General features: G+C 70.0%; 50 protein-coding genes (2 of these 50 cut by a window edge). 37 read left to right on the forward strand and 13 right to left on the reverse strand.

Annotated features, from left to right (window positions below; all coding sequences use genetic code 11):
- The 6 genes from AC1DCT_RS00840 to clpX form a co-directional block, all read left to right on the forward strand.
- Positions 1-589: the 3' portion of a sugar-binding transcriptional regulator gene (locus tag AC1DCT_RS00840; RefSeq protein ID WP_440731501.1), read on the forward strand. Its footprint begins 365 nt before the window's first position; 589 of the gene's 954 nt are visible here — the last part of the coding sequence; its start codon lies off the left edge, out of view; its stop codon occupies positions 587-589.
- Between the two features lie 29 nt (positions 590-618).
- Positions 619-1,587, forward strand: coding sequence for a deoxyribose-phosphate aldolase (gene deoC / locus AC1DCT_RS00845; protein WP_477427736.1), 969 nt, complete (start codon positions 619-621; stop codon positions 1,585-1,587).
- Between the two features lie 13 nt (positions 1,588-1,600).
- On the forward strand, positions 1,601-3,088 hold the full coding sequence (locus AC1DCT_RS00850; protein WP_440731502.1) for an aldehyde dehydrogenase family protein: 1,488 nt from the start codon (positions 1,601-1,603) through the stop codon (positions 3,086-3,088).
- Positions 3,085-3,936, forward strand: a complete 852-nt coding sequence (locus AC1DCT_RS00855; protein WP_441975706.1) for an aldehyde dehydrogenase family protein — start codon at positions 3,085-3,087, stop codon at positions 3,934-3,936. The genes AC1DCT_RS00850 and AC1DCT_RS00855 overlap by 4 nt, the downstream gene beginning before the upstream one ends.
- 176 nt (positions 3,937-4,112) lie before the next feature.
- The gene (locus tag AC1DCT_RS00860; protein WP_477426993.1) at positions 4,113-5,498 is read left to right on the forward strand and encodes an FG-GAP repeat domain-containing protein; all 1,386 of its coding nucleotides are present in this window, start codon (positions 4,113-4,115) and stop codon (positions 5,496-5,498) included.
- A 163-nt stretch (positions 5,499-5,661) separates the two neighbouring features.
- Positions 5,662-6,930 carry an ATP-dependent Clp protease ATP-binding subunit ClpX gene (clpX, locus tag AC1DCT_RS00865; RefSeq protein ID WP_440731507.1) on the forward strand — a complete coding sequence of 423 codons (1,269 nt, stop codon included), beginning with the start codon at positions 5,662-5,664 and terminating at the stop codon, positions 6,928-6,930.
- Between the two features lie 48 nt (positions 6,931-6,978).
- Here the strand turns inward: clpX and AC1DCT_RS00870 are convergent, their stop codons facing one another.
- Complete coding sequence (locus tag AC1DCT_RS00870; protein WP_477426995.1) at positions 6,979-9,030, reverse strand: M3 family metallopeptidase; 2,052 nt, start codon at positions 9,028-9,030, stop codon at positions 6,979-6,981.
- A 123-nt stretch (positions 9,031-9,153) separates the two neighbouring features.
- On the opposite strand from AC1DCT_RS00870, the gene AC1DCT_RS00875 reads away from it, so the two are divergent.
- Genes AC1DCT_RS00875 through AC1DCT_RS00900 form a run of 6 tightly spaced genes read left to right on the forward strand, consistent with a single transcriptional unit; the run spans position 9,154 to position 16,946 of the window.
- The gene (locus tag AC1DCT_RS00875; RefSeq protein ID WP_477426997.1) at positions 9,154-11,511 is read left to right on the forward strand and encodes an ROK family protein; all 2,358 of its coding nucleotides are present in this window, start codon (positions 9,154-9,156) and stop codon (positions 11,509-11,511) included.
- Positions 11,511-12,437 (forward strand): ABC transporter permease, encoded by a 927-nt coding sequence (locus tag AC1DCT_RS00880; protein ID WP_440731510.1) that lies wholly within the window; start codon positions 11,511-11,513, stop codon positions 12,435-12,437. Before AC1DCT_RS00875 ends, AC1DCT_RS00880 begins: the two co-directional genes overlap by 1 nt.
- Positions 12,430-13,335 (forward strand): ABC transporter permease, encoded by a 906-nt coding sequence (locus AC1DCT_RS00885; RefSeq protein WP_441975712.1) that lies wholly within the window; start codon positions 12,430-12,432, stop codon positions 13,333-13,335. The genes AC1DCT_RS00880 and AC1DCT_RS00885 overlap by 8 nt, the downstream gene beginning before the upstream one ends.
- Positions 13,332-14,333 carry an ABC transporter ATP-binding protein gene (locus AC1DCT_RS00890; RefSeq protein ID WP_477229240.1) on the forward strand — a complete coding sequence of 334 codons (1,002 nt, stop codon included), beginning with the start codon at positions 13,332-13,334 and terminating at the stop codon, positions 14,331-14,333. Before AC1DCT_RS00885 ends, AC1DCT_RS00890 begins: the two co-directional genes overlap by 4 nt.
- Positions 14,314-15,360, forward strand: coding sequence for an ABC transporter ATP-binding protein (locus tag AC1DCT_RS00895; protein WP_477426999.1), 1,047 nt, complete (start codon positions 14,314-14,316; stop codon positions 15,358-15,360). The genes AC1DCT_RS00890 and AC1DCT_RS00895 overlap by 20 nt, the downstream gene beginning before the upstream one ends.
- On the forward strand, positions 15,357-16,946 hold the full coding sequence (locus tag AC1DCT_RS00900) for an ABC transporter substrate-binding protein (protein ID WP_477427001.1): 1,590 nt from the start codon (positions 15,357-15,359) through the stop codon (positions 16,944-16,946). Before AC1DCT_RS00895 ends, AC1DCT_RS00900 begins: the two co-directional genes overlap by 4 nt.
- A 114-nt stretch (positions 16,947-17,060) precedes the next feature.
- Here AC1DCT_RS00900 and AC1DCT_RS00905 read toward each other — a convergent pair whose 3' ends face one another.
- Positions 17,061-17,963, reverse strand: coding sequence for a LysR family transcriptional regulator (locus tag AC1DCT_RS00905; protein ID WP_477427003.1), 903 nt, complete (start codon positions 17,961-17,963; stop codon positions 17,061-17,063).
- 87 nt (positions 17,964-18,050) lie between these two features.
- Between AC1DCT_RS00905 and tdh the strand changes: the two genes are divergently transcribed.
- The 5 genes from tdh to AC1DCT_RS00930 all read left to right on the forward strand — a co-directional run bounded on the left by tdh (position 18,051) and on the right by AC1DCT_RS00930 (position 22,583).
- Entirely contained in the window at positions 18,051-19,094 is a 1,044-nt protein-coding gene (tdh, locus tag AC1DCT_RS00910) for an L-threonine 3-dehydrogenase (RefSeq protein WP_477427004.1), read from the forward strand.
- Between the two features lie 9 nt (positions 19,095-19,103).
- Positions 19,104-20,279, forward strand: a complete 1,176-nt coding sequence (locus AC1DCT_RS00915) for a glycine C-acetyltransferase (protein WP_477427006.1) — start codon at positions 19,104-19,106, stop codon at positions 20,277-20,279.
- A gap of 160 nt (positions 20,280-20,439) precedes the next feature.
- On the forward strand, positions 20,440-21,630 hold the full coding sequence (locus tag AC1DCT_RS00920; RefSeq protein WP_477427008.1) for a class I SAM-dependent methyltransferase: 1,191 nt from the start codon (positions 20,440-20,442) through the stop codon (positions 21,628-21,630).
- 81 nt (positions 21,631-21,711) lie between these two features.
- The gene (locus tag AC1DCT_RS00925; protein WP_477427010.1) at positions 21,712-22,365 is read left to right on the forward strand and encodes a helix-turn-helix domain-containing protein; all 654 of its coding nucleotides are present in this window, start codon (positions 21,712-21,714) and stop codon (positions 22,363-22,365) included.
- Positions 22,362-22,583, forward strand: coding sequence for a hypothetical protein (locus tag AC1DCT_RS00930; RefSeq protein ID WP_477427012.1), 222 nt, complete (start codon positions 22,362-22,364; stop codon positions 22,581-22,583). Before AC1DCT_RS00925 ends, AC1DCT_RS00930 begins: the two co-directional genes overlap by 4 nt.
- A gap of 78 nt (positions 22,584-22,661) precedes the next feature.
- Here the strand turns inward: AC1DCT_RS00930 and AC1DCT_RS00935 are convergent, their stop codons facing one another.
- From AC1DCT_RS00935 to AC1DCT_RS00965, 7 genes are all read right to left on the reverse strand, one after another.
- Entirely contained in the window at positions 22,662-22,925 is a 264-nt protein-coding gene (locus tag AC1DCT_RS00935) for a hypothetical protein (RefSeq protein WP_440731520.1), read from the reverse strand.
- Positions 22,922-25,543 carry a valine--tRNA ligase gene (gene valS, locus AC1DCT_RS00940; RefSeq protein WP_477427014.1) on the reverse strand — a complete coding sequence of 874 codons (2,622 nt, stop codon included), beginning with the start codon at positions 25,541-25,543 and terminating at the stop codon, positions 22,922-22,924. The genes AC1DCT_RS00935 and valS overlap by 4 nt, the downstream gene beginning before the upstream one ends.
- Positions 25,544-25,707: 164 nt before the next feature.
- Entirely contained in the window at positions 25,708-27,399 is a 1,692-nt protein-coding gene (gene ptsP / locus AC1DCT_RS00945; RefSeq protein WP_477427016.1) for a phosphoenolpyruvate--protein phosphotransferase, read from the reverse strand.
- Position 27,400: 1 nt separating this feature from the next.
- Positions 27,401-27,670, reverse strand: coding sequence for an HPr family phosphocarrier protein (locus AC1DCT_RS00950; protein WP_440731523.1), 270 nt, complete (start codon positions 27,668-27,670; stop codon positions 27,401-27,403).
- Between the two features lie 28 nt (positions 27,671-27,698).
- Positions 27,699-29,792: a PTS fructose transporter subunit IIABC gene (locus AC1DCT_RS00955; RefSeq protein ID WP_477427018.1), complete on the reverse strand. Its 2,094-nt coding sequence runs from the start codon at positions 29,790-29,792 to the stop codon at positions 27,699-27,701.
- Positions 29,793-29,816: 24 nt separating this feature from the next.
- Complete coding sequence (gene pfkB / locus AC1DCT_RS00960; RefSeq protein ID WP_477229229.1) at positions 29,817-30,764, reverse strand: 1-phosphofructokinase; 948 nt, start codon at positions 30,762-30,764, stop codon at positions 29,817-29,819.
- Entirely contained in the window at positions 30,761-31,522 is a 762-nt protein-coding gene (locus AC1DCT_RS00965; protein ID WP_440731526.1) for a DeoR/GlpR family DNA-binding transcription regulator, read from the reverse strand. The genes pfkB and AC1DCT_RS00965 overlap by 4 nt, the downstream gene beginning before the upstream one ends.
- A 194-nt stretch (positions 31,523-31,716) precedes the next feature.
- On the opposite strand from AC1DCT_RS00965, the gene AC1DCT_RS00970 reads away from it, so the two are divergent.
- Genes AC1DCT_RS00970 through AC1DCT_RS00985 form a run of 4 tightly spaced genes read left to right on the forward strand, consistent with a single transcriptional unit; the run spans position 31,717 to position 36,767 of the window.
- On the forward strand, positions 31,717-33,342 hold the full coding sequence (locus AC1DCT_RS00970) for an ABC transporter substrate-binding protein (RefSeq protein WP_441975725.1): 1,626 nt from the start codon (positions 31,717-31,719) through the stop codon (positions 33,340-33,342).
- 25 nt (positions 33,343-33,367) lie between these two features.
- Entirely contained in the window at positions 33,368-34,384 is a 1,017-nt protein-coding gene (locus tag AC1DCT_RS00975) for an ABC transporter permease (RefSeq protein ID WP_477427020.1), read from the forward strand.
- A complete protein-coding gene (locus AC1DCT_RS00980; protein ID WP_441975727.1) occupies positions 34,381-35,193 on the forward strand; it encodes an ABC transporter permease in 813 nt (270 codons plus the stop codon). The genes AC1DCT_RS00975 and AC1DCT_RS00980 overlap by 4 nt, the downstream gene beginning before the upstream one ends.
- On the forward strand, positions 35,190-36,767 hold the full coding sequence (locus AC1DCT_RS00985; protein WP_477427022.1) for an ATP-binding cassette domain-containing protein: 1,578 nt from the start codon (positions 35,190-35,192) through the stop codon (positions 36,765-36,767). Before AC1DCT_RS00980 ends, AC1DCT_RS00985 begins: the two co-directional genes overlap by 4 nt.
- A 3-nt stretch (positions 36,768-36,770) precedes the next feature.
- On the opposite strand, the gene AC1DCT_RS00990 is transcribed toward AC1DCT_RS00985, so the two are convergent.
- A complete protein-coding gene (locus tag AC1DCT_RS00990) occupies positions 36,771-37,415 on the reverse strand; it encodes a pentapeptide repeat-containing protein (protein WP_441975729.1) in 645 nt (214 codons plus the stop codon).
- A gap of 410 nt (positions 37,416-37,825) precedes the next feature.
- Here AC1DCT_RS00990 and ileS point away from each other — a divergent pair, with 410 nt between their 5' ends.
- Genes ileS through ndk form a run of 4 tightly spaced genes read left to right on the forward strand, consistent with a single transcriptional unit; the run spans position 37,826 to position 43,416 of the window.
- Positions 37,826-41,182: an isoleucine--tRNA ligase gene (gene ileS / locus AC1DCT_RS00995; protein ID WP_477427024.1), complete on the forward strand. Its 3,357-nt coding sequence runs from the start codon at positions 37,826-37,828 to the stop codon at positions 41,180-41,182.
- Positions 41,179-42,534, forward strand: coding sequence for a bifunctional folylpolyglutamate synthase/dihydrofolate synthase (locus AC1DCT_RS01000; RefSeq protein ID WP_440731533.1), 1,356 nt, complete (start codon positions 41,179-41,181; stop codon positions 42,532-42,534). Before ileS ends, AC1DCT_RS01000 begins: the two co-directional genes overlap by 4 nt.
- Entirely contained in the window at positions 42,522-42,998 is a 477-nt protein-coding gene (locus AC1DCT_RS01005; protein ID WP_441975731.1) for a DUF4233 domain-containing protein, read from the forward strand. The genes AC1DCT_RS01000 and AC1DCT_RS01005 overlap by 13 nt, the downstream gene beginning before the upstream one ends.
- Position 42,999: 1 nt before the next feature.
- A complete protein-coding gene (gene ndk / locus AC1DCT_RS01010) occupies positions 43,000-43,416 on the forward strand; it encodes a nucleoside-diphosphate kinase (protein ID WP_045272553.1) in 417 nt (138 codons plus the stop codon).
- Positions 43,417-43,524: 108 nt separating this feature from the next.
- Here ndk and AC1DCT_RS01015 read toward each other — a convergent pair whose 3' ends face one another.
- Entirely contained in the window at positions 43,525-44,133 is a 609-nt protein-coding gene (locus AC1DCT_RS01015) for a vitamin K epoxide reductase family protein (RefSeq protein ID WP_440731535.1), read from the reverse strand.
- A 262-nt stretch (positions 44,134-44,395) separates the two neighbouring features.
- Between AC1DCT_RS01015 and AC1DCT_RS01020 the strand changes: the two genes are divergently transcribed.
- Positions 44,396-46,924 carry an Rne/Rng family ribonuclease gene (locus AC1DCT_RS01020; protein ID WP_477427026.1) on the forward strand — a complete coding sequence of 843 codons (2,529 nt, stop codon included), beginning with the start codon at positions 44,396-44,398 and terminating at the stop codon, positions 46,922-46,924.
- A gap of 35 nt (positions 46,925-46,959) precedes the next feature.
- On the opposite strand, the gene AC1DCT_RS01025 is transcribed toward AC1DCT_RS01020, so the two are convergent.
- Together AC1DCT_RS01025 and AC1DCT_RS01030 are read right to left on the reverse strand one after the other, a co-directional pair.
- Entirely contained in the window at positions 46,960-47,589 is a 630-nt protein-coding gene (locus AC1DCT_RS01025) for a TMEM175 family protein (RefSeq protein ID WP_441975733.1), read from the reverse strand.
- Positions 47,586-47,885 (reverse strand): DUF4031 domain-containing protein, encoded by a 300-nt coding sequence (locus tag AC1DCT_RS01030; protein ID WP_477427027.1) that lies wholly within the window; start codon positions 47,883-47,885, stop codon positions 47,586-47,588. The genes AC1DCT_RS01025 and AC1DCT_RS01030 overlap by 4 nt, the downstream gene beginning before the upstream one ends.
- 272 nt (positions 47,886-48,157) lie before the next feature.
- Here AC1DCT_RS01030 and rplU point away from each other — a divergent pair, with 272 nt between their 5' ends.
- The 11 genes from rplU to AC1DCT_RS01085 all read left to right on the forward strand — a co-directional run.
- Positions 48,158-48,466 (forward strand): 50S ribosomal protein L21, encoded by a 309-nt coding sequence (gene rplU, locus AC1DCT_RS01035; protein WP_233309240.1) that lies wholly within the window; start codon positions 48,158-48,160, stop codon positions 48,464-48,466.
- A gap of 20 nt (positions 48,467-48,486) precedes the next feature.
- Positions 48,487-48,744, forward strand: coding sequence for a 50S ribosomal protein L27 (gene rpmA, locus AC1DCT_RS01040; protein WP_159575753.1), 258 nt, complete (start codon positions 48,487-48,489; stop codon positions 48,742-48,744).
- A 181-nt stretch (positions 48,745-48,925) separates the two neighbouring features.
- Entirely contained in the window at positions 48,926-50,488 is a 1,563-nt protein-coding gene (gene obgE / locus AC1DCT_RS01045; protein WP_440731539.1) for a GTPase ObgE, read from the forward strand.
- Positions 50,485-51,267 carry a glutamate 5-kinase gene (gene proB, locus AC1DCT_RS01050; protein ID WP_440731540.1) on the forward strand — a complete coding sequence of 261 codons (783 nt, stop codon included), beginning with the start codon at positions 50,485-50,487 and terminating at the stop codon, positions 51,265-51,267. The genes obgE and proB overlap by 4 nt, the downstream gene beginning before the upstream one ends.
- Before the next feature lie 126 nt (positions 51,268-51,393).
- The gene (locus tag AC1DCT_RS01055; RefSeq protein ID WP_441975956.1) at positions 51,394-52,620 is read left to right on the forward strand and encodes a glutamate-5-semialdehyde dehydrogenase; all 1,227 of its coding nucleotides are present in this window, start codon (positions 51,394-51,396) and stop codon (positions 52,618-52,620) included.
- Positions 52,621-52,668: 48 nt separating this feature from the next.
- Entirely contained in the window at positions 52,669-52,896 is a 228-nt protein-coding gene (locus AC1DCT_RS01060; RefSeq protein WP_441975734.1) for a hypothetical protein, read from the forward strand.
- Positions 52,897-52,905: 9 nt separating this feature from the next.
- Positions 52,906-53,502 (forward strand): nicotinate-nucleotide adenylyltransferase, encoded by a 597-nt coding sequence (gene nadD / locus AC1DCT_RS01065; RefSeq protein WP_440731542.1) that lies wholly within the window; start codon positions 52,906-52,908, stop codon positions 53,500-53,502.
- Positions 53,499-54,974, forward strand: coding sequence for a hypothetical protein (locus AC1DCT_RS01070; RefSeq protein WP_477427029.1), 1,476 nt, complete (start codon positions 53,499-53,501; stop codon positions 54,972-54,974). Before nadD ends, AC1DCT_RS01070 begins: the two co-directional genes overlap by 4 nt.
- Positions 54,974-55,360 carry a ribosome silencing factor gene (gene rsfS / locus AC1DCT_RS01075; RefSeq protein ID WP_440731544.1) on the forward strand — a complete coding sequence of 129 codons (387 nt, stop codon included), beginning with the start codon at positions 54,974-54,976 and terminating at the stop codon, positions 55,358-55,360. Before AC1DCT_RS01070 ends, rsfS begins: the two co-directional genes overlap by 1 nt.
- 186 nt (positions 55,361-55,546) lie before the next feature.
- Entirely contained in the window at positions 55,547-56,434 is an 888-nt protein-coding gene (fdhD, locus tag AC1DCT_RS01080) for a formate dehydrogenase accessory sulfurtransferase FdhD (RefSeq protein WP_477427031.1), read from the forward strand.
- On the forward strand, positions 56,431-57,394 hold the beginning of the coding sequence (locus AC1DCT_RS01085; RefSeq protein WP_477427033.1) for an FdhF/YdeP family oxidoreductase. The gene runs 1,382 nt beyond the window's last position; the window shows 964 of its 2,346 coding nt (coding positions 1-964); the start codon lies at positions 56,431-56,433; the stop codon falls past the right edge of the window. The genes fdhD and AC1DCT_RS01085 overlap by 4 nt, the downstream gene beginning before the upstream one ends.

Consider the following 57,394-nt stretch of genomic DNA (forward strand, 5'->3'; position numbering starts at 1 on the left):
GCTGACTGCGATCGCCGACCGCATGGCCGAGGGGTGGGCCCGTGGCGTGACCGTGGTGCAGATGAACGGCGGTGTGAGCGTGAACCGCCGCCCGGGAGGCGCCGCCTCGCTCGCGGCCACGATCGCGCAGCGCGCCTCGGGGCATGTCGCACTGCTGCCCAGCCCCGCGATCCTGGAGCGGCTGGAGACCAAGCAGGCCATCGAGCGCGATCGCACCGTCGCCGGCGTGCTCGAGCAGGCCGCCCAGGCCGACGCCTACCTCTTCACCGCGGGCGTCTGCGACGCCGGATCCGCCCACGTCGACAACGGCTATCTGAGCGTCCGGGACATCGACGAACTGGGCCGGCGCGGCGCGGTCGGCGACGTGCTGGGCCGCTACATCGATGCGGACGGCAACATCGTCGATCCTGAGCTCGATGCCCGCACGGTCGGGCTCAGCCTGGAGCGGCTGCGTGAGGCGCGCACCTCTGTCTTCGTCACGGCCGGAGAGGCGAAGCACGACATCGCCCGCACGGTCGTGACCGCGAACCTGTGCACGATGGTGGTCACCGACGAGGCGACCGCCCGGACCCTCTTGGAGGACCAGTGACGACGACCGAACTCGCACGGCGCACCGCGCTGGAGGTGCTCGGCGGCGACCCCGACGACCTCACGCTGCGCCGATTCCTGCACGGCCTGCCCGGAGTGGATGCAGTGGGCCTGGAGCAGCGCTCCGCCGCGCTCGGGACGCGCTCCATCAAGACGACGTCGAAGGCGTGGGCTCTCGACACGATCGTGCGGCTCATCGACCTCACGACTCTGGAGGGCGCGGACACCCCGGGCAAGGTGCGCTCGCTGGTCTCCAAAGCCAAGCTGCCCGATGCCTCGGATCCGACCTGCCCGTCGGTCGCGGCGGTGTGCGTCTACGGCGACATGGTGCCGTACGCGGTCGAGGCGCTCGGCCCCCGCCACGGCGACCCCGACGACGGCGGCATCTCGGTCGCGGCCGTCGCGACCGCGTTCCCGAGCGGCCGCGCATCGCTCGGGGTGAAGCTTGCCGACACCCGTGACGCGGTCGAGGCCGGCGCCGACGAGATCGACATGGTCATCGACCGAGGCGCTTTCCTCGCCGGCCGCTACGGCCAGGTGTTCGACCAGATCGTGGCTGTCAAGGACGCGTGCCGCCGGGAGGACGGCACCTCCGCTTCGCTGAAGATCATCCTCGAGACCGGCGAGCTGAACACCTACGACAACATCAGGCGCGCGTCGTGGCTGGGCATGCTGGCCGGCGGCGATTTCATCAAGACCTCGACCGGCAAGGTCGCCCCGGCGGCTACGCTGCCCGTCACGCTGCTCATGCTCGAAGCCGTGCGCGACTGGCACGGGCTCACCGGTGAGAAGATCGGCGTCAAGCCCGCCGGCGGGATCCGCTCCTCGAAGGACGCGGTGAAGTATCTCGTGCACGTCGCCGAGACCGTGGGTGAGGAGTGGCTGCAGCCGCACCTGTTCCGCTTCGGCGCGTCGAGCCTGCTCAACGACGTGCTGCTGCAGCGGCAGAAGCTGACCACCGGCCACTACTCCGGCCCCGACTACGTCACGATCGACTGACGAAGGACTGTTCATGGGATTCTTGGAATACGCACCCGCGCCCGAGTCGCGGAGCATCCTCAACCTGAAGGACGAATACGGGCTCTTCATCGACGGCGAGTTCGTCGAGGGGCGCGGCGCCTCGTTCGGCACGATCTCGCCCGCCGACGAGTCGCGCATCGCGACGATCGCGCACGCGTCGGATGAGGACGTGGACCTCGCTGTCGCCGCTGCACGTCGCGCCTACACCAAGGTGTGGTCGAAGATGAGCGGCCGCGACCGGGGCAAGTACCTGTTCCGCATCGCGCGGCTCGTGCAGGAGCGCGCCCGCGAGCTCGCTGTCGCCGAGAGCCTCGACAACGGCAAGCCGATCAAGGAGTCCCGCGACGTCGACGTGCCGCTCGTCGCTTCGTGGTTCTTCTACTACGCGGGCTGGGCGGACAAGCTGGACTACGCCGGCGCAGGACCTGACCCGGCGGCGCACGGTGTCGCGGGGCAGGTCATCCCGTGGAACTTCCCGCTGCTCATGCTCGCCTGGAAGGTCGCCCCGGCCCTGGCTGCCGGCAACACGGTTGTGCTGAAGCCCGCTGAGACGACGTCGCTCACGGCGCTGATCTTCGCCGAGATCCTGCAGCAGGCCGACCTTCCGGCCGGTGTGGTGAACATCATCACGGGTGCCGGCGCCACTGGCGCCGCGCTGGTGCGCCACCCCGACGTCGACAAGGTCGCCTTCACGGGGTCGACCGCGGTGGGTCGCGAGATCGCCCGCACGGTGGCGGGCACGGGCAAGGCGCTCACCCTCGAGCTCGGCGGCAAGGCGGCGAACATCGTGTTCGACGACGCCCCGATCGACCAGGCGGTCGAGGGGATCGTCAACGGCATCTTCTTCAACCAGGGCCACGTGTGCTGCGCCGGCAGCCGCCTGCTCGTGCAGGAATCGATCCACGACGAGGTCATCGACCGGCTGAAGTCCCGCCTGTCGACGCTGCGTCTCGGCGACCCGCTCGACAAGAACACCGACATCGGCGCCATCAACTCGGCCGAGCAGCTCGCCCGCATCAGGGAGCTCAGCCAGGTCGGCGAGGACGAGGGCGCCGAGCGCTGGACCGCCGACTGCGTGATCCCCGAGAAGGGCTTCTGGTTCGCTCCGACGATCTTCACCGGCGTCGAGGCGTCGCATCGCATCGCCCGCGAGGAGGTGTTCGGCCCCGTGCTGTCGGTGCTCACCTTCCGCACACCGGCCGAGGCGATCGCGAAGGCGAACAACACTCCTTACGGTCTCTCCGCAGGGATCTGGAGCGACAAGGGATCCCGGATCCTCGCCGTCGCCGACCGCCTCCGCGCCGGCGTGGTGTGGGCGAACACGTTCAACCGATTCGACCCGTCCAGCCCGTTCGGCGGTTACAAGGAGTCCGGCTACGGCCGCGAGGGCGGCAAGCAGGGCCTGACCGCGTACCTGCGTCCGGCAGGGGTCGCCCGCCAGATCGAGGCCAAGGCGCAGAAGAAGGGATCCGCGGCATGAGCGCGCGACTGACGGTGCCCAAGACCTACAAGCTCGCGATCGGCGGCGCGTTCCCGCGCAGCGAATCGGGACGCACCTATGAGGTCACCACTTCGAAGGGCGCGTTCCTGGCGAATGCCGCCCAGGCTTCGCGCAAGGATGCGCGTGACGCGGTGAAGGCCGCGCGCACCGCGCAGGCGGGCTGGGCGAAGGCCACCGCGTACAACCGGGGACAGGTGCTGTACCGCGTGGCCGAGGTGCTCGAGGGGCGCAAGGCGCAGTTCGTCGACGAGATCGTGGCACAGCAGGGCGTGTCGGCAGCCTCCGCAGGAGCACAGGTCGACGAGGCCATCGACCTCTGGGTCTGGTACGCGGGCTGGTGCGACAAGTACGCCCAGGTCGCCGGCAACCTGAACCCGGTCGCGGGCGCCTACTTCAACATCTCCGCCCCGGAGCCGACCGGCGTCGTCGCGATCGTCGCGCCGCAGGAGAACGCGCTGCTGGGTCTCGTCTCCGTCGTCGCGCCGGCGCTCGTCGCAGGCAACGCCGTGGTCGTCGTGGCGAGCGAGCGGTACCCGCTCTCGGCGATCAGCCTCGCCGAGGTGCTGGCGACGAGCGACCTTCCCGGCGGCGTGGTGAACGTGCTCACCGGATCCCCGGCCGAACTCGCGCCGTGGCTCGCGTCGCATGCCGACGTCAACGCCCTCGATCTCGCCGGCGCCGGCGCAATCGACTGGGTCGACCTGCAGATCACCGCCGCCGACACGCTCAAGCGCGTGCTCGCTCCGGGTGAGGTGGTCGCCTCCCCGCAGCGGATCGCGGCCTTCACCGAGGTGAAGACGGTCTGGCACCCGAAGAGCATGGTCTGACGGCGCGCCGCCGACGCTCGCCACGACGGTGGCGGCGACGCAGCAAGACCCTGCCTCATCGTCACCGGTCGGGGGGTGTCCAGTGCGCGCCGCCACCATGCCTGATTCCGACGCACATCGATGACGGCCAAACTCCAGCGGCACCCAGCGCAAGCCGTTCCCAATATATTGAACGGGTGGAGCGACTCGTGCAGCGGAGATCATGGCGGCGGCTGACCCTGGCGGTTCTCGGCGCGGCGCTTGTCGCGACCGCGTCACTGCTGCCGACGAGCACCGCCTCGGCGACCGCGCCCCCGCCCGCGTCGCAGACGCTCGCGCAGCAGCTGGTCAACAGTGGCTTGCTCAGCGGGAACCCCGAACCCATGGCGCAGATCCAGGGGTATGCCAGCGGCACCCTGCAGTCCCACGTCATCGGCGGCCAAGTCCGCGACTGCATCATCGACCCGGTGATCCTGCAGGCGCTCAAGACGACGATCGTCGACAGGAAGTTCTCGCTGTATGTTGCCTCTCTGAACAGGTTCTGCACCGGCGAGCTCAGTGCGATCGGGACGAGCGGATACCACTGGCGCAACGGCGGCGGCCACGCCGTGGACATCTCACGCGTCAACGGCGTCGCATCGACCGGCGGGACGCAGCAGGATCTCGCGCTGATCAACTCCATGTTCACCGCGCTCCCGGCACCCGCCGGACTCGGGCAGTATCAGTGCCGCAGCCGCCTCGCCGTCCCCGCGCAGTGGACGCAGTTCGACGACTCCTGCGATCACAATCATTTCGAGTACCGCGGGAGCGTTGGATCACTGCCGCCCAACGGCCCCTTCGACCTCAACGGTGACATGAAGTCGGATCTGCTCGGTGTGCGCAACGACGGCTATCTCGTCGAGTATCTGAGCTACGGACCGGTCGGAACGACGTGGTTGATGGGGAACACCCTCGGCAACGGCTGGGAGACGACCTCTGCGATCGTTCACGGTGATTTCAACGGCGACGGGGCGGGGGACCTGCTCCAGACACGCACCAACGGGAACCTGTTCTACTACGCAGGCGACGCATCGAGCCACTACAGCGGCGCCCTGGTCGGATCGGGATGGACGTCGGACTACAGCCTGCTGGCGGGGGGAGTGGACTTCACGGGTGACGGCCGCGCCGATCTCGTGACCCGCGGGCCCGCCGGTGTGCTGTACGCCTACCCCGGGTTGGGGGATGGGCGGTTCGGCGGGCGCGTCCAGATCGGTTCCGGCTGGTCGATCATGACGGCACTCGTCACGGGGGACTTCGACAACAACGGGCGTGGCGACCTGATCGCGCGTGACTGGACTGGCGCCCTGTGGGCCTACTACGGCACAGGGAGCGGATTCACAGCGGGTCAGAGGATCGGCTCGGGATGGAACGTCTTCTCGACGATCACGGGCGCAGGCGACTACGACGGGGACGGCAACGCCGACATCATCGGCCGTAGCGGAACTGATCAATCGTTGTGGCTCTACAGAGGGACGGGCTCGGGCACGATCGGCTCGTATCAGCAGATCGGCAACGGCTGGGGTGGATTCCCGTTCATCAGCTGACGCACCGCACGAGGCGTTCGCGGTGGGCGGAGCGATGCGGCGCCGGGGGATCCGTGGCGATGCGGCCGGATGTCGGATGCAGCAGTTAGGCTCGAACAGCGGCATCAACGCCCCGTGATCGCATTCGCTGCGATCGTGGACCACGTCTCGAAGGAGGACGCACATGGCACGCATCGGTGAGAGCGCCGACCTGTTCAAGTGCTCGTTCTGCGGCAAGAGTCAGAAGCAGGTTCAGCAGCTCATCGCCGGTCCCGGCGTGTACATCTGCGACGAGTGCGTCGAGCTCTGCAACGAGATCATCGAAGAGCGCATGGCCGAATCCGCGAACGGCGAGGTCGCCGAGTTCGATCTGCCCAAGCCTCGAGAGATCTTCTCCTTCCTCGAGGAGTACGTGGTAGGTCAGGAGCCGGCCAAGAAGGCGCTCGCGGTGGCGGTCTACAACCACTACAAGCGGGTTCGAGCCCGTGGCACACTGCAGCCGGCGGAGCAGAAGGCCGAAGACATCGAGATCGCCAAGAGCAACATCTTGATGATCGGCCCGACCGGCTGCGGCAAGACCTACCTCGCGCAGACCCTCGCGAAGCGACTGAACGTGCCGTTCGCGGTCGCCGACGCCACCGCGCTCACCGAGGCGGGCTACGTCGGCGAGGATGTGGAGAACATCCTGCTCAAACTGATCCAGGCCGCGGACTACGACGTCAAGCGCGCTGAGCAGGGCATCATCTACATCGACGAGATCGACAAGATCGCGCGCAAGGCCGAGAACCCGTCGATCACTCGCGACGTCTCGGGTGAGGGCGTGCAGCAGGCGCTGCTGAAGATCCTCGAGGGCACGGTCGCGTCGGTGCCGCCGCAGGGCGGTCGCAAGCACCCGCACCAGGAGTTCCTGCAGATCGACACCACGAACGTGTTGTTCATCGTCGCCGGGGCCTTCGCGGGCCTCGAGGACATCGTCTCCTCCCGCGTCGGCAAGCATGGCGTCGGATTCGGCGCCCCGCTGCATGACAAGGGCAAGGATCTCGATCTGTTCAGCGAGGTGCTCCCGGAGGATCTGCACAAGTTCGGTCTCATCCCCGAGTTCATCGGCCGGCTGCCGGTCGTCGCCTCGGTCTCGCCGCTCGACCAGGCTGCCCTCATTGACATCCTCACCGGGCCGCGCAACGCACTGGTCAAGCAGTACCAGCGCATGTTCCAGCTCGACGGGGTGGAGCTGGAGTTCGAGGACGATGCTCTGCAGTCGATCGCTGACCTCGCCGTGCTGCGCAAGACCGGCGCGCGCGGGCTCCGGGCGATCCTGGAGGACGTGCTCGGACCGATCATGTTCGAGATCCCGTCCGAGGAGGACGTGCAGAAGGTCGTCGTGACCCGCGCCGCGGTCGACGAAGGCGCGCCGCCCACGCTGGTGCTGGCACGCAAGCGCAAGAGCGCCTGAGCCGCGCTGTCGGCAGAGCGCCGGAGCGTTCCGCCGACAGCGCTGCCGTCAGCGATCCAGCCCGCGGCGCTTGAGCAGCGGCGCGATCTCCGCATCGCGGCCGCGGAAGTCGCGGTAGGCCTCGAGCGGATCCTTCGACCCGCCGACACCCAACAGGCGCCGTCGGAAGCGCTCCCCGTTCTCCCTGGTCAGCCCTCCATTGTCGCGGAACCACTCCACGGTGTCGGCATCGAGCACTTCGCTCCAGATGTACGAGTAGTAGCCGGCGCTGTAGCCGCCGGAGAACACGTGTGCGAAGTACGCCGAGGAGTATCTGGTGGGCACGGCCGGATCGTGCAGCCCGATGTCTGCGAGAGCCGCGGCCTCGAACGCTGCGACGTCATCGATCGAGTCGCCCACAGCCAGCGCGTGCAGCGCCTGGTCGAGCCAGGCCGCGGCGAGGTATTCGCTGGTCTCGAAGCCCTGGTTGAAGGCCTCCGTGGCCTGCAGGCGCTCGACGAGACCGACCGGGAGCGGCTCGCCGGTCTCGTGATGCCGTGCGTATTCGCCGACGATCTCCGGCCAGAGCATCCACATCTCGTTGACCTGACTGGGGAATTCGACGAAGTCGCGGAACACGTTGGTGCCGGAGAAGTGCGGGTACGTGACGTCGGAGAAGAGCCCGTGCAGTGCGTGGCCGAACTCGTGGAACAGGGTGTTGACCTCGTCCAGCGTGAGCAGCGTCGGCTCCCCGTCGGCGGGCTTCGCCACGTTGAGGTTGTTCGCGACGACGGGCAACGTGCCGCGCAGCGCGGATTGGCTGACGATCGGATTCATCCACGCGCCGCCGCGCTTGCTGTCGCGCGTGTACAGATCCAGCACGAAGAGCCCGAGCGCCGACCCGTCCTCCTGGAACACCTCGAACGTGCGCGCGCCCGGGTGGTAGACGGGCAGCTCAGGGCGCTCGGTGAACGAGAGCCCGTACAGCCGGCCGGCGGCGGCGAACACGCCGTCGCGCAGAACGCTCTCCGACTCGAACCATGGGCGCAGCGCCGCGGTGTCGATCTCGTACTGCGCGGTGCGCAGCTTCTCGGTGTAGAAGGCCCAGTCGTGCGCCTCCAGGGGGAACGGCTCGGACTCGGTGTCGTCGATGAGGCGTTGCAGGGCCGCTCGCTCCGCCGTCGCGTTGCGTGCGGCCGGTGCGGCGAGGTCGCGCAGCATGCGCTCTACGGCCTCAGGAGTACCCGCGGTCTCGTCAGCGGTCACGGCGGCCGCGTGGGAGGGATAGCCGAGCAGGTCCGCGCGTTCGGCGCGGAGACGCACGATCTCGGCGAGGACGCCGCGGTTGTCGTGCTCGCCGCCGCGCGCCCCGCGGGAGCGCGACGCTTCCATGATGCGACGGCGGCTCTCGCGGTTCGTGAGCGCGCCCAGGGTCGGGTGGCCGGTGAAGAGCGGGAGGGTGAGCAGATGCTTGCCCTCGAGCCCGCGCTCGGTGGCGGCTCGGGCAGCGGCTGACAGCTCTCCCGCGCTCAGTCCGTCGAGCTCGGCGGCGTCGTCGAAGAGCACGGCCAGCTCGTTCGTATCGGCGAGCAGGTTTCGCTCGAATGCGGTGCTGAGCGCGGAGATCCGCTGGTTCAGCTCGGTGAGCCGGGCTTTCGCATCGTCGTCGAGCGCCGCACCGGCCAAGGTCATCTCGCGATGCCAGCGCTCGACGAGGCGGTGCTGCTCCGGATCCAGAGAGAGGGTGTCGAGCTGGTCGTGCAGCTGCGTGATGCGCCAGTACAGCGCGGAGTCGAGCAGGATCGCATCCTGGTGAGCCGCCATCAGCGGGGCGAGCTCTTCATCGATCGCCTGGATCTCGGCCGTCGCATCGGCGGAGCTCACGGTGTAGAACGCGTGCGAGGTCCGGTCCAGCAGCTCTCCGCTGCGCTCCAGCGCGACCATCGTGTTCTCGAAGCTCGGCATCGACCGCACCATCGTGATCCGGCGGACCTCGGCGAGCTGCTCCTCGAAACCGCGCCGGAACGCGGGGAGATAGTGCTCCGCACGGATCCGTTCGTAGTCGGGCAGCGCGTAGGGGAGGGCGGAGGGGGTGAGCAGCGGGTTGGTCTCGACCGTCATGCTCCGAGCCTAGGAGTCGATCGCGAGTCAGGGTGGATTGCCTTGACACGACACGAACTCGTCGGATATCAATGACGAAAGCACTTTCATAATGCTTATCAAGTTGGTTCCGAAAGGCCGATGATGTCCACGACTGATCCACGCCTCGTCGCCCAGTGCCTGACCGCGCTGCGTGAGCACGACGGCGCCACCATCTCGGACCTCGCGGAGTCCACCGGCCTGTCTCGGCCGACGGTCACCGCGGCGCTCGCCGAGCTCAAGGACGCAGGGCTCGTGGTGGAGCATGAGGCCCGCGCGTCCGCGGGGCGCCCGGCCCGCTCGTATTCCCTGATCCTCGGAGCTCAGGTCGTCGTCGGTGTCGATCTGACCCGCAGCGGGGTGCGGATGCTGGTCGCCGACCGGTCTGGCCGGGTCCTCGGCGTGCAGAGCTCGGAGCTCGCACCGCCGACGACCGCTCAGCCCGGTCTCGCCCCATTGCGCGCCCTTCTCGTCCAGACCCTGGAGCGCGCCGGCCGCCGGCTCTCGGACGTCGCTGCGATCGGCGTGGCCGCTGCCGGCCTTCTCGACGAAGACGGCATCGTGATCTCCTCGCCTCAGGTCGCGTCGTGGCACGGGGCCCACCTCGGGACGCTGCTCACCGAGGCGTTCGGGATCCCGGTCGTCGTGGACAACGACCTCTCCCTCGCGGCAGAGGCGGAGTCCCGCTCCGGCGCGCTCCGCGACGCCGACACGGGCGTCTACGCGCTCACCTGGCACCACGTCTCCGCCCGGGTCACGGCCGCCGGACACGTCGTGCGCGGCCGCCGCGGGCGCGCCGGAGAGGTCGGCATGCTCCGCGCGTTCAGCGATGTGGAGATCCCGAAGGGGACTCTGCTCGAGGCCGTTCCCGTCGTCGGCGCTGAGCTGCGCCGCCTGCGCGATGACCCGGCCGACACCCGCGGGCTCGAGGCTCTGCGCAGCCTGAGCGCGGCGATGTCGCCGGCGATGGCGGCGCTGATCCTGACCGTCGACCCCGAGGTGATCGTGCTCGGCGGGGAACTCGCCGAGTTCGCGGACCTCATCGCGGCTCCGCTCGAGGAGAACGTGCGCACCGCCGTCATGGGGATCGACACCGGCACGCGTCTCATCCGCGGAGGTGAACTCGGCGTCGACGCCGCGGCGATCGGCGCCCTCGGGCTCGCGTTCCAGCGACACGCCGCACGTATCTACGGCTTCGAGGGCGTGACCGCCCCGGCCATCACGACCAGCAACGAGAGGGACGACATGGTGCAGCAGGACGCGACAGGGCAGACCACCGCCTTCCGGGCGGCGGTGATCGGCGTTGGTGCGCGTGCGGGCGTGGCCCTCCACGTCGAGGCAGCGGGCGGCACGGTGGTCGCGGCGGTGGATCCTGCTCCGCAGACGCACGCGAGGGCGGCCAGGCTGTTCGGCGACATCCCGGTGTTCGCCTCGGTCGCCGACATGCTCGCCTCGGGGATCGCGATCGACGGCGCGTTCATCACCTCGCCCGATTTCACGCACGCCGAGGTGTCGATCGAACTGCTCGAGGGCGGCGTGCCGGTCTACGTGGAGAAGCCGCTCGCGATCTCTATCGAGGACGCGGACCGGATCCTGGAGACCGCGTATCGCACGGGATCGAAGCTCTATGTGGGCCACAACATGCGGCACATGCAGGTGGTCCGGATGATGAAGGACGTCATCGACCGTGGCGAGATCGGCGAGGTCAAGGCGATCTGGTGCCGTCACTTCGTCGGCCACGGCGGCGACTACTACTTCAAGGACTGGCATGCCGAGCGCGACAAGGCGATGAGCCTGCTTCTGCAGAAGGGCGCCCACGACATCGACGTCATGCACTGGCTGGCCGGCACATCGTCGCGCACGGTGGTCGGCGTCGGGGACCTCGCCGTCTACGGGCAGGTGGATTCGCGTCGGGACAACTCGGACCGGCGGATGGGCGACTGGTTCTCGATGGCGAACTGGCCGCCGCTCGCCCAGCAGGATCTCAACCCGGTGATCGATGTCGAGGACATCTCGATGATCATGATGCGCACCGACTCGGGGGTGCTGATGAGCTATCAGCAGTGCCATTTCACCCCGGACTACTGGCGCAACTACACGGTGATCGGCACCGAGGGGCGGATCGAGAACTTCGACGACGGCACCGGCGGTGAGATCCGGGTGTGGAACGCGCGCAGCGACTACCTCGAGAAGGGGCATGTCCGCTATCCGATCCAGGACGGCGGCGACGGCGGGCACGGGGGAGCGGATCCGCTCACCGTGGCCGAGTTCGTCGAGTTCGTGCGCTCCGGCACCCCGACCGACACGAACCCGCTCGCGGCCCGCGACGCCGTCGCCGCCGGGGTCGCCGGCGCCCTCTCCATCCGATCCGGGTCCCAGCCGCAGCAGATCCCCGCTGTGCCCGACGAGATGATCGCCTACTTCACGGCCCACCAGCCGGCACGCGAGTCCGCGAGGCACTGATGCTCCGGTACAGCCTGCGGCGGATCCTGCTGATGATCCCCACCCTCATCGGCTCGACCTTCCTGGTGTACTTCCTCGTCTTCCTCGTCCCAGGGGATCCGGTACTGGCGCTCGCGGGGGAGAAGCGACTGTCGCCCTCGACGATCGCCTCGATCCGCGCCCAGTACAACCTGGACGATCCGTTCCTCGTGCAGTACGGCAAGTACCTGATGAATGTGCTGCACGGCGACTTCGGCCGTGACTTCAACGGCAACGCGGTCTCCACTCTCATCGCGACGGCACTGCCCTACACTCTCGTGCTGGCACTGTCCGCGTTCCTGCTGAAGATCGCCATCGGGGTGTGCCTGGGTGTCTGGGCGGGGCTGCGCCAGGGCAGGCTGCCGGACAAGTTCAACCTCTTCTTCACGATCTTCTTCCTGGCCGTGCCCGGCTTCATCATCGCCTACTTCTCGCAGTACGTCTTCGGCATAAAGCTGCATTGGCTGCCGATATCCGGGGTGCGGCTCGGGTTCCCGATCGCCTTCATCCTGCCGGCGGTCGTGCTGGCGCTGGAGACCGCTTCGCCGCTCGCGCGGCTGACGCGCACGAGCCTCGTCGACGTGCTGCGGTCTGACTTCATCGTGACCGCGACCGCGAAGGGACTCCCGCCACGGCGGATCATGTGGGTGCACGCCCTGCGCAACGCGTTCATGCCCGTCGTCACCTATCTCGGGCTGAGCCTGGCGAGCCTGCTCGGCGGATCCGTGCTCATCGAGACCATCTTCAACCTGCCCGGCCTCGGCGGCACACTGTCCCGTGCCATCGAGACGCAGAACGGGCCGGTGGTGGTCGGGGTCTCGGTGTTCCTGCTGCTCTTCTACCTGGTCTGCGCGCTCGTCGTCGACCTGCTGTATCCGATCATCGACCCGAGGGTGCGTCATGTCTGATCCCGCAGCGCGCGAATCCACGATGGCGCTGCTCACCGCGCGCATGCGTCGCGCCCGCCCGCGCAGCGGCCTGCACGCGCTCTGGCGCAAGCCGTTCTTCCTCGTCGCGGTCGCGATCATCCTCGTGGTGACCTCGATGGCGCTCTTCCCCGCGCTGTTCACGCCCCTGGATCCGCGCTCCTGCAGCCTCGCGATGTCGCGGGTGGGTCCGCAGCCGGGCCACATCATGGGCTTCGACATCCAGGGCTGCGACTACTGGACGAACATCGTCTACGGCGCGCGCACGTCCTTGGAGGTCGGGGTGCTTACCGCCGTGATCAGCTTCACGATCGCACTCGTGGCAGGCGCGCTCGCCGGCTACTTCGGCGGCGTGGTCGACTCCGTGCTGTCCTGGATCTCGAACGTCATCCTGGGCATCCCCGTCGGGATCGCGAGCCTCGTCATCCTGTATCAGTTCCGCTCCCGCACGGTCTGGACGATCGTCTTCGTGCTCGTGCTGTTCAGCTGGGCAGGGACGATGCGGTACATGCGCGGCTCGGTGCTGCAGGTCAAGAGCCTCGAATACATCCAGGCGGCGCGGGGTCTGGGTGTCGGTCCGTGGCGGATCCTGCGCGCCCACGTCGTGCCGAACGCGGTGACCCCGCTCATCGTGATGAGCACGCTCTCGATCGGCGCGGGCATGACCGCCGAGGCGGGCTTCTCCATCCTCGGCGTCGGCCTCAAGCTGCCCGCGTTCTCGTGGGGACTGCAGATCGCGACCGCCAGCCAGGACGGCAACTGGCAGATCGCCCCGCTCCTGATGCTGTTCCCCGCGACCATGCTGGGGCTCACCACACTGGCCTTCGTCGTTCTCGGCGAGAACCTGCGCGATGCCCTCGACCCGAAGGGCCGCCGATGACCGCGCTGCTCGAGGTGCAGAGCCTCTCTCTGGAATTCCGCGGATCCCGCGGCACCGCACCGATCACGGCGCTGCAAGACGTGAGCTTCACACTCGACCGCGGTGAGACGCTCGCGGTTCTGGGTGAGTCCGGCTCCGGCAAGAGCATCACGGCCAAGGCGGTGATGGGGATCCTGCCGAAGCCCGCCGCACTGGTGACCGGGGGTCGGATCCTCTTCGACGGCACGGACCTGCTCTCCCTGTCCGCCGCCCGTCTGCGCGCGGTGCAGGGCGCGCGCGTCGCGATGGTGTTCCAGGACGCGCTGAGCGCGCTCAACCCGGTGCAGACCGTGTCGACGCAGATCGCCGAGCTGTACCGGGTGCATCGCGGGCTCGGACGCCGTGAGGCGAAGGAGCGCGCGATCGAGATGATGCGGGCCGTGCGCATCCCCGACGCCGCGAACCGTGCGGATCACTACCCGTTCCAGTTCTCCGGTGGCATGCGCCAGCGCATCATGATCGCGATGGCTCTTGCGCTCGATCCGGACGTCCTCATCGCCGATGAGCCGACCACCGCCCTGGACGCCACCGTGCAGGCCCAGATCCTCGAGCTTCTCGCCGAGGTCACCGCGGAGCGGCACATGGCACTGATGATGATCACCCACGATCTGGGGGTGGCGGGTCAGCTCGCCGACCGCGCGCTCGTGATGTACGCGGGGCGGGTGGCCGAGTACGGACCGATCGACGAGGTCTTCGATCGGCCGGCCCACCCGTACACCCGGGGCCTGCTCGGTTCCATCCCGGGTGCGGCGCACCGTGGTCAGGATCTGCCGACGATCCCCGGCCTTCCGCCCGACATCGCCCGCCGTCCGCCGGGGTGCAGCTTCAACCCGCGTTGCGCCTACGCGACCGGGGAGTGCGCGTCGATCGATCCGCCGCTCGTGGCCTTCGCATCGGGTCGCGCCGCCGCGTGCCACCATCTCGAGGAGGTGCTCTCCGATGTCCCTGTTGGAGCTTGAGGGCGTCCGCCGGCACTACCGGCAGAAGAAGACGATGTTCGCCGCGGCAGGGCACTCGCCGGTCCGCGCGGTGGACGGTGTCGACTTCCGGGTGGAACAGGGGGAGACGGTCGGCCTGGTCGGCGAGTCCGGCTGCGGCAAGTCCACCCTGGCCCGGATCATCTGCGGGCTGGAGGCGCCGAGCGAAGGGGCTGTGCGCTGGAACGGCACCGACGTCGTCGCGATGCGTCCGTCCGAACGGGCGCGGATCCTGCATCGCGAGGTGCAGATGGTCTTCCAGGATCCGCATGCCTCGCTCGATCCGCGACGCTCGATCGGACAGTCGATCGCAGAGGGCATCGAGACGCACCGGCTGCTTCCCGCGTCGCGCATCGACGGGCGGGTACGAGAGCTGCTGGCGCAGGTGGGACTGAATCCGGACCATGCGCAGCGCTATCCGCACGAGTTCTCGGGCGGTCAGCTGCAGCGGGTCGGCATCGCGCGCGCGCTCGCCGTGGAGCCTCGGCTCCTGGTCTGCGACGAGCCGGTCTCGGCCCTGGACATCTCCGTGCGCGCGCAAGTGCTCAACCTGCTGAACCGGCTGAAGTGCGAGCTGGGACTGTCGATGGTGTTCATCGCGCACGACCTCGACGTCGTGCAGCACATGTCGGACCGGATCGTGACGATGTACCTCGGCAAGGTCGTGGAATCCGGCGATGGCGACGACGTATACGACCGCACCGCGCATCCGTACACGAGGGCGTTGCTCTCCGCGATCCCGCGCAAGCTCGCACCCGATGAGCGGCTCGACCGGGTCGTGCTCGAGGGCGACCCGCCGTCTCCGATCAATCCGCCGCCCGGCTGCCCGTTCCACACCCGCTGCTACACCGCCATCGAGCGGTGCGCGACAGAGGTCCCCGCGCTCGCCCCGGTTCCCGGCGAGCCCGCGCGGCATCGCGCCGCCTGTCATCTCGCGGCCGAGGTGAGCCGCTCCCGTGTGGGCGCCGTCTACACCATCTCCACCCCCTCCGAAAGGAAAGAACCATGACCAGACTGACGACGCGCATCGCGGTGGGCATCGTCGCCGCCGCGGCCTGCGCGACGATGCTGACCGGGTGTCTCGGCCAGCCCTCCGGCGGCGCAGACGGCAAGACCTCGCTGGTGGCGGTGAACAACGGCGAGATCCAGCGCGTCACCGGCGCGCAGAACGCCGGGAGCCAGATCGCCATGGCGATCTGCGAGCCGCTCACCGGCATCGAGGACGACGGGTCGATCTTCATGCGCGGCGCGGCATCCGTCGAGAGCAAGGACCAGACCACCTGGACCGTGAAAGTCGCGAAGGGGCACACCTTCTCGGATGGCACGAAGATCGACGCGAAGACCTACGTCGACACCTTCGACTTCGTGGCGAACGGCGCCAACGCGATGCCGTCCAACTTCGCATACGAGCAGATCCAGGGGTATGACGAACTGAACCCCGCCGAGGGCGAGCCGACGGTCACCGAGCTGTCCGGGCTCAAGCTCGTGGACGACGATACGTTCACGCTGACGATGAAGTCGCCGAACAACGACGTGCCCTATCTCCTCTCGATGCTCTCGTTCTGCCCGATGCCCGAGAGCGCGTTCAAGGATCCGGTCGCCTACGACAAGAAGCCGATCGGCAACGGCGTGTACACGCTGAAGTCGCTCGACCCTCAGGTCGAGGCAGTGCTGAGGAAGGACCCGGGGTACAAGGGATGGGTGCCGAAGGGCGCGGCCGACACGCTCACCTTCCGCGTCTACACCGACACGAACACGGCATATCAGGACGTGGTCGCAGGCAATGCGGATGTGCTGCGCAGTCTGCCGCCCGGCCTGATCGCGCAGGGCCGCAATGCCCTCGGCAAAGAGGGGCTGACGGCGATCGACCGCAACACGCTGCAGACCTACATCGCGTGGCCGACGTACCTGGATGCGACGTATCCGGTCGAGGTGCGGCAGGCGTTCTCGATGATCGTGAACCGGGAGAGCATCTCGAAGGACCTCTTCAAGGGCGCGACCCTGCCGGCCACTTCGCTCATGCCGAACTCGGTCTCGGCCTATCGTGAGGGCGCTTGCGGGGAGTACTGCACGTACGACCCCGACGCGGCGAAGGCGCTGCTGGCCAAGGCCGGGTTCACCGGCTCCATCCCGCTGAACTACGCCTCCAGCAGCACGACCGATGCGGCGACGGCCCTGGCGATCTCCAACTCCGCGAAGGAGATCGGCCTCGACGTCGAACCCAAGCCCGTGCCCGCGGCCACGCTCTCCGACACGATCAACAAGTACGGGCTGGACGGCCCGAGCATCCAGCTCTGGGGCTCGTCCTTCCCGCGGGCCTCGGAGTGGATCGCGTCGATCTTCGTGGACGCCAACTACCGGCTGAAGTACGACAACCCCGGGGCAGCCGAGCAGGTCAAGCAAGCGCTCGCCTCCGGCGACGAGAAGCAGGCAGATGCGCTGTGGCAGAAGGCGGAGGACGCGGTCCTCGCGGACCAGGTGCTGCAGCCGCTGTACCAGCAGGTCATGTACATCGCCCACACGACGTGCGTGACTCCGCACGCAGCGGGTGGCGACATGCAGATCTACCGCACCGAGGTCACCTGCTCGCAATGACCTGGTCGCAGTGACCTGGTCCTGCGGACTCGGATGATTCCCGGTGCGGCCGGGGTGACCATGAGGGACACCCCGGCCGCGCCGGCTCCGTGCGCCGACGTTCCAGTACGGCGCTCAGCCCGCGAGTTCCGCCATCACGCGGCTGAGCGCGTCCGCGACAAGCCGCACCGAACGACGGCGCAGGTTCTCCGGCCGCGCGAGCACGTCGATCATCCGGTTGGTGCTCACATACTGCAGGGGGCGGCGCACCACGGCGTCCGTCCCCTGGGTCGTGTAGCGCGGGAGTACACCGATCACATCGCCCGTCGCGATGACGGAGGCGGCGACGCCGTAGTCGTTGATGCGGTGCACGATCTCCGCCGGGCGATTCGTGATGGCGGAGATCGTGCGCAGCACGTCGTCGGGGGAGTAGCCCGCTCGACTGGTCACCCAGCGCTCGCCGACGACGTCGGCCGGGCGCAGCGAGGCTCGCTGCGCGAGCGGGTGATCGGGGGAGAGCGCCACATCCAGAGGCTCCGTCGCGAGCGTGAGCACGCGGATCCCGGTCTTCGGCCATGGCGGACTGTGCTCCATTCGGTGTGCCAGCACCAGGTCGTAGCGTGCGGTGAGCGCAGGGAAGTCGCTCTGCGCGACGTCCTCGTCGGTGAACCGGATCGCAGGGACCCCGGGGCCGGATCCGAGGTCGCGCAGGAGGGGTCCGAACAGCGCCTGTGCCGCACTGAGGAAGCCGCTGATCGTGACGATGCCGCCTTCCGCGGCCTCGAACTCGTCGACCGCCGAGCGCGCCGCGGCCATGGCGTCGAGCGCTGCGGCGCCGGCTTCGGCGAGAGCCTCGCCGGCCGGCGTCAGAACGAGGGTGCGGCCCTGCTTGCGGGTCAGAGGTGCTCGCACGCCGCGCTGCAGTGCGGCCAGCTGCTGGGAGACGGCGGACGGCGTCACCCGCAGAGCGTCGGCGACCGCGGTCACACTGCCGAGCGCACCGAGCTCGCGCAGGATCTGGAGCTGCTGCAGCTGCATATGTCTATTCAAGCATGTAGCGATGCTTAATGATCAGTCCAGACAGTCAGGCTTGTTCTTCACAGTCGTTCGCGGTGGGATCGAAGCATGAAGGCTCTCTACAAGGACGGCCCGCACGCGGGCCTCGCGCTCGTCGACCGGCCGGACCCCGTGGCCGGTCCCGACGAGGTGGTCATCCGAGTGCTGCGCACCGGCATCTGCGGCACCGACCTGCACATCCAGCGCTGGGACGACTGGGCCGCCTCCGCGGTGAAGGCGCCGCTCATTCCCGGCCACGAGTTCTACGGCGAGGTCGTCGAGGTCGGCCCGCTCGTCCACGACATCTCCGTCGGTGATCGGGTGTCCGGCGAGGGGCACATCGTGTGCGGCATGTGCCGCAACTGCCGTGCCGGCCGTCGGCAGATGTGCATCCGCACGATCGGGCTCGGCGTGCAACGCGACGGCGCCTACGCGGAGTACCTCACCCTGCCCGCCACGAACGTCTGGGTGCACCACTCCGACGTGACTCCCGAGCTCGGCGCGATCTTCGACCCGCTCGGCAACGCCGTGCACACCGCACTCGCGTTCCCGCTCGTCGGCGAGGACGTGCTGGTCACGGGCTGCGGGCCGATCGGGCTGATGGCGATCGCGATCGCCCGCCACGTGGGCGCGCGCTTCATCACCGCGACCGATGTGAGCGCTCCTCGGCTGGAGCTCGCCCGCGAGATGGGGGCCGACGCCGTCGTCGACGTCTCCCGTGAGGACATCGCGGACGCCCAGCGCGCACTCCGCATGCGCGAAGGCTTCGACATCGGCTTCGAGATGAGCGGGGCGCCGAGCGCGCTGCCCGCGATGATCGACAACATGAACCACGGCGGGCGGATCGCGATGCTCGGCCTGCCGACCGGCCCGTTCAGCGTGGACTGGGGCAAGATCGTCACGCACATGCTCACCGTGAAGGGCATCTACGGCCGCGAGATGTTCGAGACGTGGAACGCGATGGGTGCGATGCTGCAGACCAGCCCAGTCCTGCGCGACTCGATCACCCGCATCATCGCCGAGGTCCTCCCGGCTCGTGAGTGGGAGAAGGGCTTCGCGTCCGCCGCATCCGCGGGCACGGGCAAGATCATCCTCGACTGGACCGAACTGTAGGAGACGACGATGTACGGAGCATTCCAGCAGCACCTCGCGAGCGAACTCACCGGGATCGAGGAAGCGGGCCTCACCAAGCACGAGCGCGGGATCCGCGGTCCGCAGCGCACGGAGATCGTCGCAGACGGCGCCGAGGTGCTCAACTTCTGCGCCAACAACTACCTCGGCCTCGCGGACGACTCTCGTTTGGTCGAGGCCGCGAAGGGCGCGCTCGACGAGTGGGGCTACGGGCTGGCCAGCGTGCGCTTCATCTGCGGCACCCAGGAGCAGCACCTCGAGCTCGAGCGACGGCTGTCCGCGTTCCTCGGCACCGACGACGCGATCCTGTTCTCCTCGTGCTTCGACGCGAACGGCGGCGTCTTCGAGACCCTGTTCTCCGCCGAGGACGCGATCATCTCGGACGAGCTCAACCACGCCTCGATCATCGACGGGATCCGCCTCTCCAAGGCCCGCCGGCTGCGCTACCGCAACCGCGACATGGCCGACCTCGAAGAGCAGCTCAAGGCCGCGGCCGATGCCCGCTTCCGGGTGATCGTGACCGACGGGGTGTTCTCCATGGACGGCTACATCGCTCCGCTCGCGGACATCTGCGACCTCGCGGAGCGCTACGACGCGCTGGTCTTCGTGGACGACTCGCACGCCGTCGGCTTCATCGGCGAGCACGGTCGCGGCACGCCGGAGCTGTGCGGCGTCGAGGGCCGGGTGGATATCTACACCGGCACCTTCGGCAAGGCGCTCGGCGGCGCGAGCGGCGGCTACGTCGCCGGGCATCGCGACATCGTGGCCCTGCTTCGTCAGCGCGCCCGTCCGTACCTGTTCTCCAACACACTCGCCCCGTCGATCGTCGCGGGCACCCTGCGCGCCCTCGATCTCGTCGAGGGATCCGGATCCCTTCGCCTGCAGCTGCAGGAGAACGCCGCCCTGTTCCGCCGCCGGATGACGGAGGAGGGGTTCGACCTGCTCCCGGGCGAGCACGCGATCGTGCCGGTCATGTTCGGTGATGCCGCGTTGACCGCACGGGTCGCCGCAGAGATGCAGAAGCAGGGTGTCTACGTCACCGCCTTCAGCTTCCCCGTGGTGCCGCGCGGGCTCGCGCGCATCCGCGTGCAGCTCTCCGCGGCGCACACCCCGGAGCAGGTCGAGCGCTGCGTCGCGGCGTTCGTCGCTGCGCGCGCTGCGGCCTGATTGCGCGCGCTGCGGCCTGATCCGCCTCTGCACGCGGCCGCACGTGGAAGCTGCGGCAGGCGGGCCTCTGGACGGTGGGCGTGCAGATACGGCTCGCCCGGCTCGCAACGTTCATCGATGGGGCGGGGCCGTGTCGGCGGCCGAGGCTAGCGTCGGTGTCATGGATGCGGAGAACGTGGAGCGGCACGCACTCGTGACGGCGCTGCGGGCGCGGGGGGCGATCCGCAGCGACGCGGTGGAGCGGGCATTCCGCACGGTGCGCCGGGAGGTGTTCGTGCCCGGCGCCGCTCTCGCAGAGGTGTATGCGGACAGGACGCATGTGGTGGCGCGCGACGGAGACGACGTGGTGAGCACCGTCTCGGCGCCGTCGATCCACGCGACCATGCTGGAACGTGCGGGAATCGTCCCCGGTGCGGAGGTGCTCGAGATCGGATCGGGCGGCTGCAACGCGGCGCTCCTCGCGGAACTCGTCGCACCCGAGGGACGTGTGCGCAGCGTCGACATCGACCCCAGGGTGACGGCGAGGACCACCGATGCGCTTGCACGGCATGGCACGCCGGTCGACGTGACGGTCGAGGTCGCGGACGCCTGGTCCACGGACTGCGTCCTCGCGGATCACCGCTACGACGTCGTTCACATCACGGTCGACACCTGGACGCTTCCGCCCTGGCTGCTCGGCGCACTTCGGCCTGGTGCGCGGGTCGTGGCGCCGATGCGGCTGTGCGGGATCGGTGCGGGATTCGCCTTCACGCGGGAGGGTGATCGGCTGGTCGGGCGCGACGCATTCCCCGGCGGCTTCGTCGCCGCTCGGGGTGCGGGAGCGGTCGACGTGCATCGACAGGACGCGCGCGCCGGAGACGTCGTCTTCACCGATATCGACGGGATCGACGACGCGTGGGTCGGTGAGGCGCTCGCCCGACCCGCTGCGCCGATCAGGACGGGCGTCGAGCTCGCCCCGATGTCGCCGTTCCTGCGGTTCTTCCTGTGGCTCCTGTGCGGCGCCGAGCCTGCAGCGTCGATCTTCAGTGCGTCGCGGGGTCAGGATCCCTCGTTCCCGGGCTCGTCGTGGATGCGGACGCCGGTGTGGCTCTCGGACGACGGCTTCGCGACGGTGGACGGGGCACGACGCGCGACCGGGCCCGAGGTGGTCGTCCGTGGATTCGGTGCAGGAGGGGCGGATCTCGCGGAACGGCTGGCCTTGCGGGTCCGCGCGTGGCAGGGGAGAAGCGGCGAACCCGTACTCGAGGCGATCCCCGCGGAATCCGCCGCACGTGTTCCGCTCGTCGATCCGGCACACACGCGCGTGCTGCGGAGGGGTGCCTGGGAGTTCCGCCTGCGCTGGGAGGACTGAGGCCCGGCGCTCCGGACGCATCGAGTCGCGTGTGCAAAGAGATACTTGCAAAGAGGTTCTTGCAAAGGTATCTTTGCATGCATGACGGAGAACGAAGGACCCCGACGGGACGCTCAGCCCGAGGAGCGCACGCTCGACGCGAGCGCGCTGAAGGCGCTCGCGCACCCGCTGCGGGTGCGGATCCTGGATCTGCTCGCGGAGCGCGGTCCGCAGACGGCGAGTTCGCTCGCCGCGCTGATCGGGGAGAGCTCCGGCGTCACCAGCTATCACCTTCGGGCGCTCGCGGCGCGCGACCTCATCCACGAGGTCGCTGACCGCGGCACGGCGCGCGAGCGGTGGTGGGAGCGCCCCCGTGGACGGATGTCGTTCTCCGGGCCGAACGACGAGATGACGCCGTCCGGCCGGGCCGCCGCGCAGATCGTGGAGGACGAGTTCTTCCGCAACAGGCACCAGCGCCTGATGGATCACCTGCACCGGCCGCAGTCGGAGGTGCCGCAGGAGTGGCGCGAGGCCGCGCACCACATGACCACGATGCTCGACATGACCGCGCCGCAGCTGCAGGAGCTCGCGCAGCAGATCGACGCGCTCGTCGAGGCCGCCGTGCAGCGCTACCGGGACCAGACCGGCCCCGGTGTGCGCCGCGTCACGGTCCGCGCAGACCTGTTCGACCTTCCTGACGCACGCCCGCGGGGCGCCGCGGAACACCGCACCACAGAGACCGAGGAGTTGTCATGACCGCCGCGACGCTGCACATCGCCGCCCCCACGTACCTCGAGCGCACGGGCCTCCGCGTCGCCGACGCGATCACCGCGCACGTCCGCCGACGCATGGAGCGCCGGGCCGAGCGACGCGCGCTCGCCATCGACATGCTCCGTGAGCAGCAGGCGCGCAAGGCCGTGGATCCGTTCATCCTCGAGCAGTCGCTGCAGATGATCGGATCGCGTTCGCGCTGAGGTCGTCGCACTGGCTTTGGCACTGGCACTCGCACTCGCACTCGCGAGCCCGTTGACAGGCTCAGGGATCGGACCGGGTCAGTCGTCGAACGGACGGACCACGACCTCGCCCGAGGCGGTGCGCGAGACCTCCCAGCCGGTGTCGAGCTCGGCGATCGGCCGGCCCTCCAGCCAGGTCAGGGTCCACGTGCCGCGCAGCAGGTTCAAGGCCCCGGTGTGCAGGCTCAGCGTGCCGCCCGCCACGCTGCGGGCCTCCGCGTCGGCGATGCCCGGGCGCAGGGCCGCGGGAACCGATGCCGGCGGCTCGGATCCGGCGGCCCAACGCGTCCCGAGCTGCATCATGCCTCCTCGACCGGTGCCAGCTCGATGGCCGTGATCTCGAGCGCATCGGCCTCACGGAAGGTGATCTTCGCGATGCGGCCCACGGCCCGGAGGTCGTCCGCAGCGGCCTCGAGCGCCGCGATCTCGGCAGCCGGGGCGGCGATCGTCGCCGACGACACGGGGGTCTTCTGCGAGGCCTTCGCCTCGGTCTTCGCCCGCCGGATGCCGATCAGCGCCTTGCTCGCCGTCGCGAGCACAGCGGGGTCGCCGGCACCGCTCGATCCCGGCACGGGGCCGAGCGGCTCCGGCCAGGCGGCGGTGTGCACCGAGCCCTCCTCGAACCAGCTCCACGCCTCCTCGGTCGCGAACGACACGATCGGGGCGAGCAGGCGCAGCAGCGTGGAGAGGGCGAGGCGCAGGGCGAGTGCCGCGGAGGCCTGACCCACGTTCGTGCGGTCGTAAGCGCGCTCCTTGACGAGCTCGAGGTAGTCGTCGCAGAACGTCCAGAAGAACGCCTCGGTGATCTCGAGCGCGCGCGCCTGGTCGTAGTTCTCGAACGCCGTCGTCGCGTCGCGCACCACCCCGTCCAGGGTGGCGAGCATCGAGGCATCCAGAGCATGCGTGATCTCGGCGCCCTCGGGCACGGGGAAGGACAGCACGAACTTCGCGGCATTGAGGATCTTGATCGCCAGGCGGCGGCCGATCTTCACCTGCGTCGGGTTCTGCGGGTCGAAGGCGGCGTCGGCCCCCAGCCGGCTGGAGGCCGACCAGTACCGCACCGCGTCGGATCCGTGCGCGTCGAGGATGTCGGCAGGGGTGACCACGTTGCCCTTGGACTTGGACATCTTCTTGCGGTCGGGGTCGACGATGAAGCCGCTGATCGCGGCGTTGCGCCACGGGGTGCGTCCGTCTTCGAGCGTCGAGCGCAGCATGGTGGAGAACAGCCAGGTGCGGATGATGTCCTGCCCCTGCGGGCGCAGATCCATCGGCGAGACCAAATCCCAGAGCTCGCCGTCGCGCTCCCATCCGCCCGCGAGCTGCGGTGTGAGGGAGGAGGTCGCCCAGGTGTCGAGGATGTCCGCCTCCGCGTCGAACCCGCCCGGCACACCGCGCTGCTCGGCGGTGTAGCCGGCGGGCACGTCGGTCGTGGGGTCGATCGGCAGGCTCTCGTGACCCGGCGTCAGCACCCGGTCGTAGTCGCGCTCGCCGTTCTCGTCCAGCGCGTACCAGAGCGGGATCGGCACGCCGAAGAAGCGCTGACGCGAGACCAGCCAGTCGCCGGTCAGGCCGCCCACCCAGTTCTCGTAGCGCACGCGCATGAACTCCGGGTGCCAGTTCAGCTCGGCGCCGTGCGCGAGCAGCTGATCGCGCAGCTCGGCGTCGCGGGCGCCGTTGCGGATGTACCACTGGCGCGTCGAGACGATCTCGAGCGGGCGGTCGCCCTTCTCGAAGAACTTCACGGCGTGGTTGAACGGCTTGCCGACCGCGGTCATGGCGCCGGTCTCCTGGAGCTTCTCCACCAGTGCCTTGCGTGCCGAGAACACGGTCTTGCCGGCCATGTTCTCCACATACCAGGCGGCCGCGTCCGCGTCGCCCACCGACGCGGGGGCGTCTGGCAGGAAGCGTCCGTCGAGTCCGATCGTGGTCATGTTCGGCAGGTTGCGACCGTGCGTGGTGCGCAGCTCGCGCCACCACACGATGTCGGTCACGTCGCCGAAGGTGCAGACCATGGCCGCTCCCGTGCCCTTGTCGGGCTGGGCGAGGTGATGACCGTGGATCTCGATGTCGGTGCCGAAGAAGGGCGTGCGCACCTTCGTGCCGATGAGGTGCTTGTGCGGGCCCTCGGGGTGGGTCACGATCGCGACGCAGGCGGGCAGGAGCTCGGGACGCGTCGTCTCGATCGTGATGTGCCCGGATCCGTCCGCGAACGGGAAGTCGATGGTGTGATACGCGGCCTGCTGGTCGCGGTCCTCGAGCTCGGCCTGCGCGATCGCGGAGCGGAAGTCCACATCCCAGAGGGTCGGCGCGAGGGACTGATAGGCCTCGCCGCGCTCGAGATTGCGCAGGAACGCGAGCTGGCTCTGCCGGATCGACTCGTTCGAGATCGTGCGGTAGGTCTGCGTCCAGTCCACGCTGAGGCCGAGCTGGCGGAACAGCGCCTCGAAGTGCTTCTCGTCCTCCTCGGTCAGCTTCTCGCAGAGTTCGATGAAGTTGCGGCGGCTGATCGGCAGCTGGTCCGCGGCGCGGGATGACTTGTTGTCGCCGCCTTCGAAGGGCGGTGTGAAGTCGGCGTCGTAGGGGAGCGACGGGTCGCAGCGCACGCCGTAGTAGTTCTGCACACGGCGTTCGGTGGGCAGGCCGTTGTCGTCCCAGCCCATCGGGTAGAACACGTTCTTGCCCCGCATGCGCTCGAAACGCGCCTTGATGTCGGTGTGCGTGTAGCTGAACACGTGCCCGATGTGGAGGCTGCCGCTCGCGGTGGGCGGCGGGGTGTCGATCGAGTAGACGCCGTCACGACCGCTCTGCGCGGCACGGAGGCGGTCGAAGAGGAAGGTGCCGTCTGTGGACCAGCGCTCACCCCATTTCGCTTCGAGGCCTTCCAGTGCGGGCTTGTCCGGGATGGCGTTCAACGACGACATGGATCTCCTCGTGCGATGTGTGCGGCACTGTGTGAGCGTGCCTGAGTGTGGGGTGTGGCGACAGTCTATCGGCCCGGTCCCGGACCGCGGGTCCGGGGGGGGCGACGGCGACGCACAGCGCAAGGAGGCGCCGGAGAGCGAACTCCGGCGCCTCCTTGTGGTTCTCACAGGATGGCGAGCAGCTCCGCAGCCGCGGCGGCGCGCACCGCGTCGCGGGCCTCGACAGCGGTCGCCGCACCTCGCGCCGCGGCGGCGAGCCGCTGGCAGTCGAGCTGGGAGTGCGCGGCGAGCGCCACCCGGACGGCCGGGACCTTGCCGGGTGCCATCGACAGGCTGGTGACGCCGAGGCCCACGAGCACGAGCGCCAGCAGCGGATCGCCGGCGGACTCGCCGCACACGCCGATCGGCTTCCCCGCAGCCCTCGCGCCGTCGGCGGCGGCCGCGATCACGTCGAGCACAGCGGGCTGCCACGGGTCGAGGAGATCCGCGAGCTCGCCCTGCATCCGGTCGGCTGCCATCGTGTACTGCGCGAGGTCGTTCGTTCCGAGGCTCCCGAAGTCGACCGCGCCGAGCACGTGGGACGCGCGCAGAGCGGCGGCGGGGATCTCGATCATCACTCCGGCCTTGGGCAGGCCGTTCTCGTAGACGCGCCGGGCGAACCAGGCGGCCTCCTCGACGGTCGCGACCATCGGCGCCATCACGCGGACGTCGGCGCCGGTCTGCTTCGCGGCGGCGGCCAGCGCCTCCAGCTGTGCGTCGAGCAGGTCCGGCCGCTCGGCAGAGAGGCGAAGTCCCCGCCGCCCCAGCGCCGGGTTCTCCTCCGGGCCGAGATCGGCGAACTTCAGCGGCTTGTCCGCTCCCGCATCGAGAGTGCGCACGACCACGCGGCGCCCGCCGAACGGTTCGAGGACGCGCCGGTAGATCTCGGTCTGCTCCGCGACGGTGGGCGCGGTCTCGGACGACAGGAACACGAACTCGGTGCGGAACAGACCCACGCCCTCGAGATCCAGCGCACCGGCGAGCACGGCGTCCTCGACGCCGCCGATGTTGGCCAGCAGCGCGATCGCGAGACCGTCCTTGGTGCGGCCAGGGCCGGACGACCCCGCCAGGGCCGCGGCACGCCGTTCCCGGCGGACGCGCTGCTCGGCGACCAGGGCCGGATCCGGGGCGACGACGACTTCGCCGGTGTCGCCGTCCACGGCGATGAAAGTGCCCGGGGCGATCTGCGTCGCATCGGCCACCTGCACCACGGCGGGGATGCCCATCTGCGCCGCGAGGATCGCGGTGTGGCTCGTGCGTCCGCCGGCCCGGGTGACGATCCCGGCGACGAGCGCGCGATCCAGCGTGGCCGTCTCCGCCGGTGCCAGGTCCTCGGCCACGACGATGCTCGGCTCCGTGAAGTCCGGCACCCCGGGAGCCGGCACGCCCAGCACCGCGGCGACGGCTCGGGAGCCGACGTCGCGCAGATCCGCGACCCGCTCGGCGAAGTAGCCGCCGAGCGCCTCGAACTTGACGACGAACTCCTCGACCGCGGCCGAGATCGCCGTCGCGGGTCCCACGCCGGCTCGGACACCCGCCACTGCAGCTTTGAGCAGCGACTTGTCGCGCGCCATCATCGCGGTCGCCTGCAGGATCGCCTGCGCGGTGTCCACGACGTGCTCCGCCTTGGCGTCGAGTGCCGCGGCGACGTCGGCGAAGGCCTGCGCGACGTCGGCCGCCGCCTGATCCGCGTCGGCGGGGCCCGGTTCGTTCTGCGGCGGGCGGACCGGCGGTGCGACCTGCACCACCGGCCCGTACGCCGTGCCCGGACTGACGCCGATGCCCTGTCGGACCTCGCCGGGGATCACGGCCGTCATCTCACTGAGCGTCCAGGTCGGTGGACAGCAGCGCCACGAGCTTGTCGAGCACGGCATCCGCGTCGGCGCCTTCGGCCGTCAGCACGACCTCTTCGCCGTGCTTCGCGCCGAGCGCCATGACGCCCAGGATGCTGGTGGCGTCGACGGCGTCCTCACCGGGACGGCCGATCTCGACGTCGAGCCCGGAGTCCGCCGCGGCTTCGACGAAGAGCGACGCGGGACGGGCGTGCAGGCCGACGGACGAGGCGATGGTGACGGTACGAGTGGCCATGGTTGTTCTCCTTCGAATGGATGGTTGTTCAGACGGCGACGGACTCTGAGGCCGCGGTCTCGATCTGCTCGACGCGCTTGCTCTGCGCGACAGTCTTCAGCACGGTGATGATGAGCGCCATCACCACGACGCCGATGACCAGCGCGAGCAGGAAGAGCAGCGGGGCGCCGATCAGCGGGAGGACCCAGATCCCCCCGTGCGGGGCGCGCAGCGTGACACCGAAGACCATGCAGAGACCGCCGGTCACGGCGGATCCGATGACCGACGAGGCGATCACCCGGATCGGGTCGGCGGCGGCGAACGGGATCGCGCCCTCCGAGATGAACGACAGGCCGAGCAGCCAGGCCGCCTTGCCGTTCTCGCGCTCCGGCTCCGTGAAGAGCTTGGGGCGCAGGGCGGTCGAGAGCGCCATCGCGAGCGGAGCCACCATTCCGGCGGCCATGACCGCGGCCATGATCTTCAGTTGGGGGGCGTCGGTCGCCGCGCCGGCCGCGGCGAGCCCGGTCGTGGCGAACGCGTACGCGGTCTTGTTGACCGGTCCGCCCAGGTCGAAGCCCATCATGGCGCCGAGGACGATGCCGAGGACCAGAGCGCCCGCGCCGGTCATTCCGGTCAGCCACTGGTTGAGCTGCGTCGTCAGCCACACGATCGGACGGCCGAGGATGGTGATGAACAGCCCCGCCGTGATCAGGGTCGACAGCAGCGGGATCACGACGACCGGCATCACGCCGCGGACGCCCTTGTGCACCCGCCAGCGCGAGATCCACCGGGCCACGAATCCGCCCACGAATCCGGTCACCAGGCCGCCGAGGAATCCGGCGCCCATGGTGGCCGCGATCGAACCGCCGACGATGCCGGGGACGAGCCCGGGACGGTCGGCGATCGCGAACGCGATGAAGCCGGAGAGGATCGGGACCAGGAAGCCGAACGAGGCGGCTCCCATCACGAACAGCAGCCCGCCCCAGGACATCAGGCTCGTCGGATCGAAGTGCTGAGCGATGTTCGTCGCGTCCGGCGCGATGAGGTTGTACTTGACGACCTTGAGCGCGCCGGTCTCGCCGACAGCGATCTGCGCGATCATGAACGAGAGCGCGATGAGGATCCCGCCTGCGGCGACGAACGGGATCATGTACGAGACCCCCGTCATCAGCCACTGGCGGATCTTCGTGCCGACCTTCGCATCGGCCTCCACCTTCGTGGTGAGGCCTCCGGCCGATGGCCCCGCAGCCTTGGTCGGGTCGGCCGCCCACTCTGCGGCGAGCGCCGATGCCCGCTCGATGAGCTCGGGGCCGTCGGAGATCGCCTTCTTCACCGGGACGTCGACGGTGGGCTTGCCGGCGAACCGGCCGACGTCCTTCACCGCGAGGTCGTGCGCGAACACGACCGCATCGGCCTCGGCGATCTCGGCGGGGGTGAGCGGAGTGGATCCGGCGGAGCCCTGGGTCTCGACCTTGATCGAGTGCCCGGCAGCCTTGGCAGCTCTTTCCAGCGCCTCCGCGGCCATGTACGTGTGCGCGATCCCGGTGGGGCAGGAGGTGACGCCGACGAGCTTGAGTGAGCGGCCCGCCGCGGGTTCGGCTGCGGCCTCGGCGACTTCGGCCTCCGCGACTTCGGCCTCCGCGGCCTTTGCTTCAGCGGCCGGCGCGGGTGTGCTCTCCGGCCCCGGCTTCGGCGCGTCCAGCTGCACGTGTTCGCCGACGATCGCGACGACCTCGGCCTCTGTCGTCGCGGCGAGCAGCGCGTCCCGGAACTCGGAGCGCATCAGCGCCCTGGCGAGCTTCGGGAGCATCTGCATGTGCGCATCGCCGCCGGCCTCGGGTGCGGCGATGAGGAAGACCAGCCGCGCCGGGCCGTCTTTCGCGCCCCAGTCGATGCCGTCGCGGGTGCGACCGAAGACGAGGGACGGCTCGGTGATCGCGGCGCTGCGCGCGTGCGGGATGCCGATGCCGCCGGGAAGGCCGGTGGCCATCTTCGACTCGCGCTCGCGGACGTCCGCGAGGAACTGGTCGAGGTCGGTGCAGCGGCCGGTGGCGACGAGCCGTGCGGCGAGGGTCGCCGTCGCCTCGTGCCGGTCGGCGCCGGTGAGGTCGAGCACGACCTGTTCTTCGTTGATCAGTGCCATGAGGAGTTCCTTTCCGTGGAGGAGTCAGTCCGCGAGGGGGAGTTCGCGGTCCGGGGTGGAGGTGACGGTGACGTGCACGTCACGAAGATCGGCGGGCGTGGGCACCTGGCTGCCGGGCAGAGCGACGGCCGCGGTGCCCCAGCGGACGCCCTCGGCGAGGGCCTCCGCCGCGGAATGGTCCGCGCTGAGCGCGAACAGAAATCCGGCGAGCATGCAGTCGCCGGCGGCGACCGTCGAGACGACGTCGGACGCCACTGCGGTCGCGTGCCAGGCGCCCCCGCTGGTGACGATCACGGCGCCGTCCCGGCCGAGGCTCACCGCGACCATGTCGATGCCGCCGCGCTGCAGCGCCTGCGCGGCGTCCAGAACGGCCCCGAGCGTGGGCAGATCGCGGCCGATCAGCTCGCCGAGTTCGTCGCGGTTCGGCTTGATGAGGGTCGGCTTCGCCGCGACGGCGGCCGCGAGCGGGGCGCCGGAGGTGTCGACCGCGACGCGGATGCCGCGATCGTGAGCGCCGCGTACCAGGCGCCCGTAGAAGTCGGCCGGGGCGCCGAGGGGGAGGCTGCCGCCGCCCGACAGCCAATCGCCGGCCGGGACGTCGGTCAGCGCGTTCGCGATCAGGGCGTCGGCCTCGGCGGCGTCCAGCAGCGGCCCCGGTTCGTTGATCTTCGTGGTGGTGCCGTCGGGCTCCAGCACGCTGATGTTCATGCGCACGCTGCCCCGGATCGGCACGACGACGACGGGCACGGATGCGGCGCGGCAGAGCGCTTCGAGCAGCCCGCCCTCGAGCCCGCCCGAGGGGAGTACCGCGCGGGTGTCGCCGCCCATCGCGGCGACGGCGCGGGAGACGTTGAGCCCCTTGCCGCCGGGATCGACGCGACTGGACGTCGCGCGCTGCACCTCGCCGCGGGAGAGCCCATCGAGCGTCACGGCGCGATCGATGCTCGGGTTCGGGGTGAGAGTGACGATCATGCGATCACGACCTTCGGTCCAGCGGCGCGCAGCGCCTCCACGGCGTCGGGGTCCGCTGCGGTGTCGGTGATGATGGTGTGCAGTTCCTCGGCGCGTGCGAAGCGCTGGAGGTGGACGGCGCCGAGCTTGCTGGAGTCGGCGACGAGGATGCGGGTGCGCGCGGCCTCGAGCATGGCGCGTTTCACGGCGGCCTCGTCCTGGTCGGGGGTCGACAGGCCATGGTCGGCGTCGAAGCCGTTGGTGCCGAGGAAGGCGACGTCGACGGTGAGCTCGGCGAGCGCCTCGATCGCCCACGGACCGACGGCCGCGCCCGTGACGGTGCGCACACGTCCGCCGATGAGGAGCAGCGTGAGGTTGTCCCGGCCTGCGAGGGCGCCGGCGACGATGGTGTTGTTGGTCACGACGGTGAGCTGCGCGTCGGCCGGGAGCAGCTCGGCGATCGCGAGCGTGGTGGATCCGGAGTCGAGGAGGATCGTGCCGCCGTCGGGCAGCTCCTGCAGAGCACGCGTGGCGATGCGCAGTTTCGCCTCCGAGTGCTGGCCGATGCGTGCCGCGAGGGTGAGTTCCGGCAGGGGGCGCTCCGCGGGGAGTGCGCCACCGTGGACGCGGCGGACCAGGCCCTGCTGCTCCAAGACCGCGAGGTCTCGCCGGACGGTCTCGGTGGTCACGTCCAGCAGTTCCGCCAGACCGGTGACATCGACGCGGCCGTCCCGTTGTGCGCGCTCGTGGATGCGCTGCTGCCGCTCCGCTGCGTACATCGGGCTCCTTTGCCGCTCTCCGTGGCCCGGGTTCGGGCGTTGCGCTAGCTTCCCACAAGATCCAACATAAAACAACACAAAAGCAGATTCGGGCTCATCGATCGCAGGAATCGGGCGATAGATCCACTCCGTCCACAAACCGATAGCCTGGAGTGTCCCGCACACAGCTCCCTCTCCGCACCCGAGGATTCCTCATGCCTTCTCCGCTTCGGCGTCGACTCCTGCCCTTCACCGCCCTCGCCGCGGTCGCCGCGCTCGCGCTCAGCGCCTGCTCCGCCTCGACCGGATCCGCATCGGGATCGGGAGACGCGAACGGCGAACTCGTGTGGGGCGTCGACGGCAGCCTGCTCTCGAGCGGCAAGATGGATCCGCAGACCAGCCAGCTCGACGTGACCGCCATGGTGCAGCGTGCCGTGCTGGACTCGCTGGTGTTCCAGAAGACGGACGGATCCTTCGTGCCGTGGCTCGCGAAGAAGTGGGAGATCTCCGAGGACGGGACCGCCTACACGTTCCACCTGCGCGACGACGTCACCTTCACCGATGGGGAGAAGTTCGACGCCGCCGCGGTGAAGGCCAACTTCGACCGGATCGCGGATCCTGCGACCAAGTCGGCGCAGGCCGCGAGCATGCTCGGCGGCGAGCTGTACAAGGGCACCGAGGTGATCGACCCGAGCACGGTGAAGGTCACGTTCTCGCAGCCGTACGCGCCGTTCCTGCAGGCGGCGAGCACCGCGCAACTGGGCTTCTACGCGCCGAAGGTGCTCGCCGAGCACTCCGCCGATCTCGCCGCCGGTGGCAAGGGCATCACGGTGGGCACCGGCCCGTTCCAGATCTCGTCGTACACGCCCGATCAGGAGATCGTGTACACCCGCAACGCGAAGTACGCCTGGGCGCCGGAGGGCCAGGAGGCCCCCGCGTTCAAGACCCTTCGGGTGCAGATCCTCCCCGAAGCGTCCGTGCGCAGCGGATCCGTGACGTCGGGCGAGATCGACCTCGCCTCGCAGCTGCCGCCGAACCTCGTCTCGCAGATCAAGGGATCCGCGACCGTGAAGTCCGTGCAGGTGCCGGGCCTGCCGTACTCGCTCTTCCTCAACGAGAAGAACGGGGTGTTCGCGGATCAGAAGGTGCGCGAGGCGTTCACCCGGGCGATCGACGTCGACGCCGCGGTGGACAAGATCTTCTTCGGGCAGTTCCCGCGGGCGTGGAGCATCCTCGGCCCGACCACGCCCGGTTACGACAAGAGCCTCGAGAAGAGCTGGCCGTTCGACAAGGATCTCGCGAACAAGCTCCTCGACGAGGCGGGTTGGACCCAGCGCGGAGCCGACGGCATCCGCACCAAGGACGGGAAGCGCCTCACGGCGGACTGGATCGCCTGGACTCCCGTCTCCGACGACCATGCGGCCCTCGCGAACGCGATCCAGTCCGATCTCAAGGCGGTCGGGTTCGAGATCACGCGCGAGACGCTGGAACCGGGCGCCTACAACGAGAAGTACGGCCCCAAGACCTTCGACATCACGGACTGGGACTTCTCCGGCGTCGACCCCGACCTGCTGCGCAGCCATCTCGCGACCGACGGCTTCCAGAATGCATCATCGGTGAGCGATCCGAAGCTCGACCAACTGCTCAAGGACGGCATCGCCGCCACTGACGCGTCCACGCGCGCCGACGTCTACGCGCAGATCCAGAAGTGGAACGCGAAGGACGACGCGATCGTGCCGCTCTACGTCACCTCGGCGATCACCGCGGTGGGCGACAAGGTGGCCGGTCTGGGCTTCGACATCTACGGGCGGCCGCTCTTCTTCGGCGCCAGCGTGAAGTGAGCACGGTTCGCGATATCGTCCGCTCGTGAGGGATCGACCAGGGCCGCCGGACGCGTCTGTGCGCCGATCCGGCGTCGTCGTGCGCCGGATCGGCGGGGCGGCCGCGTCGATCGTGCTCGTGCTGTGGGGGGCGGCGACGCTGTCCTTCCTCGCCTTCCGGGTGCTGCCCGGTGACCCGGTGAGCGTCATGCTCGGCCCGCAGGCCCAGGTGGGCGAAGCGGTCAAGGACCGGATCCGCGCCGACCTGGGGTTGGATCGCCCGCTCTGGCAGCAGTATCTGTCGATGCTCTCCGATCTGCTGCATGGGGATCTCGGTACGTCGTATCAGCTGCGGATGCCGGTGAGCGAGGTGATCGGACGCCAGCTCGGCGCCACGCTGCAGCTCACGGCACTCGCCCTCGCGATCGCGGTGCTGCTCGCGCTCGCCGGGGTGCTGATCGCTCGCCGGCCGCTCGCTCGCGGGCTCGTCGCGACCGGTGAGCTGATCGTGCTGTCCTCGCCGGTGTTCTGGATCGGCCTGCTGCTGCTCACGGTGTTCGCCTTCGGGCTGGGCTGGTTCCCGGTGGCGGGATCGCGGACCGGGGCGAGCCTGGTGCTGCCGGCGGTCGCCCTGGCACTTCCCGTCGCGGCGCTGCTCGGCCAGGTGCTGCGCGACGGTGTGGAGGCGGCCGAGCGGCAGCCATGGGCGCTGACGGTGCTCGCGCGCGGCGCCGACCACGCCCGGCTGACGCTGAGGCACACCCTGCGGCACGGTTCGATCGGAGCGCTGACCCTCAGCGCGTACCTCGTGGGCTCGCTGCTGGGCGGTGCGGTGCTCGTGGAGACGGTGTTCGCGCGCCCGGGTCTGGGGCGGGTGACGCTGGCGGCGATCACGGGGCGCGACCTGCCGGTGGTCACCGGGATCATCCTGTTCAGCGCTCTCGTTTTCGTCGTCGTGAACACGCTCGTGGAGTTGGCGGCGCCGTTCCTGGATCCACGGCTGCGGGCCTCGGTCGGACGCCCGGCCGAGGCCGCTCCCGCGCGCGCGGAGGCGGACGCATGAGGCTGCTGAGGCGCGTCCTTCTCGCGCTCGCCGCGGTCGTGCTGGCCGTGGTGGTGCTCGCCGCCGTCGTGCCGGGCCTGCTCGCCCCGGGGGATCCGCTGCAGACCCATGTGCGCGATGCACTGCTGCCGCCCGGTCCGGGGCACCCGTTCGGCACCGACCAGAGCGGGCGCGATGTGTACGCCAGGGTCGTGCACGGGGCCGGGCGCTCGCTCGGCATCGGCGTCCTGGCGACAGGCCTGGCACTCGTGGTCGGCCTGATCGTCGGGTCGCTCGCCGGAGTGGCGCCGCGACCGGTTGACGTCGCGCTGATGCGCACGAACGACGTGCTGATGGCGTTCCCCGAGTTCCTGCTGGCCCTGGTCGTCGTCGCGATCCTCGGCCCCGGTGCCGTGAACGTCGCGATCGGTGTGACGCTCGCTGCGATACCCGTGTACGTGCGGCTCGCCCGCGCGCAGACGCAGGTGCTGCGTCGCGCGGAGCATGTGGAGGCGGCGCACATCCTCGGCGTCGGGGCGTTCACGACGTTCCGCCGGCACGTCGCGCCGGGTGTGCTCGGCGCGCTCAGCGTGCTCGCCACGATCGGGCTCGGATCCAGCATCCTCGCCGCCGCCGGCCTCAGCTTCCTCGGGCTCGGACCCGCCGAGCCGTCGCCGGAGTGGGGGCTCATGCTCGCAGGCGGCCGCAACGTGCTCGGCCAGGCCTGGTGGATCGCCGTGTTCCCCGGGCTCGCGATCACGCTGACCGTGCTGGCGGCGACCTTCCTCGGACGCGCGCTGCGTGCCCGCGCCGAGGGGAGGCGCGCATGAGCGCCGGGAGTGCCGGAGGGGGTACCCGGTCGAAGCCGCAGGCAGTTCCGGGGCCCGGTCTTCCGCCCGCGCTCCGCGTGGAGGGCCTGCGGATCCGCATCGACGGGCGTGCCCTCGTCGACGACGTGTCGTTCACGGTCGCGCCGGGGGAGTGCGTCGCGCTCGTGGGGGAATCGGGGGCGGGCAAGTCCCTCACGGTCCGCGCGCTGCTCGGCCTGCTGCCGGAGCACGCCACGGTCTCGGCGGCGATGCTCGAAGTCGACGGTGTGGATGCCGTGGCGTTGCCCGAGCGCGGCTGGCGGACGCTGCGCGGAGCACGCATCGCCCTGGTCTCGCAGGATGCGCTCGTGTCCCTGGATCCGCTGCGCCGCATCGGCGCCGAGGTCGCCGAGCCGCTGGAGATCCACGGATCCCTCCCGCGTGCGGCGCGGGACGCACGCGTGCTGGAGCTGCTCACGGACGTCGCGATGCCGGATCCCGTGCGGCGCGCTCGGCAGCGGCCGCACGAACTGTCGGGCGGGCTGCGTCAGCGTGCCCTCATCGCGAGCGCGCTCGCAGCCGGGCCCGTGGTGCTGGTCGCGGACGAACCGACCACGGCCCTGGACGCGACCGTGCAGGCGCGGGTGCTGGCGCTGCTGCGCCGGATCGCCGATGAGGGGACCGCGGTCGTGTTCGTCAGCCACGACATGGCGGCGGTGCGCCGGGTCGCCGACCGCGTCGTGGTGCTCCGGGACGGACGCGTGGTCGAGCGCGGATCCGCGTCTGAACTGCTCGCCGCACCGAAGGATGCGTACACGCGCGAGTTGGTGCTCGCCTCGACACCGACGCCGCGAACCCCGACCGTCGTCGACGCGCCGGTGCTCGCCACGGTCACTGCGGTGGGCAAGAGCTTCGACCGACCGGTGCTGCGCGACGTTTCGTTCGACCTGCGCCGCGCGCGCACTCTCGGGGTGGTGGGCGAGTCCGGATCCGGGAAGACGACGCTGGCCCGTGTCCTTCTGGGGGTCGAGCGCGCCGATACCGGTACGGTCGCCTGGGCCGGCGGCGGCCGACCGCGGATCCAGCTCGTGCACCAGAACCCGCTGGGCGCCTTCGATCCGCGCTGGACCATCGGGCGCTCGCTGCGGGAGGCGCTCGCGGCCGGGTGTGTTCCTCGCGCGCAGCGGGCGGCACGCGCGGCCGACCTGCTGCGTGAGGTCGGTCTGGATGCGGCGCTCGCCGCACGGCGCCCCGCCGCGCTGTCAGGCGGTCAGCGACAGCGCGCCGCGATCGCCCGTGCGCTCGCCGCCGAGCCCGAGGTACTCGTGCTCGACGAACCGGTGTCCGCGCTGGACGTCACTGTGCGGACGCGGATCCTCGCGCTGCTGGACCGACTGCAGCGCGATCGCGGGCTGACCATGCTCCTCGTCTCGCATGACCTCGGGGTGATCGCGTCCGCGGCCGACGATCTGCTGGTCATGCAGGACGGTGCGATCGTCGAACAGGGCCTGGCCGCGCAGGTGCTCGGAGCTCCGCAGCACCCGTTCACGCGGGAGCTGCTGGCGGCCTCGGGCCCTCCGTCTGACCTTCCCTGAGGGTCAGTCCTGCACGTCGATCCCTGCTGCGCGCGCGAACGCGGGAGCCAGCAGCTCGACCTGTCGTTCGGTCATCGTGGTGCCGCGCAGCGCGGTCACGTCGACGAATGCCACGGCGTCGAGCCCCCGCAGATCGAGGGCGTCGGCCCTCAGGCCCCGGGTGTCGACCTCGTCCGCTCGGCAGCGCTCGAACCGCACCCGGGTGGCCGTGGCGGCGGGGATGTCGACGGTGGCGAGGGTGCAGTCGGTGATGAGCGAATCCTGGATCTTCGTCGCCGCCAGCGAGAGGTAGTCGATGCGGGCGTGTTCGAGCATCAGCTCCGCGACGTGCGCGCCGGACAGATCGAGCGTGCCGATCCGGCCGCCCGCGATGCGCAGCCGCCGGATCGTCGCATCCTTGAGGGACAGCACGGGCGTGCGCGCGTCCACGATCTCGACGTCCAGCAACGTCGCCCCGGTCAGGTCCACACGGTCCGCGGTGCCGGACAGTGAGCACTGCTCGAACTGCGCATGCGCGAGATCCTCGGCGAGCGGGATCCGCTGTCCGATGTGGTCGCCGTGCCGGCGGCCCACCGCGTCATCGAGCTCGTCCGGCAGATCGGGCGGTGAGACGCGGGGCGGCTGGGGACGTTCGGTGCTGCGGGCCATGCCACGACCCTAGGACTCGTCGCCGACAGCGGCCCATGGCGCGATGCCCTACACGCTGTCGCCCGTCATCCCGGTCGAGCCGCCGAGCCTGCGAGCAGTCGAGGATCCCGGGGCAGGATCCGGGCCGGAGCGCATCCGGATCCGGCGGCGTTAGACTGGACGGTACGAGCATCGATCCGGCCATCACCGGGGAGCTCTCGGAAGAACGCTTCGACAAGCCCAGCGACCGAAGTCAGTAGAACCGAGCGGGGCAGGCCCGTCACAGCCGCAGTGAGAGTGGCAGTTCGGCCCTTCGACAGGCTCAGGGACCGAACCGCACGCGAGGTGGTACCGCGGTCCCCATTGCCGAACAGCACGGGAATCGTCCTCGCAGCAGCAGCATCCGCCCGCCACCGACACTGCGAGACACGATGACCTACCCGCGCACCTCCCCCGCCGGATCCTTCGGCCCCGCCGCTGACGCTTCGACCGGCTCAGCGACCGTCACCCCGAGCCCGCGCTTCCCCGAGATCGAGCGCGACGTGCTCGCGTTCTGGGAGGCCGACGACACCTTCCGCGCCTCGATCGCCCAGCGCGAGGGCGCCGACGAGTGGGTCTTCTACGACGGCCCTCCGTTCGCCAACGGCCTGCCGCACTACGGACACCTGCTCACGGGCTACGCGAAGGACCTGTTCCCGCGCTTCCAGACCATGCTCGGCAAGAAGGTCGACCGGGTGTTCGGGTGGGACACGCACGGCCTTCCGGCCGAGCTCGAGGCGATGAAGCAGCTCGGGATCACCGAGAAGGACGAGATCGAGCAGATGGGCATCGACGTCTTCAACGCGAAGGCGCGCGAGTCCGTGCTCACGTACACGCACGAATGGCAGGACTACGTCACCCGTCAGGCGCGTTGGGTGGACTTCGAGCGCGGCTACAAGACGCTCGACCTGAGCTACATGGAGAGCGTGCTCTGGGCCTTCAAGACCCTGCACGAGAAGGGCCTCGCCTACGAGGGCTACCGCGTGCTGCCGTACTGCTGGCGCGACGAGACGCCGCTGAGCGCGCACGAGCTGCGCATGGATGACGACGTGTACAAGGAGCGTCAGGATCCCTCCGTCACCGTGAGCTTCCCGCTGTCGGGGGAGAAGGCCACGGCGCTCGGCCTCGAGGGCGTCCGGGCGCTGGCGTGGACCACGACCCCGTGGACGCTGCCCACGAACCTCGCGCTCGCCGTCGGGCCGGAGATCGTCTACGCCGTCGTCCCGGTCGGGCCGAACGGGGCATCCGAGGGCGCTCAGGGCGACCGATTCCTGCTCGCGAAGGACCTCCTCGGCGGCTACGCCAAGGACCTCGGCTACGACAGCGCCGAGGACGCGATCGCCGCGGTCACCGCGATCGTGACCGGCTCCGAGCTGGGCGGGGTCACCTACGAGCGGCTCTTCGACTACTACGCCGACGTGGAGACCTGGGGCACTCAGAACGCCTGGCAGATCCTCGTCGACGACTACGTGACCACGAGCGACGGCACCGGCATCGTGCACCAGGCGCCGGCCTACGGTGAGGACGACCAGCGGGTCGCGGGTGCGGCCGGGATCCCGACCATCCTGTCGCTCGACGAGGGCGGCCGCTTCCTGCCCACCGTCGCCGACGTCGCCGGCGAGTTGTGGATGGACGCGAACACCCCGCTCGTCCGGCTGCTCCGCGCGAACGGCCGGCTGCTGCGCCTGCAGAGCTACCTGCACTCGTACCCGCACTGCTGGCGCTGCCGGAACCCGCTCATCTACAAGGCGGTCTCGAGCTGGTTCGTGCGCGTGACCGAGTTCAAGGACGAGATGCTCGCGAACAACGAGCAGATCACCTGGGCGCCGGAGAACGTCAAGCACGGCCAGTTCGGCAAGTGGCTCGAGGGCGCGCGCGACTGGTCGATCAGCCGCAACCGGTACTGGGGATCCCCGATCCCGATCTGGAAGAGCGACGACCCCGAGTACCCGCGTGTGGACGCCTACGGATCCCTCGCCGACATGGAGCGCGACTTCGGGCGCCTGCCGCGCAACGCCGAGGGCGAGGTCGATCTGCACCGCCCGTACATCGACGAGCTGACTCGGCCGAACCCCGACGACCCGACCGGGCGGAGCACGATGCGCCGCATCGAGGACGTCTTCGACGTGTGGTTCGACTCCGGATCCATGCCCTTCGCGCAGGTGCACTATCCGTTCGAGAACCAGGAGTGGTTCGACTCGCACTCGCCGGCCGACTTCATCGTCGAGTACATCGGACAGACCCGCGGCTGGTTCTATGTGATGCACGCGCTGTCGACCGCGCTGTTCGACCGCCCGGCGTTCACGGGCGTGAGCTGCCACGGCATCGTGCTCGGCTCCGACGGGAACAAGATGTCGAAGTCGCTGCGCAACTACCCGGACGTCTCCGAGGTGCTCGAACGCGACGGATCCGACGCGATGCGCTGGTTCCTGATGTCGAGCTCGGTGCTGCGCGGCGGCAACCTCTCGGTGACGGAGGAGGGGATCCGCGCCGGCGTGCGCGAGTTCATCCTTCCGCTGTGGAACTCGTGGTACTTCTTCGCGACGTACGCGAACGCCGCCGCCGGACCCGACGGATCGGGTTATGAGGCGCGCTGGCGCACGGACTCGACGGACGTGCTCGACCGCTACATCCTGGCGCGTACGGGTGACCTCGTGCGTGGCGTGCAGGAGGACCTCGAGAGCCTCGACTCGACGACGGCCGCCGCGCGCCTGCGCGAGTTCGCCGAGGTGCTCACGAACTGGTACATCCGCCGTTCGCGCGACCGGTTCTGGGTGGGGGTGCATGCGAACGACCCGACGACGACCGAGGCCTTCGACACGCTCTTCACGGTGCTGGAGACGCTGACCCGTGTGGCGGCGCCCCTCGTGCCGCTCATCGGCGAACGCGTGTGGCAGGGCCTCACCGGCGGACGCAGTGTGCACCTGACGGACTGGCCCGACGCCGAACTGTTCCCGCACGCCGACGACGTGCGCGACGCGATGGATGCGGTGCGCGAGCTCTCCAGCGTCGGCAATGCGCTGCGCAAGAAGGAGAAGCTGCGGGTTCGCCTGCCGCTGGCGCGGTTCACGGTCGTCTCGCCGCTGGCCGAGACGCTGGCTCCGTTCGAGGACATCCTCCGAGACGAGCTCAACGTCAAGGCGGTCGAGCTCGTGGCCCAGGGCGACGGCACCGCGGCGGAGTACGGCATCAGCCACCGCCTCAGCGTCAACGCCCGCGCCGCCGGTCCGCGCCTCGGCAAGGAGGTGCAGCGCGTCATCCGCGCCGCGAAGGACGGCTTCTGGACCGAGGAGTCCGGCGTGGTGACGGCGGACGGCATCGCGCTGGAGCCGCACGAGTACGAGCTGGCGCTGGAGACCTCGGGGCGCCCCGAGGGCGAGGCGCTGGCCGTCGTCCCGACCGGTGGTTTCGTGCTGCTCGACACCGCCACCACGCCCGAACTCGAGGCGGAGGGCCTGGCCCGCGACGTGATCCGCGCCGTGCAGGACACCCGCAAGAACGCCGGGTTCGACGTGAGCGACCGCATCCGCCTGCAGCTGCGCTTCACCGACGCCGAGGACGGCGCGGCAGTTCGCAGCGCGTTCGGCGTCGCCGGGGTCGCCGAGGAGACGCTCGCGGTCGAGGCGGACGTCCTGGAAGCGGGCGCGGAGTTCGCCGTGGCGGAGTTCGTGGCCGACATCGAGGCGGGCACCTACGCCAACCGCGGCGGATTCGCCGTCGCCGTGAGCCGGATCGGAGACGCATCGTGACCGACGATCGAGAGCGCGCAGACGCCGTCTACTCCGCGTTGCTGGAGCGCGCGGGGGAACGCTGGGTGCAGCCCCGCAAGGAGCGCACCGCGCGCCTGCTCGAGCTGATGGACGACCCGCAGAAGACGTACCGCGTCGTGCACCTCACGGGCACGAACGGCAAGACGTCGACCGCGCGGATGATCGAGAGCCTGCTGCGCGCGCACGGGCTGCGCACCGGCCTGTTCACGAGTCCGCACCTGGAGCGCTTCACCGAGCGGATCATGATCGATGGCGAACCCATCGCCGACGGCGCCGTGGCCGACGCGTGGGAGGAGATCGAGCCCTTCGTCGGCATCGTCGACGCCGAGCTCGAGGCCTCAGGCGACGCACCCCTGACCTTCTTCGAGCTGCTCACGGTGCTCGCCTTCGTGGCGTGCGCGGATGCGCCCATCGACGTGCTCGTGCTCGAAGTCGGCATGGGCGGATCCTGGGACTCCACGAACACGGCCGACGGCGACGTCGCGGTGTTCACGCCGATCGACCTCGATCACGCCGACCGCCTCGGTGACACCATCGCGAAGATCGCCGAGGTGAAGGCCGGGATCATCAAGGACGGCGCGGCCGTGGTCTCCTCGCGGCAGACACCCGACGCCGAGGCGGTGCTGCGGCGCGTCGCGGCCGAGCGCGGCGCGAGCATCGCGTTCGAGGGACAGGACTTCGCGCTGGTCGAGCAGCGTCTCGCCGTCGGCGGCCAGCAGATCACCGTGCGGGGTCTGGCCGGGCAGTACTCCGAGGAGTACCTGCCGATGTACGGCGAGCACCAGGGGTTCAACGCGGCTCTCGCGATCGCGGCCGTCGAGTCGCTCATCGGGGGAGCGCAGCATGCGATCGTCGGCGACGTGCTCGCGGAGGGGCTGCAGGGCGCGACCTCACCCGGTCGCCTGCAGCTGCTCGGGATCGCGCCGACCGTGGTCGTGGATGCGGCGCACAACCCGCACGGCGCCCGCGCCCTCGCGGCCGCGCTGAAGGACAGCTTCGACTTCGACGAGTGGGGCCTCGTGCTCGGCGTGCTCGGCGACAAGGACGCGGCGGGCATCGTCGAGACGCTGCTGCCGTCGGTCGAGCACGTGTTCGCGACCGCTCCCGACTCCGAGCGGGCGAGCGAGCCCGACGCGATAGCCGATCTGGTGGAGCGGGCCGGAGGCCGGGCCACGGTGCATCCCACCTTGGCCGATGCCGCGGACGCCGCGCGCGAATGGGCCGCCTCGGCCGACCGCCGCGCGGTGATCATCGCCGGGTCCGTCGTGCTCGCCGGTGAGGCGATCTCGCTCGCGGCCGATGAGGACTGGAAGAGCGGATGGCGCGCGTGACCGACGACTCCGCGACCGCGGCCCGCGCCGCGAGTCCCCGCCGCGCCCGGAAGCCGCGCGGACTCGCGCAGAAGCTCGGGTCGATCATCCTCGCGTTCGAGGCGATCGTCGTGGGCCTGGCAGGGCTCACCGTCTACGGCCTGAAGGCGCTCGGCCCCGACATCGCGCCGTGGTGGGGCATCGTGGGCGGCGCCGTGGTCGGCGTCGCGATGCTCGTCGCCGCGGGGCTGATGGGCAGCAGAGCCGGAATCGTGATGGGATGGATCCTGCAGGTCATCGTCCTGCTGTCCGCCATCCTGGTGCCCGCGATCCTGCTGGTCGCGATCGTCTTCGGCGGCATGTGGGCCTACGCGATGATCGTCGGCGGACGCGCGGACCGTGCCGCCGCCTCTGCCCGCCTCGCGCATCCCACCACCCCCACTTCCTCCACCGACACCGCTGGAAAGACGACAGAGAGTGACTGACATGCCCACCGAAGAGACCCTCGTCCTGGTCAAGCCCGACGGCGTCGCGCGCGGCCTCACCGGCGCGATCCTCGCCCGCATCGAGGCGAAGGGATACGCCCTCGTCGACATCCGCCTGGTCGACCCCGACCGCGACCTCCTCGCCGCGCACTACGCCGAGCACGAGGGCAAGCCGTTCTACGAGCCGCTCCTGGAGTTCATGCTCTCGGGCCCCTCCGTGGCGATCCGCCTCGCCGGCAACCGCGTCATCGAGGGCTTCCGCTCGCTGGCCGGCACCACTGACCCGACCACCGCCGCTCCCGGCACGATCCGCGGCGACTTCGGTCGCGACTGGGGCCTGAAGGTGCAGCAGAACCTCGTGCACGGCTCCGACTCGCCCGAGTCGGCCGCGCGCGAGCTCGGCATCTGGTTCGGCTGACCCCGGCGCATCCATCGACGTGAAAGCCCCGGTCCTCTCCGTGAGAGGGCCGGGGCTTTCTGCGTGAGGCATCGGGGGGCCGCACGGATCCGTGATTCCGGATCCGCCTCAGAACATCCGCACGACCTCGCCGATCAGGTCGACGCCGGCGACCTGGGCGAGCAGCACCACGACCGCGAACGCCAGGATCGACGCGAGCGGCACCCAGGATCCGAGACGGCGCGCGGCATCCTGGGCACTCCGGCTGATCGGGAACGTCCCGTTGGCGAAGAGCTGCTGCATGGTGGCCAGGAACGTGGGGATCACGACCAGATACGTCAGGCCGCACCAGGGGCAGAGCGTGTGCAGGTCGAAGAAGCTCTGTCCGATCAGCCACGCGATGAACACGAAGGCGCCGGTGATGCCCAGGCCGAAGAGCGCCCAGAACCATCGCGGGAACCGGGCGCCGGCGAGGATCGCCACACCGACGACGAGCGGGGCCATCCAGCCGGTGAGCCCGATGAGCGGGTTCGGGAAGCCGAACACCGAGCCCTGCCAGGACTCCAGGTTCTTCCCGCACTGCACGAATACGCTCACGTTGCAGCTGAGGTCGGCGGTCGGGTTCTCCAGAGTGGCGAATTTGTCGAGGGTGAGCTGGAAGGCGGCCCACCACCCGACGACGCTCGCGACGATGAGCCAGATGGCGTAGCCGACGGGACGGGTGCGCTGTGCGGACATGCCGCGATTATGGCAGTCGACGTTCTGTGCGGGATGCATGCGCAGGCATCGATTCGCGTCGAGGCGGGCATATCGTCGCGATGGTGCGATAATGGACGGGTCGAGTCGCCGTGATGGCGGCCGACGGATACAGACTTCGGGGGCTCCGGCTCCCAGCGATCAGAGCACATGCCGATCGCAGACCGATTGAGTTCGCGGCGCCGAGCGTGTCGCACGAGAGAATTCACGGCGGCCTGGCCGCCGTGCAGGGAGTACGCCAGAGATGGCCGACGAGAACAATGACAACGCCCCTACCCTCGATCTCGACGCGCTGCAGGCGCCGGTAGCTCCCGAGCCCGCGGAGCCGACGCCCGCATCGACCGAGGAGGACGCGACATCCGCCGACGCGCCCGTCGAAGACGCGATCGTGACCGCCGGGGCGGAGAGCCCCGATGAGGCCGTGGCCGCAGCTGACGCAGCGGACAGCGAGCAGCTCGACGCAGCTGACGGCGAGCAGGCCGACGCGGAGCCGATCGAGACCGCACCCGCCGACGCCGAGCCTGCCGAGGCCGCGCCCGCCGCGGACGGCGAGGCCGAGCCCGCCGAGGACTCAGGCGCCGGCGCGCAGCCGACCGCTGGTGCCGCGACCGATCCTGTCGCCGTGGTCGCCGCGGACGTGGAGTCCGTCGTGGATGCCGTGCCGGAGGCTGAGCCGGAGGCCGTCACCGCGGTGAGCCTGGGCCTGCTGCCCGAGGTCTTCGTGTCGCGCGTCTCGACGCAGCTGCACTTCCACGCCCCCACGATCGTCCCGCTCCCGGCCCGTTCCTCCCGCAGCGCGCGCGACGTCCGCGAGTCGCGGGACGACAACGACGCCGAGGACTCCTTCGGACGTCGTTCGCGCGGCCGCGGAGACTCAGAGCAGCCGCGCCAGCGCCAGCGGGTCGTCGAGTACATCACAGAGCCGAAGGCGATCAAGGGATCCACCCGGCTCGAGGCCAAGAAGCAGCGCCGTCGCGACGGTCGCGACGCCGGCCGTCGCCGTCCCGTCGTCACCGAAGCCGAGTTCCTCGCCCGCCGCGAGGCCGTCGACCGCGAGATGATCGTGCGCTCCAAGAACGGCCGCACCCAGATCGCCGTGCTCGAGGACAACGTGCTCGTCGAGCACTACGTCGCTCGCAACCAGGACGCATCCCTCATCGGCAACGTGTACCTGGGCCGCGTGCAGAACGTGCTGCCCAGCATGGAGGCCGCCTTCGTCGACATCGGTCGCGGTCGCAACGCCGTGCTGTACTCCGGCGAGGTGGACTGGGACGGTGTCGAGACCGGCAACCAGCCGCGTCGCATCGAGCTCGCTCTCAAGGCCGGCGACCGGGTCCTCGTGCAGGTGACCAAGGACCCGGTGGGTCACAAGGGCGCCCGCCTCACCAGCCAGATCTCGCTGCCCGGCCGCTACCTCGTGTACGTGCCGAACGGATCCATGAACGGCATCTCGCGCAAGCTGCCCGACACCGAGCGTGCCCGGCTCAAGCGCATCCTCAAGGAGGTGCTCCCGGAGTCCAGCGGTGTGATCGTGCGCACGGCGGCCGAAGGAGCCACCGAGGAGCAGCTCACCAACGACGTGCAGCGCCTCACCGCGCAGTGGAGCTACATCCAGAAGCAGGTCGAGAGCCAGCAGGCACCCGCGCTGCTGCACGCCGAGCCGGACCTCCTGGTCAAGATCGTCCGCGACGTCTTCAACGAGGACTTCACCCGGATGCGGATCCAGGGTGCCGACGCAGGCCACACCATCCGCACGTACCTGGAGAGCGTCGCCCCCGACCTGCTCGACCGGGTCGAGGCGTACGAGGACGTCCGCGATCCGTTCGACGTGTTCCGTGTGACCGAGCAGATCGAGAAGGCACTGGACCGCAAGGTGTGGCTGCCGTCGGGCGGATCGCTCGTGATCGACCGCACCGAGGCCATGACCGTCGTCGACGTCAACACCGGCAAGTTCGTCGGCTCGGGCGGAAACCTCGAGGAGACGGTCACCAAGAACAACCTCGAGGCCGCGGAGGAGATCGTCCGCCAGCTGCGCCTGCGCGACATCGGCGGCATCATCGTCGTCGACTTCATCGACATGGTGCTCGAGTCCAACCGCGACCTCGTGCTGCGCCGCCTCGTGGAGTGCCTGAGCCGCGACCGCACGAAGCACCAGGTGGCCGAGGTCACCTCGCTCGGCCTCGTCCAGATGACCCGCAAGAAGCTCGGCCTCGGCCTGCTGGAGACCTTCAGCGAGCCCTGCGAGGTCTGCGCCGGCCGTGGCGTGATCGTGCACCACGACCCCGTCGTGAAGCACCGTGCGGCGGCCCCCCAGCAGAGCTCCAACCGTCGCCAGCGCGGCGGAAACGCGGTCTCCAGCGGCGGCGGCAACGGTACCGCCCCGACCGCGTCGGCGGCGCCCGCGAACGGCGGCACGCACGTCATCACGGAGGGCGCGAAGTCCGCTCTCGCACAGATCGCCGCGTCCAGCCGTGCCGCGGGGGAGACGCCCCCGGTCGCCGGTGACGCGACGGCCGAGCCGGCGACGGATGCTTCGGCCGAGCGCACCGGACAGGAGCGGCCCAAGAAGCCGCGCAAGAAGCGCGGTTCCGACCGTGTCAAGGCGCCCAAGACGGAGGCGGAGCAGCTGCTCGACTCGGTGCTGGACGCGCTTCCCGAGCCGAAGGCGCCGGGGCAGGGCCGCAGCCGCCGCCGAGTGAGCACCGCCGGGCTTTCCGCGGGCACCGCGGTCGTGCACACGACCGAGGCCGCGCCGCAGGCGGAACAGGGCTGACCCGCCCCCGCAGGATCACGTGAGAGGACTCGGCGCTACGGCGCCGGGTCCTCTTCGTCTTCGGGGGCCCGGCCTGCGGCGTCGCCCGTGTGCGAGGACAGGTATCGCTCCACGCGCCGGTCCGGCGCCAGCCAGATCAGGGCGACGATGACGTAGGGGATCAGGCCCAGCCACGGCACGACGAACGACAGGCCCAGACCGCTCAGGTAGAGCAGCGGTGAGACGATGCCCTTCACGTCGTGCCCGAATGCCTCGCGGATCCTGTCTCCGCCGGGCTGGCGTGCGATCGTCCGCTGCAGGATCGTGTACGCGAGAGCGGCGCCGAGCAGATTGAGGCCGTAGACGATCGTCGGCACCTGGGCGACGCGGGTCTCGGTCAGCCAGGCGGTCGTGAACGGGTACAGCGACAGCCAGAGCAGCAGGTGCAGGTTGGCCCAGAGCACAGCGCCGTTCACGGCGGGGCGCAGCTGGAAAAGGTGATGGTGGTTGCTCCAGTAGATCCCGACGTAGACGAAGCTCAGCAGGTAGGTGAGCAGGCCCAGGCCGGAGGTGTGCACCAGGTCCGTCCAGGTCGTCCCCTTCGGCACGGCGAGTCCGAGCACCATCACGGTGATGATGATCGCGAGCACCCCGTCGCTGAACGCTTCCAGCCTGCTCGAGGTCATCGTGCGACCCTCGTGCCGTGGCCGTGCCCGCCGGTGCGGTCGCGGGCCGGGACCCTCAGCCCCGAGGCGATCAGCCGGCGGGTGAGCTCCTTGCCGCCCACGCGCTTCGCCCCGCCTGCGACGAGCCGGTCCAGAGCGTCCGCGGGGACGTCGTAATGGTCCAGATCGAACGCCCGGCGGGGGATGTCGTGCCGGGCGGCGAACGCGTGCAGCTCGGCGACGCTGGCGTCGCTGACCATGTGCGCCCACAGGCGGCCGTGCGCCGGCCAGATCGGGTCGTCCACGAAGATCGCCATTCCGCGATCCTAGAACGCGGGCAGGGTCGCGGAGGCGGATCCGGATCCCACGATCCGATCCGGATCCCGACACGGTCGCGCTCGCTTTGCGAGGGGAGGGCGCATCCGGTAAAGTAGCTCCTTGGTGCACCGCGCCGGACGCCCCACTCGGCCGCCGCGGGATCATGCAACTCGCGCCCGCCACTGCGGATCCCTCTGCTGTGGCGCGATGCACGCACAGTCTTCCCGTGAGATTACGGAGCGGTCCCGCTCCCCAACGAAACAGGTATGAAGTGGTTTACGCAGTAGTGCGCGCCGGTGGACGCCAGGAGAAGGTCGAGGTCGGCACGATCGTTCAGCTCGACCGTCTGAAGGCGGCCCAGGGCGACAAGGTCGAGCTGGCCGCGGTGCTCCTCGTCGACGGTGACAAGATCACCACCGACGCCGACAAGCTCGCGAAGGTCAAGGTCACCGCAGAGGTCGTCAGCCACCTCCGTGGCCCGAAGATCGTCATCCAGAAGTTCAAGAACAAGACCGGTTACAAGAAGCGCCAGGGGCACCGTCAGGACCTCACGCGCGTCAAGATCACCGGCATCAAGTAAGCACGAAGAGGAGCTGAGAAATGGCACACAAAAAGGGTGCGAGCTCGACCCGCAACGGTCGTGACTCCAACGCACAGCGACTCGGCGTGAAGCGCTTCGGCGGCCAGACCGTCAGCGCCGGCGAGATCCTCGTCCGTCAGCGCGGCACGCACTTCCACCCCGGCGTGAACGTCGGCCGTGGCGGCGACGACACGCTGTTCGCCCTCGCCGCCGGTGCGGTCGAGTTCGGCGCGAAGGGCGGCCGCAAGGTCGTCAACATCGTCGCAGCTGCCGAGTAAGACTTCGCGCCCCACGCCCTCTCCGGCCATCGCTGCGCGCTGACCGGAGCCTCTGGGCGCGGGGACCCCACTCAGCCACCGGTTGGGCAGTTTTCGGCAACGGGGCGGGCTTCGGCTCGCCCCGTTTCCATATCCCGGCACGCTTCGGTGAGTGCCCGTCCCGCAACCCAGGAGGATCCGCATGGTCACGTTCGTCGACAGGGTGACGCTGCACCTGCGCGCGGGCAAGGGCGGCAACGGCTGCGTGTCGGTGCACCGGGAGAAGTTCAAGCCTCTCGGCGGGCCTGACGGCGGCAAGGGCGGCGACGGCGGCGACATCGTGCTCGTCGCCGACCCGCAGACCGGCACTCTGCTGTCGTACCACCACTCGCCGCACCGCACGTCGCAGAACGGCGGCTTCGGCATGGGCGACCACCGCGCGGGCTACGACGGCGAGGACCTGGAGCTGCTCGTGCCGGTGGGCACGGTCGTCAAGTCACCGGACGGTGAGGTCCTGGCCGACCTGGTCACTCCGGGCGAGCGCTATGTCGCCGCCGCGGGCGGCCACGGCGGCCTCGGAAACGCCGCGCTGGCGACGCCGAAGCGCAAGGCTCCGGGATTCGCGCTGCTGGGCACCCCCGGTTTCGAGGGCGACGTCGTGCTCGAGCTCAAGACCGTCGCCGACGTCGCGCTGGTCGGCTACCCGTCGGCGGGCAAGTCGAGCCTGATCGCGGCGATCTCCGCCGCGCGGCCGAAGATCGCCGACTACCCGTTCACCACGCTGCATCCCAACCTGGGCGTCGTGCAGGCCGGTGAGTCCCGCTACACCGTGGCGGACGTGCCCGGCCTCATCGAGGGCGCGAGCGAGGGGCGCGGGCTCGGTCTGCAGTTCCTCCGGCACGTCGAGCGGTGTTCCGCGCTGCTGCACGTGCTGGACTGCGCCACGCTCGAGCCGGGCCGCGACCCGATCAGCGATCTCGACGTGATCCTCGCCGAGCTCGCCGCTTACGAGGTGCCCGAAGGGCAGGTTCCGCTGCTGGAGCGCCCGCAGGTGATCGCCCTCAACAAGATCGATGTGCCGGAGGCGCGCGAGCTCGCCGACTTCGTGCGCCCGGAGCTGGAGCAGCGCGGGTTCCGCGTGTTCGAGATCTCCACGGTCTCGCACGAGGGGCTGCGTCCGATGACCTTCGCGCTCGGCGAGATCGTCGACGCGCACCGTGCCGAGCTGGCCGCAGCCGCCGAGGCTCCCAAGGAGCGCATCGTCATCCGCCCCCGGGGTTCGAAGCGCGAGTTCGAGATCCGCGTCGAAGGCGGCAGCTACGGCAACGTGTACCGGATCCTCGGCGACAAGCCGGTGCGCTGGGTGCAGCAGACCGACTTCCAGAACGAGGAGGCGGTGGGCTACCTCGCCGACCGGCTCGAGAAGCTCGGCGTCGAGGACGAGCTGTTCCGCTTGGGCGCGGTGCGGGGATCCACGGTCGTGATCGGCCCGGGCGAGAGCATCGTGTTCGACTGGGAGCCGCAGATGTCCTCCGCGGCCGAACTGATCACGTCGCCGCGCGGTCTGGACTCGCGTTTCGATCCGAACACCCGACGCACCACCAACGAGCGGCGCGAGCGGTACCACGAGCGCATGGATGCCAGGGCCGCACTGCGCGCCGAGGACGAGCGCGAGCGCCTGGCGACTCGCACGGCGGCGGACGACGCCGACAGCGAGCGCGCCGAGGACGTCCGCCAGGCGGGAGCCGGCGAGGACGCGCAGTGACGGCGCTGACGCGGGCGGATCTGCCCGCGGCGACGCGGATCGTGGTGAAGGTCGGATCCTCGTCCATCAGCGGTGAGGGAGCCTGGCGCATTCCGCTGCTGGTCGAGGCGCTGGCGCACGCGCACGCACGCGGAACCGAGATCGTGCTGGTCTCCTCCGGTGCGATCGCCACCGGGATCCCGTTCCTGCAGCTCGACGCGCGGCCCACCGACCTCGCCACGCAGCAGGCGGCGGCCGCCGTCGGTCAGAACCTGCTCATCTACCGCTACCAGGAGGCCCTGCGACCGCACGGCATCGTGGCGGGGCAGGTGCTGCTGACCACCGGTGATCTGGAGCATCCGACATCGCGCAGCAACGCCCGCCGCGCCATGGAGCGCCTGCTCGGGCTGCGGGTGCTGCCGATCGTGAACGAGAACGACACCGTCGCCACCCAGGAGATCCGCTTCGGCGACAACGACCGGCTCGGCGCGTTGGTGGCGCAGCTGACCGGGGCCGACGCGCTGGTGCTGCTCAGCGACGTGGAGTCGCTGTACACCCGGCCGCCCTCCGACCCCGCGGCCGAGCCGCTCGACGTCGTCGCCGCGGGTGCCGACCTCTCCGGTCTCGAGTTCGGCGCGACCGTCGTGAACGGCGTCGGCACCGGGGGAGCGGCGACCAAGGTCTCCGCCGCACGCCTCGCGGCGGCGAGCGGGATCGGCGTGCTCGTGACCAGCGCGGATCTGGTCTCCGATGCGCTCTCCGGCGCCGAGATCGGCACCTGGTTCGAACCGGCGGTCTGAATCCGTCATCCGGGTCCCCGGGGTGCGGAGCGTGGGTACACTGACCGCATGTCCACCGTGATCGCCGACTTCGCCGTGCCCGCCGACGCCTCCGCGCAGGACGGGCCGGATTCGCCCGAGACGCGGATGCGCGCCGCCAAGGAGGCGTCCCGCGAGACGGCGCAGCTCACCAGCGATGGCAAGGTCGCGGCGCTGCACGCGATCGCTGCCGCGCTGGTCGCCGCCTCGGACGACATCATCGCCGCAAACTCCCGTGACCTCGCCCGAGGCGTCGCAGAAGCCATCGGCGATGGGCTGCTGGATCGTCTGCGCCTGGACGAGAAGCGCATCGAAGCACTCGCCGCCGCCGTGCGGGAGGTCGCGGCGCTGCCGGATCCGGTCGGTCGCGTCATCGGCGGGCACCGCATGCCCAACGGTGTCGCCCTGGAACAGGTGCGGGTGCCGTTCGGCGTGGTCGGCGCGATCTACGAGGCGCGCCCGAACGTCACCGTCGACATCGCCGCGCTCGCGCTGCGCTCGGGCAACGCCGCTGTGCTGCGCGGTGGCAGCGCCGCCAAGGAGAGCAACACGGTGCTGGTGCGTGTGATGCGCGAGGCGCTGGCCTCGACCGGCGTGACCGCGGAGGCGATCCAGACCGTGGACGACTTCGGCCGAGCCGGCGCCACCGCGATGATGCACGCGCGCGGCCTCATCGACGTGCTCGTGCCGCGCGGCAGCGCAGGGCTCATCGAGACCGTGGTGACCGAGTCGACCGTGCCCGTCATCGAGACCGGCGCAGGCGTGGTGCACATCGTGCTCGACGACACGGCACCGCTGGACTGGGCACGCGACATCGTCGTGAACGCCAAGGTGCAGCGTCCGAGCGTGTGCAACGCGGTGGAGACCGTCCTCGTACTCCGAGGCGCCGCGGACCGGCTGGTCCCCGAGGTCGCGGACGCCCTGATCGCGCAGGGCGTCACGATCCACGGCGACGAGGAGATCCGCCGGCTTGTGCCCGCGGCTGTCCCGACGACCGATGCGGACTGGGGGACCGAGCACATGAGCCTCGATCTGTCCATGCGCGTGGTGGACGATCTCGACGAGGCGCTCGCCCACATCCGGCAGTACAGCACGGGCCACACCGAGTCGATCATCAGCACGGATGCCCTGGCGATCGAGCGATTCCTGGCCGAGGTCGACTCCGCCGTCGTGATGGCGAACGCGTCGACGCGGTTCACCGACGGCGGCGAGTTCGGCTTCGGTGCCGAGGTGGGCATCTCGACGCAGAAGCTGCACGCCAGGGGCCCGATGGGACTCGCCGAGCTGACCAGCACCAAGTGGCTCGCGCGCGGGTCGGGGCAGACCCGCGGCTGAGGGCTAGACTGGGGAGCTGAGATCCACCCTGATCACTCTGGAGAATCGATGAACCTCGTCGCACAGCTCGTGCAGGCCGCAGCCGAGACCCCCGAGCACCACGGCAACGTGGCGCTGGAGACGCTTCCGTTCGGGCTGATCGCCGCCGGCGTGTTCGCGCTCCTCGGCCTGGTCGCTCTCTCCTACCGCAACGTCGCCAACCGTCACAGCCGGAAGGCGGAGGCGTGGGCCGCGGAGCACGGTCATGAAGGACACGGAGCCGGTCACGGTCACTGAGCTGATCCGATGACGACCACTCCTGCGCCGCGCATCGGCGTGATGGGCGGGACGTTCGACCCCATCCATCACGGGCACCTGGTCGCGGCGAGCGAGGTGGCGCACTCGTTCGGACTGGACGAGGTCGTCTTCGTGCCCACCGGGCAGCCCTGGCAGAAGAGCGGGGTGTCGGACAGCGAGCACCGCTACCTGATGACGGTGATCGCGACGGCGTCGAACCCGTCGTTCACCGTGAGCCGCGTGGACATCGACCGCGACGGGCCCACGTACACGATCGACACGTTGCGGGATCTGAAGGCGCAGCGTCCTGATGCGGAGTTCTTCTTCATCACCGGTGCGGATGCCGTGGCGCAGATTCTCAGCTGGAGGGATCATGATGAACTGTGGGACCTCGCCCACTTCGTCGCCGTATCCCGACCTGGTCATGTGCTGAGCACGGACGGTCTGCCACCGGCTGACGTCAGTCAACTGGAGGTCCCTGCCCTCGCGATCTCGTCGACAGATTGTCGATCCCGCGTCCGCGAGGGGGACCCGGTCTGGTACCTCGTGCCGGATGGAGTGGTCCAGTACATCGCGAAGCATCATCTTTATCGGAGCACGTCATGAGCACATCGGATCAGCACCAGCACATTGCTGATCAGTCATCTGGCAGCGGCCAGTTGACCCGCAAGCAGATGCGCGAGGCCCGCCTCACCGGATCGACCCCGATCGTCACTCCTGAGGAGGCCGAGGCGGCACGTCAGCAGACCGGCGCCGCACCGACCGCTCCGGCGGCCCCGGCCGCTCCGGAGCCCGTCGCCGAGACGACGGCAGCGCCGGTGGCCGAGCCTGTCGCCGAGAGCGCGGCCGCGCCGAGCTCCGTCGAATCCCAGGACTCCGTCGCGGGCGAGGAGCCGCTCACCCGCCGCCAGGTGCGGGAGCAGGAGCGGATCCGCACCGGCTCGGTGCCGGTGTCCGATCCGTCATCCCAGAGCGCATCGTCGGCGGCGGAGTCCGCGCCGTCCGCGTCTCAGACTCCTGCCGGCCCGGCGGTTCCTTCGTTCAGCGTGCCGCCGGCACCGGCGCCCGTCACGCCCACGCCGGCCCCTGCCGCACCCGCCGCACCCGAGCAGGCGGGGATGATCACGGACGTTCCCCGCCCCAGCTATCCGAGCCGTCGCCGTTCGTACGGATCGGCCGCAACCCCCGCGCCGACCCGAGTCGCCGACGAACAGGACGGCGTCGACGACGCCGAACAGGACGTCGCGCCGGTCTCGGTCTCCTCGGTGATGCGCGCCGAGGAGGAGACCGGACGCACGTGGCACGCCGATCCCGTCTCGGCTGCGCCCCGGGGTGCGGAGAGCGAGCGCCCCGCCGTCCCGGCCCGCCCGGCAGACCCCGCGCCCGCACCGCTGCTGCCTGCGGTGCCCGCCGCGATGCCGGCGGCCGAGCCCGATTCAACGCCTGTGGACCTGCCGTTCTCGTCTGAGCAGTCCGCTCTGTGGTCCGCTGCGGAGAACCCTGCACCGCCGGCTCCGGCCACGCCGACGTCGGCCGAAGAGACGCCGCGGCCCCTGCCGAAGTCGGCTCCCGCTGATTCCGGATCGACCCTCAACCCCGGCTTCGGCGAGCGCGTGCTCGCACAGCAGCCTCGGACGCCGCAGGCCGACTCCTTCGATGCGCTCATCGGGGACTCCACAGGGTCGCACCACGCGGCGCCGAACGCTCTGATCTTCCAGCAGGCTCCTGGCGGCCTGTCGCTGTCGGGCCCTGTCGCCTCGACCGGCGAGATCCTCGTCACCGGCAGCTATGAGCTGCCCTCCGGCCTCGGCTCGCGCGGTCACGCCGACGGCGTCGCCGACGGCAAGGAGGTCGACGCCGTGCTCGTCGACGGCGAACTCGCCCCTGCCTCGTCGCCCACGCCGATCGCCGCCAGCGCGGCGATCGGAACGATCAAGCCCGCGGGCGAGGTCATCCGCCCGCCCGAGCCCGAAAAGGGCAACAAGCTCATGCTCGCACTGACCATCACCGCCGGCGCCCTCGCCGTCGCCCTGGTCGGCGCGCTCATCGTCGCCATCACCACAGGAGCCTTCTCTTGATGCAGTCGCCCTCCGCCGCAGACATGCTGCAGATCGCCGCCGACGCGGCCCGTTCCAAGGGCGGAGAGGATCTGCTCGCGCTGAACGTGTCCGAGCCGCTGCCGCTCGTGGACATCTTCCTGCTCGTCACCGGCAACAGCGAGCGCAACGTCGCCGCGATCGCCGACGAGGTCGAGGACAAGATGATCGAAGCGGGCTACAAGCGCGTGCGCCGAGAGGGACGCAGCGAAGCCCGCTGGGTGCTGCTCGACTTCGGCGACCTGATCGTGCACGTCTTCCACGAGGAGGAGCGCACGTACTACGGCCTGGAGCGTCTCTGGAAGGACTGCCCCGTGGTGCCGATCGCCGAGCCCGCGCCGCTGGGCGTGCCCTCCGAACAGGACTGACCGAGGCGGGCCTCGGGATCGGTCATCCCGATCCGCCTTCGACCACCGCGGATCGGTGCCGGTCACGCGCCTTCTCGAGCGCGTGCGGGACGGACGATCTGTGCCCGGGCACCGTGTCGTCGCACGGATCGACAAACACCTGGCGTTCGGGACTTCGGACGACGGATCCGCGAGTAAGGTCGAGCCGTGGGACGGATCACGACGCTGCGGCCGGTCACTCGGATCGCACTGGGAGAGGGCGTGCGTCGTCGCGCCGACACGCTCGCTGTCGAAGAGCCGCTGGAGATCCGCATCGCCGGTGCCCCGCTCGCGGTCACGATGCGCACCCCGGGCCATGACGTCGAACTCGCGATCGGGTTCCTCGTCTCGGAGGGCGTGATCTCCCAGAGCTCCGACTTCCGTACCGCGATCCACTGCGGCGGCCCCGGCACCGGGGGAGCTGCGAACACCTACAACGTGCTGGATACGACGCTCGCACCGGGGGTGCGGCTGCCCAGCGCCGACGAGGCGCGGCGGTTCTACACGACCAGTTCCTGCGGCGTCTGCGGCAAGGCCAGCATCGATGCCGTGCGCACGACGTCCCACTTCGCCCCGTCCTCGCCCGACGAGGTCGCGGTCGACGCCGCATGGATCGCGGAGCTGCCCGACCGGCTCCGGGCCGAGCAGGCCGCATTCGACAAGACCGGCGGACTGCACGCCGCGGCGCTCTTCGACGCGGTCACGGGCGAGCTTCTGGTCATCCGCGAGGACGTCGGCAGGCACAACGCCGTGGACAAGGTGGTCGGCTGGGCGCTCCAGGAGGAACGGCTGCCGCTGCGGTCCACCGTGCTGCAGGTGTCCGGCCGGGCCAGCTTCGAACTGGTGCAGAAGGCCGTCATGGCGGGGATACCGGTGCTCTCCGCGGTCTCCGCGCCGTCCTCGCTGGCGGTCGAGCTCGCGGACGAGTCGGGGCTGACGCTGATCGGGTTCGTCCGAGGGCAGTCCATGAACGTGTACGCGCACGCACAGCGCGTGCGGATCGATGCAGCGACGCGCGGTGAGTCCTCGGCGCGGGAAGGACGGGCAGAACGATGAGCGACGACGAGGACGCACGCGGAGGGACGGCTTTCGGGCTCATGCCGCGCGAGCCCCGGCAGGGCGGATACGGACCGCGCACGACCGCTTCCTGGTCCCGCAAGCCCTATCGGCGCCCAGCCGCGGGCTGGGGTGCCGCGAAGTCCGTCGGCCAGGTGCTGCTCCGCGAGCGCGAGCCGATCGCAGGATCCGGCGCGATGCTCATCATGAACCACGGCAGGTCCGGATACGACTGCCCTGGTTGCGCGTGGCCCGACGATCTCGGCAACCTGCGACTGGACATCTGCGAGAACGGCATCAAGCACGTCACGTGGGAGATGACGCACAAGCGGGTGGACCGGCAGTTCTTCGCGGCGCACACGGTCGCCGAGCTTTCGACGTGGACGGACTTCGACCTCGAGAACGAGGGGCGCCTCACCGAGCCGATGAGCTATGACGCCGCGACCGATCGGTACGTGCCGATCACGTGGGACGACGCGTTCGCCCTGATCGGGGAGGAGCTGCGCGGCCTGGACAGCCCGGACGAAGCCAGCTTCTACACCTCGGGCCGGCTCAGCAACGAGGCGACGTTCCTGTACCAGCTCATGGTGCGCGAGTACGGCACCAACAACCTCCCGGACTGCTCGAACATGTGCCACGAGGCCTCAGGGCGCGCGCTGAAGGCGTCGCTGGCGACGGGCAAGGGCACGGCGGATCTGCGCGATTGGGAGGAGTGCGACGCGCTCTTCGTGCTCGGCGTGAACGCGGCGTCGAACGCACCGCGCATGCTGACCGCGCTGTCTGATGCGGTCCGCCGAGGCGCGCAGGTGGTGCACGTGAACCCGCTGGTCGAGGCGGGCGCGACGCGCACGATCGTGCCGCACGAGTTCGTCGACATGGCGCTGAACCGCAGCACCGACACGAGCACGATGAACCTTCAGGTGCGGCTCGGCGGCGATCTCGCCCTGATCCGCGGCATGG

The organism is Microbacterium sp. 10L49 (genome assembly GCF_056395125.1).

Bases quoted from the DNA above. Each gene is read 5' to 3' on its own strand.
- AC1DCT_RS00850 (WP_440731502.1), top strand. From the start codon at position 1,601: ATGGGATTCTTGGAATACGCACCCGCGCCCGAGTCGCGGAGCATCCTC.
- AC1DCT_RS00855 (WP_441975706.1), top strand. From the start codon at position 3,085: ATGAGCGCGCGACTGACGGTGCCCAAGACCTACAAGCTCGCGATCGGC.
- clpX (WP_440731507.1), top strand. From the start codon at position 5,662: ATGGCACGCATCGGTGAGAGCGCCGACCTGTTCAAGTGCTCGTTCTGC.
- AC1DCT_RS00870 (WP_477426995.1), bottom strand. From the start codon at position 9,030: ATGACGGTCGAGACCAACCCGCTGCTCACCCCCTCCGCCCTCCCCTAC.
- AC1DCT_RS00875 (WP_477426997.1), top strand. From the start codon at position 9,154: ATGTCCACGACTGATCCACGCCTCGTCGCCCAGTGCCTGACCGCGCTG.
- AC1DCT_RS00880 (WP_440731510.1), top strand. From the start codon at position 11,511: ATGCTCCGGTACAGCCTGCGGCGGATCCTGCTGATGATCCCCACCCTC.
- AC1DCT_RS00885 (WP_441975712.1), top strand. From the start codon at position 12,430: ATGTCTGATCCCGCAGCGCGCGAATCCACGATGGCGCTGCTCACCGCG.
- AC1DCT_RS00890 (WP_477229240.1), top strand. From the start codon at position 13,332: ATGACCGCGCTGCTCGAGGTGCAGAGCCTCTCTCTGGAATTCCGCGGA.
- AC1DCT_RS00895 (WP_477426999.1), top strand. From the start codon at position 14,314: ATGTCCCTGTTGGAGCTTGAGGGCGTCCGCCGGCACTACCGGCAGAAG.
- AC1DCT_RS00900 (WP_477427001.1), top strand. From the start codon at position 15,357: ATGACCAGACTGACGACGCGCATCGCGGTGGGCATCGTCGCCGCCGCG.
- AC1DCT_RS00905 (WP_477427003.1), bottom strand. From the start codon at position 17,963: ATGCAGCTGCAGCAGCTCCAGATCCTGCGCGAGCTCGGTGCGCTCGGC.
- tdh (WP_477427004.1), top strand. From the start codon at position 18,051: ATGAAGGCTCTCTACAAGGACGGCCCGCACGCGGGCCTCGCGCTCGTC.
- AC1DCT_RS00915 (WP_477427006.1), top strand. From the start codon at position 19,104: ATGTACGGAGCATTCCAGCAGCACCTCGCGAGCGAACTCACCGGGATC.
- AC1DCT_RS00920 (WP_477427008.1), top strand. From the start codon at position 20,440: ATGGATGCGGAGAACGTGGAGCGGCACGCACTCGTGACGGCGCTGCGG.
- AC1DCT_RS00925 (WP_477427010.1), top strand. From the start codon at position 21,712: ATGACGGAGAACGAAGGACCCCGACGGGACGCTCAGCCCGAGGAGCGC.
- AC1DCT_RS00930 (WP_477427012.1), top strand. From the start codon at position 22,362: ATGACCGCCGCGACGCTGCACATCGCCGCCCCCACGTACCTCGAGCGC.
- AC1DCT_RS00935 (WP_440731520.1), bottom strand. From the start codon at position 22,925: ATGATGCAGCTCGGGACGCGTTGGGCCGCCGGATCCGAGCCGCCGGCA.
- valS (WP_477427014.1), bottom strand. From the start codon at position 25,543: ATGTCGTCGTTGAACGCCATCCCGGACAAGCCCGCACTGGAAGGCCTC.
- ptsP (WP_477427016.1), bottom strand. From the start codon at position 27,399: ATGACGGCCGTGATCCCCGGCGAGGTCCGACAGGGCATCGGCGTCAGT.
- AC1DCT_RS00950 (WP_440731523.1), bottom strand. From the start codon at position 27,670: ATGGCCACTCGTACCGTCACCATCGCCTCGTCCGTCGGCCTGCACGCC.
- AC1DCT_RS00955 (WP_477427018.1), bottom strand. From the start codon at position 29,792: ATGGCACTGATCAACGAAGAACAGGTCGTGCTCGACCTCACCGGCGCC.
- pfkB (WP_477229229.1), bottom strand. From the start codon at position 30,764: ATGATCGTCACTCTCACCCCGAACCCGAGCATCGATCGCGCCGTGACG.
- AC1DCT_RS00965 (WP_440731526.1), bottom strand. From the start codon at position 31,522: ATGTACGCAGCGGAGCGGCAGCAGCGCATCCACGAGCGCGCACAACGG.
- AC1DCT_RS00970 (WP_441975725.1), top strand. From the start codon at position 31,717: ATGCCTTCTCCGCTTCGGCGTCGACTCCTGCCCTTCACCGCCCTCGCC.
- AC1DCT_RS00980 (WP_441975727.1), top strand. From the start codon at position 34,381: ATGAGGCTGCTGAGGCGCGTCCTTCTCGCGCTCGCCGCGGTCGTGCTG.
- AC1DCT_RS00985 (WP_477427022.1), top strand. From the start codon at position 35,190: ATGAGCGCCGGGAGTGCCGGAGGGGGTACCCGGTCGAAGCCGCAGGCA.
- AC1DCT_RS00990 (WP_441975729.1), bottom strand. From the start codon at position 37,415: ATGGCCCGCAGCACCGAACGTCCCCAGCCGCCCCGCGTCTCACCGCCC.
- ileS (WP_477427024.1), top strand. From the start codon at position 37,826: ATGACCTACCCGCGCACCTCCCCCGCCGGATCCTTCGGCCCCGCCGCT.
- AC1DCT_RS01005 (WP_441975731.1), top strand. From the start codon at position 42,522: ATGGCGCGCGTGACCGACGACTCCGCGACCGCGGCCCGCGCCGCGAGT.
- ndk (WP_045272553.1), top strand. From the start codon at position 43,000: ATGCCCACCGAAGAGACCCTCGTCCTGGTCAAGCCCGACGGCGTCGCG.
- AC1DCT_RS01015 (WP_440731535.1), bottom strand. From the start codon at position 44,133: ATGTCCGCACAGCGCACCCGTCCCGTCGGCTACGCCATCTGGCTCATC.
- AC1DCT_RS01020 (WP_477427026.1), top strand. From the start codon at position 44,396: ATGGCCGACGAGAACAATGACAACGCCCCTACCCTCGATCTCGACGCG.
- AC1DCT_RS01025 (WP_441975733.1), bottom strand. From the start codon at position 47,589: ATGACCTCGAGCAGGCTGGAAGCGTTCAGCGACGGGGTGCTCGCGATC.
- AC1DCT_RS01030 (WP_477427027.1), bottom strand. From the start codon at position 47,885: ATGGCGATCTTCGTGGACGACCCGATCTGGCCGGCGCACGGCCGCCTG.
- rpmA (WP_159575753.1), top strand. From the start codon at position 48,487: ATGGCACACAAAAAGGGTGCGAGCTCGACCCGCAACGGTCGTGACTCC.
- obgE (WP_440731539.1), top strand. From the start codon at position 48,926: ATGGTCACGTTCGTCGACAGGGTGACGCTGCACCTGCGCGCGGGCAAG.
- AC1DCT_RS01055 (WP_441975956.1), top strand. From the start codon at position 51,394: ATGCGCGCCGCCAAGGAGGCGTCCCGCGAGACGGCGCAGCTCACCAGC.
- AC1DCT_RS01060 (WP_441975734.1), top strand. From the start codon at position 52,669: ATGAACCTCGTCGCACAGCTCGTGCAGGCCGCAGCCGAGACCCCCGAG.
- nadD (WP_440731542.1), top strand. From the start codon at position 52,906: ATGACGACCACTCCTGCGCCGCGCATCGGCGTGATGGGCGGGACGTTC.
- AC1DCT_RS01070 (WP_477427029.1), top strand. From the start codon at position 53,499: ATGAGCACATCGGATCAGCACCAGCACATTGCTGATCAGTCATCTGGC.
- rsfS (WP_440731544.1), top strand. From the start codon at position 54,974: ATGCAGTCGCCCTCCGCCGCAGACATGCTGCAGATCGCCGCCGACGCG.